Source organism: Mucilaginibacter sp. P1_A3, assembly GCF_056406855.1.
In genome coordinates this window covers 403701-461371 of the sequence record NZ_JBFTZJ010000006.1, presented here as the reverse complement: position 1 = coordinate 461371, position 57671 = coordinate 403701, and the positions used below count along the sequence as shown (strand labels likewise).

General features: G+C 41.5%; 53 protein-coding genes (2 of these 53 cut by a window edge). 35 read left to right on the top strand and 18 right to left on the bottom strand.

From position 1 onward, the window contains the following. From AC1D0K_RS15225 to AC1D0K_RS15215, 3 genes are all read left to right on the top strand, one after another. Nucleotides 1–405 carry the 3' portion of a TetR/AcrR family transcriptional regulator gene (locus tag AC1D0K_RS15225; protein ID WP_477396617.1) on the top strand. The gene continues 177 nt to the left of window position 1, outside the view, so the window shows 405 of its 582 coding nt (coding positions 178–582); its start codon lies beyond the left edge, outside the window; it ends in the stop codon at nt 403–405. A gap of 72 nt (nt 406–477) precedes the next feature. After that, nucleotides 478–2376 (top strand): AAA domain-containing protein, encoded by a 1899-nt coding sequence (locus AC1D0K_RS15220; RefSeq protein ID WP_477396615.1) that lies wholly within the window; start codon nt 478–480, stop codon nt 2374–2376. A gap of 457 nt (nt 2377–2833) precedes the next feature. Beyond that, on the top strand, nt 2834–4435 hold the full coding sequence (locus AC1D0K_RS15215) for a gliding motility-associated C-terminal domain-containing protein (RefSeq protein ID WP_477396613.1): 1602 nt from the start codon (nt 2834–2836) through the stop codon (nt 4433–4435). Nucleotides 4436–4637: 202 nt separating this feature from the next. On the opposite strand, the gene AC1D0K_RS15210 is transcribed toward AC1D0K_RS15215, so the two are convergent. The 3 genes from AC1D0K_RS15210 to AC1D0K_RS15200 are packed head-to-tail and all read right to left on the bottom strand — an operon-like array spanning nt 4638 to nt 9914. After that, complete coding sequence (locus AC1D0K_RS15210) at nt 4638–5582, bottom strand: sugar phosphate isomerase/epimerase family protein (protein WP_477396611.1); 945 nt, start codon at nt 5580–5582, stop codon at nt 4638–4640. A gap of 2 nt (nt 5583–5584) precedes the next feature. After that, the gene (locus AC1D0K_RS15205; protein ID WP_477396609.1) at nt 5585–6445 is read right to left on the bottom strand and encodes a sugar phosphate isomerase/epimerase family protein; all 861 of its coding nucleotides are present in this window, start codon (nt 6443–6445) and stop codon (nt 5585–5587) included. Between the two features lie 25 nt (nt 6446–6470). Then, complete coding sequence (locus AC1D0K_RS15200; protein WP_477396606.1) at nt 6471–9914, bottom strand: ThuA domain-containing protein; 3444 nt, start codon at nt 9912–9914, stop codon at nt 6471–6473. A 323-nt stretch (nt 9915–10237) separates the two neighbouring features. On the opposite strand from AC1D0K_RS15200, the gene AC1D0K_RS15195 reads away from it, so the two are divergent. From AC1D0K_RS15195 to AC1D0K_RS15185, 3 genes are all read left to right on the top strand, one after another. Then, nucleotides 10238–11125, top strand: a complete 888-nt coding sequence (locus AC1D0K_RS15195; RefSeq protein WP_477396604.1) for an alpha/beta fold hydrolase — start codon at nt 10238–10240, stop codon at nt 11123–11125. 70 nt (nt 11126–11195) lie between these two features. After that, entirely contained in the window at nt 11196–13109 is a 1914-nt protein-coding gene (locus AC1D0K_RS15190; protein WP_477396601.1) for an AMP-dependent synthetase/ligase, read from the top strand. Nucleotides 13110–13238: 129 nt separating this feature from the next. Beyond that, nucleotides 13239–14441 (top strand): DUF763 domain-containing protein, encoded by a 1203-nt coding sequence (locus AC1D0K_RS15185; RefSeq protein ID WP_477396599.1) that lies wholly within the window; start codon nt 13239–13241, stop codon nt 14439–14441. On the opposite strand, the gene AC1D0K_RS15180 is transcribed toward AC1D0K_RS15185, so the two are convergent. From AC1D0K_RS15180 to gltB, 3 genes are all read right to left on the bottom strand, one after another. After that, nucleotides 14433–14966, bottom strand: coding sequence for a DUF4142 domain-containing protein (locus AC1D0K_RS15180; protein WP_477396597.1), 534 nt, complete (start codon nt 14964–14966; stop codon nt 14433–14435). The genes AC1D0K_RS15185 and AC1D0K_RS15180 overlap by 9 nt on opposite strands. A gap of 203 nt (nt 14967–15169) precedes the next feature. Next, nucleotides 15170–16648, bottom strand: a complete 1479-nt coding sequence (locus AC1D0K_RS15175) for a glutamate synthase subunit beta (RefSeq protein ID WP_477396594.1) — start codon at nt 16646–16648, stop codon at nt 15170–15172. Nucleotides 16649–16654: 6 nt separating this feature from the next. After that, nucleotides 16655–21172: a glutamate synthase large subunit gene (gene gltB, locus AC1D0K_RS15170; RefSeq protein ID WP_477463078.1), complete on the bottom strand. Its 4518-nt coding sequence runs from the start codon at nt 21170–21172 to the stop codon at nt 16655–16657. A 427-nt stretch (nt 21173–21599) separates the two neighbouring features. Between gltB and AC1D0K_RS15165 the strand changes: the two genes are divergently transcribed. The 12 genes from AC1D0K_RS15165 (at nt 21600) to AC1D0K_RS15110 (ending at nt 33176) form a co-directional block, all read left to right on the top strand. Beyond that, complete coding sequence (locus tag AC1D0K_RS15165; protein ID WP_295716353.1) at nt 21600–22091, top strand: D-glycero-alpha-D-manno-heptose-1,7-bisphosphate 7-phosphatase; 492 nt, start codon at nt 21600–21602, stop codon at nt 22089–22091. A gap of 152 nt (nt 22092–22243) precedes the next feature. Next, a complete protein-coding gene (locus tag AC1D0K_RS15160) occupies nt 22244–23785 on the top strand; it encodes a hypothetical protein (protein ID WP_477396801.1) in 1542 nt (513 codons plus the stop codon). Between the two features lie 291 nt (nt 23786–24076). Beyond that, on the top strand, nt 24077–24928 hold the full coding sequence (gene hisG, locus AC1D0K_RS15155; RefSeq protein WP_295716355.1) for an ATP phosphoribosyltransferase: 852 nt from the start codon (nt 24077–24079) through the stop codon (nt 24926–24928). Between the two features lie 78 nt (nt 24929–25006). Continuing rightward, entirely contained in the window at nt 25007–26293 is a 1287-nt protein-coding gene (gene hisD, locus AC1D0K_RS15150; protein WP_477396798.1) for a histidinol dehydrogenase, read from the top strand. Between the two features lie 247 nt (nt 26294–26540). Beyond that, nucleotides 26541–27584, top strand: a complete 1044-nt coding sequence (gene hisC, locus AC1D0K_RS15145) for a histidinol-phosphate transaminase (RefSeq protein ID WP_477396796.1) — start codon at nt 26541–26543, stop codon at nt 27582–27584. Beyond that, the gene (gene hisB, locus AC1D0K_RS15140; protein ID WP_477396794.1) at nt 27585–28727 is read left to right on the top strand and encodes a bifunctional histidinol-phosphatase/imidazoleglycerol-phosphate dehydratase HisB; all 1143 of its coding nucleotides are present in this window, start codon (nt 27585–27587) and stop codon (nt 28725–28727) included. It abuts the gene before it with no gap. 87 nt (nt 28728–28814) lie between these two features. Beyond that, entirely contained in the window at nt 28815–29405 is a 591-nt protein-coding gene (gene hisH, locus AC1D0K_RS15135) for an imidazole glycerol phosphate synthase subunit HisH (RefSeq protein ID WP_295716360.1), read from the top strand. Nucleotides 29406–29410: 5 nt separating this feature from the next. After that, complete coding sequence (locus AC1D0K_RS15130; protein ID WP_295716362.1) at nt 29411–30160, top strand: 1-(5-phosphoribosyl)-5-[(5-phosphoribosylamino)methylideneamino]imidazole-4-carboxamide isomerase; 750 nt, start codon at nt 29411–29413, stop codon at nt 30158–30160. Between the two features lie 125 nt (nt 30161–30285). Next, on the top strand, nt 30286–31041 hold the full coding sequence (gene hisF, locus AC1D0K_RS15125; RefSeq protein WP_477396791.1) for an imidazole glycerol phosphate synthase subunit HisF: 756 nt from the start codon (nt 30286–30288) through the stop codon (nt 31039–31041). Between the two features lie 3 nt (nt 31042–31044). Next, complete coding sequence (locus AC1D0K_RS15120) at nt 31045–31434, top strand: hypothetical protein (RefSeq protein ID WP_477396788.1); 390 nt, start codon at nt 31045–31047, stop codon at nt 31432–31434. 166 nt (nt 31435–31600) lie between these two features. Then, a complete protein-coding gene (hisIE, locus tag AC1D0K_RS15115; protein WP_477396786.1) occupies nt 31601–32188 on the top strand; it encodes a bifunctional phosphoribosyl-AMP cyclohydrolase/phosphoribosyl-ATP diphosphatase HisIE in 588 nt (195 codons plus the stop codon). Nucleotides 32189–32273: 85 nt separating this feature from the next. Next, complete coding sequence (locus AC1D0K_RS15110; RefSeq protein ID WP_477396784.1) at nt 32274–33176, top strand: WD40 repeat domain-containing protein; 903 nt, start codon at nt 32274–32276, stop codon at nt 33174–33176. A 15-nt stretch (nt 33177–33191) separates the two neighbouring features. Here the strand turns inward: AC1D0K_RS15110 and AC1D0K_RS15105 are convergent, their stop codons facing one another. Next, a complete protein-coding gene (locus tag AC1D0K_RS15105; RefSeq protein ID WP_477396782.1) occupies nt 33192–33953 on the bottom strand; it encodes a C40 family peptidase in 762 nt (253 codons plus the stop codon). A 186-nt stretch (nt 33954–34139) separates the two neighbouring features. Beyond that, on the bottom strand, nt 34140–34493 hold the full coding sequence (locus AC1D0K_RS15100) for a 4Fe-4S dicluster domain-containing protein (protein WP_295716369.1): 354 nt from the start codon (nt 34491–34493) through the stop codon (nt 34140–34142). 100 nt (nt 34494–34593) lie between these two features. On the opposite strand from AC1D0K_RS15100, the gene AC1D0K_RS15095 reads away from it, so the two are divergent. The 9 genes from AC1D0K_RS15095 (at nt 34594) to AC1D0K_RS15055 (ending at nt 43435) form a co-directional block, all read left to right on the top strand. Further along, entirely contained in the window at nt 34594–35619 is a 1026-nt protein-coding gene (locus tag AC1D0K_RS15095) for an acyl-CoA reductase (RefSeq protein WP_477396780.1), read from the top strand. Between the two features lie 113 nt (nt 35620–35732). After that, nucleotides 35733–35936, top strand: coding sequence for a fructose-6-phosphate aldolase (locus tag AC1D0K_RS15090; protein ID WP_295716372.1), 204 nt, complete (start codon nt 35733–35735; stop codon nt 35934–35936). 4 nt (nt 35937–35940) lie between these two features. Further along, nucleotides 35941–36621: a cell division ATP-binding protein FtsE gene (locus tag AC1D0K_RS15085; RefSeq protein ID WP_477396778.1), complete on the top strand. Its 681-nt coding sequence runs from the start codon at nt 35941–35943 to the stop codon at nt 36619–36621. Nucleotides 36622–36853: 232 nt separating this feature from the next. Then, the gene (locus AC1D0K_RS15080) at nt 36854–37465 is read left to right on the top strand and encodes a nucleotide exchange factor GrpE (RefSeq protein WP_295716374.1); all 612 of its coding nucleotides are present in this window, start codon (nt 36854–36856) and stop codon (nt 37463–37465) included. 130 nt (nt 37466–37595) lie between these two features. Then, the gene (gene dnaJ, locus AC1D0K_RS15075) at nt 37596–38765 is read left to right on the top strand and encodes a molecular chaperone DnaJ (RefSeq protein WP_295716376.1); all 1170 of its coding nucleotides are present in this window, start codon (nt 37596–37598) and stop codon (nt 38763–38765) included. Between the two features lie 255 nt (nt 38766–39020). After that, nucleotides 39021–40172: an exo-alpha-sialidase gene (locus tag AC1D0K_RS15070; protein ID WP_477396775.1), complete on the top strand. Its 1152-nt coding sequence runs from the start codon at nt 39021–39023 to the stop codon at nt 40170–40172. A gap of 109 nt (nt 40173–40281) precedes the next feature. Next, complete coding sequence (locus AC1D0K_RS15065) at nt 40282–41202, top strand: ABC transporter ATP-binding protein (RefSeq protein ID WP_477396773.1); 921 nt, start codon at nt 40282–40284, stop codon at nt 41200–41202. Continuing rightward, the gene (locus AC1D0K_RS15060; RefSeq protein ID WP_477396771.1) at nt 41195–42433 is read left to right on the top strand and encodes an ABC transporter permease; all 1239 of its coding nucleotides are present in this window, start codon (nt 41195–41197) and stop codon (nt 42431–42433) included. Before AC1D0K_RS15065 ends, AC1D0K_RS15060 begins: the two co-directional genes overlap by 8 nt. A gap of 75 nt (nt 42434–42508) precedes the next feature. Further along, nucleotides 42509–43435 carry a Ppx/GppA phosphatase family protein gene (locus tag AC1D0K_RS15055; RefSeq protein ID WP_477463077.1) on the top strand — a complete coding sequence of 309 codons (927 nt, stop codon included), beginning with the start codon at nt 42509–42511 and terminating at the stop codon, nt 43433–43435. Here the strand turns inward: AC1D0K_RS15055 and AC1D0K_RS15050 are convergent. Next, nucleotides 43428–44171 (bottom strand): carboxypeptidase-like regulatory domain-containing protein, encoded by a 744-nt coding sequence (locus AC1D0K_RS15050; protein WP_477463076.1) that lies wholly within the window; start codon nt 44169–44171, stop codon nt 43428–43430. The genes AC1D0K_RS15055 and AC1D0K_RS15050 overlap by 8 nt on opposite strands. A gap of 131 nt (nt 44172–44302) precedes the next feature. Here AC1D0K_RS15050 and AC1D0K_RS15045 point away from each other — a divergent pair, with 131 nt between their 5' ends. From AC1D0K_RS15045 to AC1D0K_RS15025, 5 genes are all read left to right on the top strand, one after another. Further along, nucleotides 44303–46288, top strand: coding sequence for a M1 family metallopeptidase (locus tag AC1D0K_RS15045; RefSeq protein WP_477399627.1), 1986 nt, complete (start codon nt 44303–44305; stop codon nt 46286–46288). A gap of 121 nt (nt 46289–46409) precedes the next feature. Further along, a complete protein-coding gene (locus tag AC1D0K_RS15040; protein ID WP_477399628.1) occupies nt 46410–47534 on the top strand; it encodes a CofH family radical SAM protein in 1125 nt (374 codons plus the stop codon). A gap of 91 nt (nt 47535–47625) precedes the next feature. Next, the gene (gene scpB, locus AC1D0K_RS15035; RefSeq protein WP_295716390.1) at nt 47626–48177 is read left to right on the top strand and encodes an SMC-Scp complex subunit ScpB; all 552 of its coding nucleotides are present in this window, start codon (nt 47626–47628) and stop codon (nt 48175–48177) included. A 138-nt stretch (nt 48178–48315) separates the two neighbouring features. Beyond that, a complete protein-coding gene (locus AC1D0K_RS15030) occupies nt 48316–48513 on the top strand; it encodes a hypothetical protein (protein WP_295716391.1) in 198 nt (65 codons plus the stop codon). 76 nt (nt 48514–48589) lie between these two features. Then, the gene (locus AC1D0K_RS15025; protein WP_477443078.1) at nt 48590–49708 is read left to right on the top strand and encodes a GNAT family N-acetyltransferase; all 1119 of its coding nucleotides are present in this window, start codon (nt 48590–48592) and stop codon (nt 49706–49708) included. A 30-nt stretch (nt 49709–49738) separates the two neighbouring features. On the opposite strand, the gene AC1D0K_RS15020 is transcribed toward AC1D0K_RS15025, so the two are convergent. Beyond that, nucleotides 49739–50080, bottom strand: a complete 342-nt coding sequence (locus AC1D0K_RS15020) for a helix-turn-helix domain-containing protein (RefSeq protein ID WP_295716393.1) — start codon at nt 50078–50080, stop codon at nt 49739–49741. 296 nt (nt 50081–50376) lie between these two features. Here AC1D0K_RS15020 and AC1D0K_RS15015 point away from each other — a divergent pair, with 296 nt between their 5' ends. Together AC1D0K_RS15015 and AC1D0K_RS15010 are read left to right on the top strand one after the other, a co-directional pair. Further along, complete coding sequence (locus AC1D0K_RS15015; RefSeq protein WP_295716395.1) at nt 50377–50784, top strand: Rrf2 family transcriptional regulator; 408 nt, start codon at nt 50377–50379, stop codon at nt 50782–50784. A 54-nt stretch (nt 50785–50838) separates the two neighbouring features. Next, complete coding sequence (locus AC1D0K_RS15010; protein WP_477394949.1) at nt 50839–51483, top strand: NAD(P)-dependent oxidoreductase; 645 nt, start codon at nt 50839–50841, stop codon at nt 51481–51483. Nucleotides 51484–51645: 162 nt separating this feature from the next. Here the strand turns inward: AC1D0K_RS15010 and prmA are convergent, their stop codons facing one another. The 8 genes from prmA to mce form a co-directional block, all read right to left on the bottom strand. Continuing rightward, complete coding sequence (gene prmA, locus AC1D0K_RS15005) at nt 51646–52482, bottom strand: 50S ribosomal protein L11 methyltransferase (protein ID WP_477394947.1); 837 nt, start codon at nt 52480–52482, stop codon at nt 51646–51648. A 254-nt stretch (nt 52483–52736) separates the two neighbouring features. Beyond that, nucleotides 52737–53204 (bottom strand): hypothetical protein, encoded by a 468-nt coding sequence (locus AC1D0K_RS15000; protein WP_477394945.1) that lies wholly within the window; start codon nt 53202–53204, stop codon nt 52737–52739. Between the two features lie 226 nt (nt 53205–53430). Further along, a complete protein-coding gene (gene tpiA / locus AC1D0K_RS14995; protein WP_477394943.1) occupies nt 53431–54195 on the bottom strand; it encodes a triose-phosphate isomerase in 765 nt (254 codons plus the stop codon). A 140-nt stretch (nt 54196–54335) separates the two neighbouring features. After that, nucleotides 54336–55520: a GlmU family protein gene (locus AC1D0K_RS14990; protein WP_477394941.1), complete on the bottom strand. Its 1185-nt coding sequence runs from the start codon at nt 55518–55520 to the stop codon at nt 54336–54338. 66 nt (nt 55521–55586) lie between these two features. After that, nucleotides 55587–55835 (bottom strand): type B 50S ribosomal protein L31, encoded by a 249-nt coding sequence (locus AC1D0K_RS14985; protein WP_477394939.1) that lies wholly within the window; start codon nt 55833–55835, stop codon nt 55587–55589. Between the two features lie 195 nt (nt 55836–56030). Further along, entirely contained in the window at nt 56031–56552 is a 522-nt protein-coding gene (locus AC1D0K_RS14980) for a hypothetical protein (protein WP_477394937.1), read from the bottom strand. A 37-nt stretch (nt 56553–56589) separates the two neighbouring features. After that, nucleotides 56590–57003 carry an SMI1/KNR4 family protein gene (locus AC1D0K_RS14975; RefSeq protein WP_477394935.1) on the bottom strand — a complete coding sequence of 138 codons (414 nt, stop codon included), beginning with the start codon at nt 57001–57003 and terminating at the stop codon, nt 56590–56592. A 20-nt stretch (nt 57004–57023) separates the two neighbouring features. Beyond that, nucleotides 57024–57434 (bottom strand): methylmalonyl-CoA epimerase, encoded by a 411-nt coding sequence (gene mce, locus AC1D0K_RS14970; RefSeq protein ID WP_477443080.1) that lies wholly within the window; start codon nt 57432–57434, stop codon nt 57024–57026. Nucleotides 57435–57540: 106 nt separating this feature from the next. Here mce and AC1D0K_RS14965 point away from each other — a divergent pair, with 106 nt between their 5' ends. Beyond that, on the top strand, nt 57541–57671 hold the start of the coding sequence (locus tag AC1D0K_RS14965) for an IscS subfamily cysteine desulfurase (RefSeq protein WP_477394931.1). 1081 nt of this gene lie beyond the right edge of the window; the window shows 131 of its 1212 coding nt (coding positions 1–131); the start codon lies at nt 57541–57543; its stop codon lies off the right edge, out of view.

The window sequence follows — 57671 nt, the reverse complement described above, 5'->3', positions numbered from 1 at the left end:
AGACAATATCAATCAAAAAATACCAATGCAGTACTTTCACTGATTAACAATGCCGATAACGCCGAAGAAGTAATAACACAGATCCTTTATGCTGTTATTAAAGAAAGCGAAGAAGATACATTGGCAAAGGGCTGCTTTATGGTGAACACCGCTGTTGAGCTATCCAGTCACGATAAGGAAATTGCCCATTTAGTGACTGAGAATAACCTGAGCGTGGAAAATGCCCTTGCCAAAACAATTGAAAAAGGCCAGCGTGACGGTCAGTTTAAAACAGCAATTGATTCAAGGGCTTTGGCAAGGTTTATATTCAGCACCATCAGCGGCTTAAGAGTGGCGGCCCGGGCGGGGGCCGATAGGAAAGTACTGGAAGATATTGTGACCGTGGCTTTATCTGCCCTACGTTAAGTTTGCCGAACGATCTCTTAGCTTTTCACCTTCCGCATTAAGCCTTTAGCATTTATATTACCTTTGCAGCCGATGGACTATTTTAAAAAGCTGCTTGATCTGCTGAACAAAGAGAAAGATGAAGACCGCAACACTTATCTAAAGCTAACAGAAAACACTTCGGCAGCCGACCGCCGGGCGCAGGGCCTTAGCTGGTACCCTATCGCTATCAGGAACACAGAACCTGGCCGGGGCGACTATCTGAGTGTTGAAGTTGAACGAACTACCCATCAAGACCTATCGCACCAGCTTAGGTTTGGTATACCAGCTGCCTTATTTTCCAATCACGACCCTAAAAAAGATCGCGTAGAAGGCCTCATCACCTACCAGGGCGGCAACAGACTCAAGATCACTTTATATACCGATGAATTGCCCGATTGGAGTCGGGATGGTAAACTGGGTATCGACTTGCTGTTTGATAACAACAGTTATGACGAAATGCTGAAAGCCATTAAACAGGCAGCTATTTTAAACGCAAAACCAGACGAAGGCAGGTTAGTAAAAATTCTTACCGGTAAAACCGCTGCTATTTTTGCAGACGATGTTATCCCCGTCCCTATATCCCGTTTAAACATTTCGCAGTTGGCGGCAGTTAACAAAATTGTTGCAGCACAGGACCTGGCCATTGTTCACGGCCCGCCCGGTACAGGCAAAACCACTACATTGGTACAGGCCATCAATCTATTGACTAAGCAAACCCAAAAACAAATACTGGTAGTTGCCGCCAGTAATACTGCTGTTGACCTTTTAAGCGAGAAACTGGCAGACGAAGGATTAAACGTTTTAAGGATAGGTAACCCCAATCGTGTTTCTGAAAAGCTGGTGGCTTTAACGCTCGATAGCAAAATGACCGCGCATGCTGATAATAAGTTGATCCGCACCTTAAAAAAGCAGGCCAGCGCGTATAAAGATATGGCCCATAAGTACAAGCGCAGCTTTGGAAAATCTGAACGTGACCAACGAAAGGCGCTATTTAATGAAGCGCACAAGATCATGAAAGATGTAACTCTCGCAGAGCAGCACATCATTGATGATTTGGTAAGTAAAGCGCAAGTGATTACGGCAACACTGGTGGGCTCCAATCATTATACTATAAGGGATGTAAAATTTGATACCGTTGTGATAGATGAGGCTGGGCAGGCTCTTGAACCTGCCACCTGGATCCCGATCCTTAAAGCTCAAAAGGTAATTTTAGCGGGAGATCATTTACAGCTCCCGCCTACCATCAAATCAACCGAGGCGGCTAAAGCGGGCTTAAGAATTACCCTGCTTGAGAAATGCGTGGCCCTCCATCCCGAAGCAGTTGTTTTGTTGGATGTTCAATACCGCATGAATGAAGCTATTATGGGCTTCTCTTCAAGAGAATTTTATGAAGATAAATTAAAGGCGCATGCATCAGTAGCTAACCGTTTACTTTTTAACGGAGATATTCCGGTTACTTTTATTGATACTGCCGGCGCCGGTTTTGAAGAACAACAGGCAGGCACCAGTACTTTTAATGCTGATGAGGCAGCTTTATTATTTAAACATTTAAACAGGCTGATAACAGCAATTGATCCCACCGTTAAATTTCCGAGCGTTGCCATTATATCACCTTATAAAGAACAGATTAGGATACTGAAAGAGCAATTACTGAATAATCCCGACTTATTACCACATGCCGATGATATCTCCATTAATACCATAGATAGTTTCCAGGGACAGGAGCGTGACGTGGTTTACATCAGCCTTACCCGTAGCAATTCTGATGGCGAAATCGGTTTCCTGTCAGATATACGCCGCATGAACGTAGCCATGACCCGCGCACGTAAAAAATTGGTAGTTATTGGCGATAGCGCAACCCTTACCAGGTTAAAATTTTATGCTGATTTTGTTGACCATGCCGAAAAACTGGGCGGATACCAGAGTGCCTGGGAATACTCCGGAGATTAAAGATTATTCAAATCGTTCAGGATAACAAAAGCCTTTTTAAGAAATATTTCATAGTTAATTGCAAAATCCGGTGGCCTCTGAAGGAGAAAGTGACGCAACAAAAATGGCTGTCATCCTGAGCCTGTCGAAGGATAGCGGGCAAAGGCCTCTCCGCGCGAGTCTTCGACAGGCTCAGACTAACAGGCCCACACTCCTCAAAATCCAATATGTCATAGGTAGTTTTAAAATCCGGAGGACCCTGAAGGGGAAATGACGTTTAGAAAGGTTTGTCATCCTGAGGAACGAAGGATCTATTTGCAAACTGTACAGGGCGAAGAAACATGGTGAAGAGTAGATCCTTCGTTCCTCAGGATGACAAAAGAGGTTTTAGCAAATACGCCATAGGTAGGCACGAAGTAACGACAATCTGTTTATTTATTTTAGAGAACCTCTCGGAGGCAGTAAAAAAATCAGGTAATTGTTTATAGCTTTATTCACCAATTATTACCTGATGTGCCTAAGGGGTGTTATCCTTCTTATTTTCCTGCTAAGTGCTGCTGTGGCTTATTCGCAATGCTCAAAAAGTTCGGGAGTACCCGTTTTTAATGAAACATTCGGATCTGGCGATGACGAAATTGGTCCGCCCCTGCAAGATGGCATAACAGATTACAGGTATGGTGCAGGGATATGCCCGGAAGACGACTTCTACTCCATTGTTAACCACACAGCAGGTTGTTACGGCCTATGGCATACGGTAACAGATCATACTGGAAATACTGGCGGTTATTTTATGATTTATGGTATGAAACGTGCAGCCGGCGACTTTTTTGTACAAAAGGTTAATGGTTTATGTGATGGAACAACTTACCAGTTTGCCGCCTATGTGTTAAACATGTTTGCGGCTCAAGGTGGTCTTGAGCCGGCTATTACCATCACCATTGAAACCACCGGCGGAACGGTTTTAAAAAGTTATAGTACAGGGCCAATAGTTGTAACAGACCCGGTTAAATGGCTCAAAACCGGGTTTAATTTCAAAACCTCGCCCGGCATGTCTACCGTTGTAATAAGGATGCACAACGATGTTCCCGGGGGATACGGAAACGACCTGGCTTTAGATGATATTACTATTACACCGGCAGGCCCTGTAACTACAATAGGTATAGATGGTGTTACCGGTGATACATTTGAAAATTCGTGCTATAAAGGCAACATTAGCCTTAATTCAAAAGTGGAGGACTGTTATGTGAAGAACGCCTATCAATGGCAAATTTCGGCAGATAAAACTAGCTGGGTAAATATACAGGGCGCAACCAATCCAGATTACCAATTTATCCCGCCGGGAGCAGGCACCTCTTTTTTGCGGTTAAATGTGGTGGAAGATAACAATAATGGTAATTGCAGCAGTACCAACTCAAATGTAATAACCATTACTTATCATGTATATGATCCCCCTAAAACCAACAATATTTCCGCTACTATCTGTCCTGCAGATTTCTACACGTTACCCTCGGGTAGAGTTATAAATTCCACAGGCCAATACAGCGATACTTTACGCAACAACCAAGGCTGCGATGACATTATTACTAATTTAAATTTAACAGTACACAACAAGCCAAACCTTGGCACCGACCTGGTTTTATGCCTGGGCGATTCCGTAATATTAAACCCTGGCATATTTACTCAATATTTATGGCAGGATGGCAGCACAAACCCTACCTATTTAGTTAAAACCGGCGGTACTTACCAGGTAAAAGTTACCGATGAATATGGCTGCGAAACTTCTGATACCGTTAATATTAAGAAAAATTCCTGTTCAACATTAAAACCTCCAAATACATTTAGCCCAAACAATGATGGTACTAATGATACCTGGGTTATTAAAGATCTTCAATATTTCCCCGGTTGTAAAGTTTTTGTTTATTCGCGATGGGGCGGCCTGCTATTTAAAAGCATCGGATATACACAGCCTTGGGATGGCAGGTATAACGGTAAAAACCTGCCGGCAGGCACTTATTACTACATCATCAATTTGAGTAACAACTCGCCGCCTATTTCGGGATACGTAGTTATAATCAGGTAGCATCTATCTAAAAAAATATAGCTTAATCTTATATCAATTACCGGCAGGCACGACTAAATAAACACAAAGAATTGATAATCAACAACAAATACACCCTCTTGCTATTTTAAGAAATACGCCCAGAACACTAATAATCAGCATCCTGGGCGTTCCAGGTGTATCAATCGTTTCATGCGTTCCAGTGGAACACTTGCCCGCGATGTTAAACTGATGCCGTAACGGCCTTCATTTTCCTTAATGCTGTTTTTGCCACCTGCAATGCATCCTGTGCATAATAGCTTTTGTTAAATACCTCGAAAGATATAATTAAAGGTTTATCGGGATGTTTGGCAAGTTGCAATATTTGCTTTACCGGAGCAATGCCATCACCCACATATACCCTATCCGGTTCCGAGATCTTTTCCGGACTAATACCGGCCGGGTAATCATTTACGTGTAAGATATCTAATGCCGGCTTACCTACAAATGCTAAACTCTCCACAGGCGACTGCCCCTTATAAACGTGGAATACATCCAACAAAATCCGAGCATCCGCATCGCAGCAGGCAGCAACCACATATAGTACCTGGCTCACCTGTTTCAGATTTACAGAACCTCCCCACATTTCTAACTGGGGGATAACACCGCTTTGCTTGCCCATTTTTAGTATAGCACTATAACGCTCGGCAATAGTATCCAGGCCTATTAATGGTAACTTTGTAGCGCCGGCAGGCGGGGCAGCTATGCGCGGGCAACCAATTTTGGCCAGCATATCCATATCTGCCTGTAACTGAACAACGGCTTTCTGCCGAACGGCATCGTCATCAACTATCCAGGGGGCAAACCCTATAGCATCCTCTACTTTAAGTCCCAGGCCGTCTATGATCTTTTTTGCCTCGGATAATGAACCGCCGTTTTGCAGGTAGGTTTGCAGCGTATCCAGCCAAATCTCCACTGAGGTAAAACCTGCCTTTGCCGCTACTTCAAGTTCTTTCACAAAACCCAGGTTATGTCCCCGGATGGTGCTCATATTTAGCGAATACACAAAGCCATTATCGTTTTTCTTTTCCACCTTAATTGCCGCCGAAACAGGATCTCCCAAAACTGCCGCACCTGCTGCTAAACCAATTGTTTTTAACACCTGTCGTCTGTTTAATCCCTCAGCCATCTCTAATATTTTAAACTTTTGATATAAGCTATAGTGACAGGCATCTGGGTAGCATATGATGGACTTTCATCCTCAATAAAATAGTGTTTAACACCAGCTTTTCTTGCTGCCTTTAAAACTTCAGGAATGTTAATTTGCCCGGTGCCCAGGGCTACATCATTTTTGGTATCTGTTCCCCCGGTTAAATCATTAGCCACACCCTTACGGATATCTTTCAGGTGCATTAGTTTTATACGGTTTGGATACTTATTGATCAGCTTAGCCGGATCCTGCCCGCCATGGAACGACCATAGCAGGTCAATCTCGAAGGATACATACTTAGGATTGGTGTTTTTCGCGATGTAATCAAACAGCGTACCATCCTCATAAGCCCCAAATTCGTAACCATGGTTATGATAACAAAATGTAAGTCCGGCTTCCGAGAGGATCTGCCCTACCCTGTTAAAATCAGCCACAGCTTTTTTGGCATCTTCAAGCGTAAACTCTTTGCCATGAGGTATCCAGGCCACCATCACATAGTTAGCACCCAGAATTTTTGCCTGCTTGATAACATCGCCGGGACTTTTAACAATATCATCATAACCTGTACCAATGGATGGGATAGTTATGCCGCGCTCATTACAGAGTTTCCTGAATTCTTCGGGCGGCATTCCTTTGGGCTCCTGGCCCTCCATTTCGGTTATGCCCATTGATTTAATAGTATCGAGCACAGCAATCGTAGCTTTAGGCATGCTGCTGCGAAAGGTATAAGCTTGTACACCAACCGGCGCAACAAAAACCGGTTTGCCGCTTTGAGCGAAAGTTTGTGTTGATAGCAAACCCATTGCTAAACAAACACTTGTAACTACTGCTATTTTCTTCATAAAGGAGTTTATTTAATTATCTAATTTATTGATCAAACCTAATATCGCTTAGCTTAAGGATCCCGTCGTTTGGTTTGGTACGTTTAATAGCAAATATGAATACATTATGTTTGCCGGTAACGGGTTTCTGCACGTCAGCACTTAACCACGCCAGTTTGTCCCAGCTGCCTGTATCGCCATAAGCTGTTGAGCAAATAACCGGCCCGGCTTGTGAATCCATACGTGCCTCAATTTCGCCATCAATCTCCTTTGATGCATATTGGAAACTGAACTTTCTAATATTCGTCAGATCCACATCTTTAAACAACACAAATGATTTGTGATTACCCAATGAAAGATCATTTCCATAACGGTTAAAACCTTTCAAATCATCAGCATAAACAGCTTTAACATCAGCATTGCGTAATGTAACCACATCGGTACCAGTTAGCGGACCAACAATTTTACCACCTTTGTCGGTATAAGATGCCAAAATGGTGTACTGTCCGCGTGGCTCGGTATCATTAAATTTCGGGTTCAGGGCGCCGTTCAAAGGCAAAGGCATTACTTTGCCCTTCTTATCGGTTAAAGAGAATATATACTTTACAATCTCCTTGGTATCAGCATTTGACAGCTGTGGGTGCGCGCTCATCACATGCTCGGTTCCCCAGCTGCCTGCACCACCGGCAATTATTTTTTTGGATAGTTTATCGGTAGAACCTTTTTGTGCTTTATACCGGTTCGCAATGGCAGTAAAGCTTGGGCCAACAGCCAGTTTATTGATTGTATGGCATGATTTACAGTCGCTGGATGCCATTAATGCCTTACCCGGATAGCTGATTTCTGTAGCAGATAACGCTGCCAGGTTTTGTGCGGTTTTACCATCGGTGGATGGCTGCGGGTTATACATGTAAAATAATTTCACCCGCTTAGGATCAATCTTTCCATCCTCTTTATCCTTCACTACTACACGATACTTAAAAGGCTTACCATTCCAGATGAATGATTTATTATCGGCACTGGCAATAGTTACAACGGGCCTGGTATTACCAACTCTTACCATTACGGTATCTCTGCCTGTTAATCCACTTTTATCTGTAACCTTTAGTATGGCTTTGTATACGCCGGGCTTAGTATAAACATAGCTTCCCGAAGCGGTTGTTGCACCTACTGTTTTACCATCAAACAACCATTGATAAGTTATTGCGTCATCATCATCCAGATCTTTACTGTTTTGACTATTGAAGCTCACGCTAAGCGGAGCCTGGCCCGAAATCTCTTTTTTAACAGGCATTTCCTTTAACTCAGCTGTCAAATATTTGGTGTGCTGATAGTACGACTGCATAGCAGTATCTGTAATACCTGCTTTGGCTATGGGTGCGCGGTTACCTGTATTGTATTCAATTTTCACAAGGCGGGCGTCTTCATTCTGTGCACCGTATACAGAACCATACTCCAGCATATATAATACGCCATCAGGACCAAATTCCATATCAATTGGTCTTCTGAAATCGCCGTTGGCCGGCATAAAAGCTTCATTACGCAGATAATTCTCGTCTTTATCAAACTTTAGGTTGATAACCCAGTTGCGCATCCAATCGGCCATAAATAAGGTACCGCTGTAATACTCGGGAAACTTGTTGGGGTTTTTAACACTGGCGTCATACTCATAAAAACCGCCGCCTATGGCGCATCTTCCGCCCATGCCCAATTCTGGAAATTCATCCGATGCAGCATAAGGATACCAGATCATCGCCGGTGTAGCGGGTGGCAGTACATTTAAACCGGTATTATTTGGCGAGTTATTTACAGGAGCCTTGGGATCAAAATTCGGTCCTGGTGTATTGGTCACAAAATCCCAGTGAGAATAAGCAAAGTTATTGCCGACAAAATATGGCCAGCCAAAATTACCGGCCTTGCGTGCCTGGTTAAATTCATCGTACCCACGCGGTCCGCGCGGGGAGTCTTTACCTGCGTCAGGTCCTACTTCGCCCCAGTATAGCACCGAGGTTACCGGGTTTACGGCTATACGGTAAGGATTACGGCAGCCCATTACATAAATCTCCGGCTTGGTTTTAGCCGTACCTTTAGGGAAAAGGTTACCTTCGGGTATAGTATAGGTACCGTCAGCCTCCGGGTGAATCCTTAATATCTTTCCTTTAAAATCGTTTGTGTTGCCCGCGCTGCGCTGCGCATCTAAACTGTAATGTTCCGTTCCGGGGCGTTCATCCAAAGGAGCATATCCATCTGCAGGAAACGGACTTGAACTATCACCAGTTGATAGGTATAAGTTACCATTTTTATCCCAGGCCAATGAGCCCCCATGATGAGCACCGCTCACTTTTTGAACAGGAACTTTCAATAATATCTTTTCAGATTTCAGGTCGAGCACATTTAACGGACTTAATTTAAAACGGGACAGCTGAAAGTTAAGTGGCTCAATAGTTTGCCCGGCGGGCATGTAATAAATATAAACAAACTGGTTGCTTTCAAATTTAGGATCGAGCGTTAAACCAATAACGCCGGTGCCTCCCTCATACGTAATTGGAAATTTATGGATCACTTTGAACTGACCTGTACGGGTATTAAATACAGAAAAGTTGCCCATTAGCTGGGTAAAAAACACACGACCGTCCTTAGCTGTTGCCAGTTCCATTGGTGAAGCAATATTGCTAACCAACACTGTTTTTATAAAGCGTGTTTGATCTGGAGATACTTTTGAATAGGATTTGCCATAATCCATTGGCTTGCCATTGCCCATGGCATAACGGATACCGCCAAGTAACTGCCCCAAAAACAATGGATCGCTGTAACTTTCGTCGGTATGGCCGCAGCCGGTGTAGAAAGAACGACCACCATCAAACTCATGAAACCAGGTTATGGGATGGCTTGTTCCATTGGTACCACCATCATAGGTATTTTCATCCAAACTGGCCAGCACATGTATGCCGCTATAGATGGATTTATAATTATACCATTCGTCGGTACGCTCCCACCTTGCCGGCAGATTAGCTGTAATAGGGTTTGTCCTATCGGTAACATCTATAGTTGCCTTCCGAATATTTGAGTTATTGGGATGGCTTGAAAAATAGGCGCCTACCAGTTTACCATACCATGGCCAATCATATTCCGTATCGGCTGCGGAATGCACGCCCGCATAACCGCCCCCTGCCTGGATGTACCGTTCAAAAGCAGCCTGCTGTTCGGCATTGAGTACATTGCCGGTTGTACATTGAAATATTACGGCATCGTACTTCTTTAAATTGTTATCTGTAAAGGCATTTGCATTGGTGGTGGTATCCACCTCAAAATTATTCTCTTTCCCCAACTTTTGAATAGCAGCAATACCAAAAGGAATACAGGAGTGATGCCAGCCTAATGTTTTTGAAAAAACAAGAACATGCTGCGTTGGCACTGGTTTTTTAAATGAATACAGCCCAAAGCTGAGCCCAATCAATAAAATACAGGTGAGTTTTAATTTTAATGACATTATTTGAGAGATTTAGTTGATGTTCTGCTTATTCCCAATCAATCTGCTAAAGCAACGCGTCCTTTCAAAAATTCAACCCAAAACAGGATTAAGCCTTGATGATAAAAACGTATTATGTAATGGCAAAAAAGTACCGGCGAACTAATTGGTTAATACAATATTAGCATTTATAACTAATCAGAGTTTAATAAATACACGCTTATTTTTACCACCAAATGCATTGTAAGTAAATTGTTACCCTAAGCACTTTATATCTTTTAAAGAAAAGAGTCGTAAATAGATCTGCGATTGTCGCAAGTCGCCATTTATTATTTTATTAACCAATGGTATATTTGATTATGCAAAACTTGCTTAACCGCTTTATTAAAACCACTGCTTTTATCCTGATAGCTATGACAACAGTTAATAAAACCCAGGGCCAGGAAACGGGCCGCTATGCCAATGTAAATGGCATAAAAATGTATTACGAGATTCATGGCAGCGGTCAGCCATTGGTGTTGATCCATGGCGGTGGATCAACTATAACCACTTCTTTTGGAAAAATACTGCCAATGCTATCCAAAACACACCAGGTTATAGCAGTAGAGCTTCAGGCTCATGGGCATACAACTGACCGGGACGCCCCTGTGAGCTTTGAGCAGGATGCGGATGATGTGGCCGAACTGCTTAAACAACTGAATGTTACCGGTGCCGATATTTTGGGTTTCAGCAATGGGGGTAATACAGCCATGCAAATAGCTATCAGGCATCCGGAACGGGTACGCAAACTTGTTTTGGCGTCGGCATTTTACAGGCGTGAAGGGATGTATTCCTGGCTTTGGGAAGGCATGAAACATGCCAAACTGGAAAATATGCCCAGGATATACCAGGAAGTATATTTAAGTATCCCCGGTAATACCCAGGCTGGGCTGCAAAACATGCACGATAAAGACGCCAAAAGGATGCAAACTTTTAAGGATTGGGAAAGCGATGTTATTAAATCGATACAAGCCCCCGCTTTAATAGTTATCGGAGATGAGGACGTTGTTCGTCCTGAGCATGCTGTTGAAATGTATCGTTTGCTGCCTCATGGTCGTTTGTCTATATTTCCAGATAACCATGGTAGCTATATGGGCGAGATCATGTCGCCTAACGCCGACAGTAAAGTACCGGAGTTATTTGTTGCTATGCTGAATGAATATTTGGCGGCACCGATGCCCAGGGTTAAGTAAAGCATTATTTCATTTTAGTATTTAGCTTAAAAAACATAAGTTTGATGTTTATATAAATCATTTATACTTAATGAGCCAGGTAAGCGACCTATCAACCGTTCCATCATTTATACGTAATACCGTTGCCAATATCCATCCGGAAAGTCACACTTTTATGATTCATAAAGTAAAAGACAACTGGGTAGAGATCACTTACGGCGAAGCCTTAGAAAAAATTGATGCTATATCTGCATGGATGCTCAGTCTGGGGATACAAAAAGGCGACCGGCTTTCACTCATTATCGAGAACGGGCCAAACTATGTTTACTACGACCAGGCCCTGCAGCAGATAGGTGCCGTTAATGCCTCTATATATCCAACCCTTACCGAGAATGAGATTGAATATATCCTGAATGATTCTGGCGCAAAAACTGTTATTGTTGGTAATCCCTTCCTTTTTCGTAAGGTGCTTAAAATAGCTAATAACTGCACTGCGCTCATTCGCATTATTCCGGCTTTTGATGATTTTGAAAAGTTTAGCGATAAGCTGAACCTTAACGCCGGTGTTATTGGGTTTGACCAGGTAATTAGCGAAGGGCTGGTATTAGTTGAACAATATCGCCAGGCTATTAATGCAGCCCGTGAAGCCATTTTACCAACCGATCTATCCTGCCTTATTTATACATCGGGTACCACCGGTATACCTAAGGGGGTGATGCTTACCCATTACAACCTTACCCAAAATGCTTTAAACAGTGTTATCCAGATTCCTTTTGTAACAAAGGATGATCGTTTCCTGTCATTCCTGCCCTTATCTCATGTTTTTGAGCGTACCATATATCATATTGCTATTTTAAAGGGTTCACAAATTGCATTTGCGCAAAGTTTAGAGTTATTAGCCAAAAACATGGCCGAGGTTAAGCCGACCATTTTATGCTGTGTACCGCGCCTGCTTGAACGCATTCATGACAAAGCTATAAAAAGTGGAACATCTGCCGGCGGCCTCAAAACCAAAATATTTTTGTGGGCGTTTGAGATTGGCAAAAAAGTGCGATTAGTGCAGGAAGCCGGTAAAAAACCAGGGCCTGTTTTAAAAACCCAGCATGCTATAGCTGAAAAACTGGTATTTAGTAAGATTAAGGAAAAAACCGGCGGCAAATTACAATTCATGGTATCTGGTGGAGGTGCGCTGCCTAAAAATATTGGTGAGTTTTTTGGCGATCTGGGTATTGTGATCTTGGAAGGTTTTGGACTAACAGAAACATCACCTGTGATGGCTGTTACGGAGCGCCATAGGGTAATTTATGGCACCGTAGGCCGTATTATTCCGGGTATCGAGGTTGGTATTCAGGATGTTGAAACCAAAAAGATATACACCATACAAAATCACGATAATTTCAAAGAAGATCTGATAACCGAAGAAGGCGAAATCATCGTTCGCGGCCATTGCGTAATGAAGGGTTACTGGAACAAACCCGAAGAAACTGCCACGGTAATTGACGCCGATGCCTGGTTCCATACAGGGGATATTGGCCGGTTTTTCCGCGGCAACCTGCAAATCACCGACCGCCTCAAAAATATGCTGGTGAATGCCTATGGCAAAAACATCTACCCCACCCCGGTTGAAAACACGTACCTAAAAAGTCCTAAAATTGAGCAGGTGTTTTTAGTGGGCGATAAACGTGAATACATTGCAGCTATTATAGTGCCCGGCAAAGAAACCCTTCAGGAAACCTTTGGCCTCAAAAATGAGTTTTTTGAACGACCGGAAGTATTCATTGAAGATAAAGAGATTGTTGACTGGATTGGCCAGGATATTCGTAAACTGAGTAACGAACTTGCCAAATTTGAACGTGTAAAATCATTCAAAATAAAACGCAATCCTTTTAGTATGGAAGAAGGTGAAATTACCCCTACCATGAAAGCCAAACGTAAAGTGATAGAAAAGAAATACGCGGCCGATATAGACGAGTTGTATGCCGGAGAAGCGGATACAGAAGATTGATTAATAATAGTTTTAAATATTAACAGGAGGCACATTACATGTGTCTCTTTTTGTTTGCATATAGCGCATTGATTCGTCACTAAAGAAAACTTCCTTTATTTCATCGAACATTTTACTAACTTTGTTAGCATGAAACGATCTGGCAGTGCTGACTTACCTTTACACTATGGCTATGTGCCGCAGTGGCTGGCTGAGCGCATGGCAAAGTTAGGCCTGGCCATTGTGGAAAATATAGTGATTGATTATGGCAAGGATGAAGTATTACGCCGTTTAAGCGATCCTTTCTGGTTTCAAAGCTTAGGTGCTGTTATGGGAATGGACTGGCATTCCTCTGGCATTACTACCTCAGTTATGGGCGCTTTGAAGCGGGCTATCAATCCACATAGCCGCGAGCTGGGTATTTACATTTGTGGCGGCAAAGGCAAACATTCTAAACAAACCCCGGCCGAGCTGTTAAAGATCAGCGAATCAACCGGGCTCGACGGTAACTACCTTGTTAAGTGCAGTAAACTAAGTGCTAAGGTTGATAACACCGCCATACAGGATGGTTTCCAGTTATATACCCATAATTTTATTTTGAGCGATACCGGCAAATGGGCGGTTGTACAACAAGGTATGAGCGATGCCAGCAGTACCGCCCGGCGCTATCACTGGCATTCGGAACAACTTACTTCTTTCGTAGATGATCCGCATACTTCTATCTACGGTAAAAATACAGGGCTGATATTGAACATGACAGATAAGCTTGCGGATACTTCAAGAAACGGTGTAATGCAGATAGCCGCCGAAAATCCGGAGCTGATGATCAGGGAAATCAGCAAACTGGTTATGCGCAATCATCACGACGTGAAAGCTAAAGACGTGGATTTAAAAAGATTGGGTGCTGTACTTTGGCTGGCTCATGAAAAACAGCCCGCCGATTTTGAAGACCTGTTATTGTTACAAGGTTTAGGTCCGCGCACTTTACAATCGCTGGCTTTGGTGAGCGAAGTGATCCACGGAACGCCATCGCGATTTAAAGACCCGGCAAGGTTTTCTTTTGCGCACGGCGGCAAGGATGGTCATCCATTCCCTGTACCTATCACCGTTTATGATGAAACTATCAGTACGCTGCAAAACGCTGTATATAAGTCGAAACTGGGCGTATCCGAAAAGAACGAGGCTATTAAACGCTTACACAAAATTGCAGAGAATGCTGAAAAAGACTTTACCCCAAATGCAAATTTTGACCAAGTTATAGCCAAAGAACGCGACGACTCCTGGAAATACGGTGGCAGAACTGTGATGGGTAAAGCAAAACCGCCAATACAGCAGCAATTGAAGCTATTTTAAATTATCACTGATTGTTTTGGCCGAATCAAGATGAGCCTGTAATAACGATATACCTTTCTTCGCAAATTCCACCACATTTAAACTTTTTGCCTGTGTGGCGGCTTTAAAATGGTTCATTTCCTGCTCGTCCTGGGCTATAATTATCTCTAAATAAGCCTTGTCAAACTCAGCGGATTTCTTTTGCTCTAAGTCAGCAATTATTTGCTGATGGATGGCATTAAGCTTATCGGTAACCTTAACTGAATCATCGGCCTGTAATTGTTTCAACTCATCGGTCAGCCTGGTATGATCATCAATCATGGTTTTGGCAAACTGAATAACCCGCTGATTTTTCGAGTTTGATATAGCCAACCCCGAGGCTTTTACGGCCATTAAACTTTCTTCTGTACTGTTTTTCAGGAAAAGCGAAACACTGTCATCAACTAAAGCTTTATCGTTGTAATTATTCGCGCGTTTGTTACTCTGGCATGATTGTACTAAAACAATGGCGACCAAACCAAATACAAGGTATATTATTTGCTTCATTTATAAATCGATTATACTACGGTTCAGGTTTAACAAAAAAACTGCAAACTGGTTTCCCAAGCACCGTAATTAAGTTGATCAATAATGATGTATGTTTTTTACAATTACCTTAAATCACAATTTCCTTAAACAAAAAACCACTTTGCCATACCCTGAAAGGGCATCACAAAGTGGTTATATCTAAAACAGATAGAGGGTTCTATTTAAAACACCTGGTCAAACTGGTTAACGGCATCCTTGCTTTCCAGCACAGAGTGGCCCATCAAAAATTCATCTACCTTACGAGCAGTTTCGCGGCCTTCTGATATAGCCCAAACAACCAGCGATTGGCCGCGGCGCATATCGCCTGCTGCAAATACTTTGCTTACATTGGTACGGTAAACACCTTCTTTAGCTTTAACGTTCTTACGTTCGTCAAGTTCAACACCCAATTGGGCTAATAAACCTGCAGGCTGAGGATATAAGAAACCCATTGCAAGGAATACTCTTTGACAAGGTATTTCGCGCTCCGAACCTTCAACAACATTAAACTTTAAAGGGCGGCCCATAACATCCTGCTCCCAGGACACATCAACAACTTTTAATGCTCTTAAATTACCATTTTCATCGCCTAAAAACTCCAGTGTATTAACGCCCCAAAAACGCTCTGCGCCTTCCTCGTGCGAACTGGTAGTTTTCATCACCATAGGGTATGTTGGCCATGGCATGTGTTGTGTACGCTCTGCCGGTGGTTGGTACATTACCTCAAACTGCTTGATAGATTTTGCACCCTGGCGATTTGAAGTACCTACACAGTCGCTGCCGGTATCACCACCACCAATTACTACAACATCTTTATCTGTAGCTAAAATATCTTCTGCATCTACACTAATATTGCTTACACGCTTGTTTTGCTGTTTCAAAAAGTCCATAGCAAAATGGATTCCTTTTAATTCCCTGCCGGGAATCATAAGGTTACGTGGTACAGTTGAGCCACCTGCCAATACTACAGCATCATTGCTACGCAACAGATCATCAGCGGCTACATTTACACCAACTTCGCTGTTGAGTTTAAATACAATGCCATCTTTTTCCATCACCTCGATACGACGCTCAACAACATTTTTCTCCAATTTAAAATCGGGAATACCATAGCGTAATAAACCACCTGGTTTATCATCGCGCTCATAAACGGTTACGGCATGACCAGCCTTCACCAATTGAGCTGCTGCTGCCAATCCGGCAGGACCAGAGCCTATTACAGCTACCTTTTTGCCAGATTTTACTAATGGTGCTGTTGGCTTAACCAGGTTATTCTTATAAGCTATCTCAATAATATGTTTTTCAATTTCCTCGATAGCTACGGCTGGCTTGTTGATACCTAAAACACAAGCAGATTCGCAGGGTGCAGGGCATATACGGCCTGTAAACTCAGGGAAGTTATTAGTTGATGATAAAATATGGTAAGCCTCTTCCCAGTTTTTACGATATACAGCATCGTTAAACTCCGGAATAATATTACCCAGCGGGCATCCCGAATGGCAAAAGGGGATACCGCAATTCATACACCTGGCCGATTGCTGATTTAGCTTTTCGTCGGTATATAAATTAACAAACTCATTATAGTTCTTTACGCGTTCAGCAGCGGGAACCTTGGTTGGTAATTCCCTGTTAAACTCCTGAAATCCTGTTGGTTTTCCCATTGAAATTTAGCCTATTGTTTGATATTGTAATTGCTCTAAAACTCTTTTATACTCTTTTGGATACACCTTAACAAATTGGGTTGATGCCTCGTTCCAATTGGTTAGTATCTGTTGGGCAAGCTTGCTTCCTGTTAAGCTGATGTGCTTACGCAATAATGCCAGTATCTGCTCTTCATCCTCTAATGATAAAGGATCAAGGTCTACCATCTCGGTATTGCAATTTTCGGCAAAGCTATTATCCGGGTTAAATACCCAGGCTAAACCACCGCTCATACCTGCCGCAAAATTACGACCTGTTTTACCCAGGATAAGTGCGCGGCCACCGGTCATGTATTCGCAACCATGATCGCCAATACCCTCAACAACTGTGGTAGCTCCAGAGTTACGCACCGCGAAACGCTCGCCCGCCATACCTCCAACAAACAGCTCGCCCGAAGTAGCACCATAAAGTGCAACGTTACCAATGATGATATTATCTTCAGGAACAAATGTTGCATTTGCAGCAGGATAGATAGCCAGTTGTGCACCGCATAAACCTTTACCTACATAGTCATTAGCTTCGCCTTCCAACTCAAAGGAAATTCCTTTGGTTGTAAACGCGCCGAAACTTTGCCCGGCCGACCCTTTGAATTTATAGTTGATGGTATTATCCGGTAAGCCGGCAGAACCATATTTTTTAGAGATTTCGTTTGATAAAAGCGTGCCGATAGTACGGTTCACATTGATTACATCAAATGAAGCAAATACAGGCGTTTTATCTTCAAGAGCAACTTTCGCTGTCTCCAATAACTGCCAGTCAATTATTTCGCTCATTCCATGATCCTGTTGCTCACTGTTGTACAGTGTCATGCCTTTGGTATTGGTAACCGGGTGCAATATGCCGCTCAGATCTATCTTTTTAGCTTTCCAGTTATCCAGATGATCTTTCACTTTCAGGAACTGAACGCGTCCAACCATCTCGTTAATGGTACGGAAACCAAGTTCAGCCATGATCTCGCGAAGTTCTTCGGCCATAAAGCGGAACAGGTTAACCACATGCTCCGGCTTGCCGCTGAACAGCTTCCTCAATTCAGGATCCTGAGTAGCAACGCCTACAGGGCAGGTATTTAAATGACACTTACGCATCATAATACAACCACCTGCAACAAGCGCGGCAGTAGCAACTCCCCACTCCTCGGCGCCCATTAAACAGGCTATAGCCAAATCGCGACCAGTTTTTAGCTGACCATCTGTTTGCAGTACCACACGGCTGCGTAGTTTGTTACGAACCAGTGTTTGGTGAGCTTCGGTTAAACCAAGCTCCCATGGTAAACCGGCGTGTTTTACAGAGCTTATTGGCGATGCACCTGTACCACCATCGTACCCTGCAATCAGGATCACATCGGCATGTGCTTTAGCAACACCAGCTGCTATAGTACCAACACCCGCTTTAGATACCAATTTCACGTTGATACGTGCAGCACGGTTGGCATTTTTAAGATCAAATATTAATTGGGCCAAATCCTCGATAGAATAAATATCGTGGTGTGGTGGCGGCGAAATCAAACCTACGCCTGGTGTAGAGTGGCGTGTTTTTGCAATCCAGTCATCAACTTTATGACCCGGCAGCTGCCCGCCTTCACCAGGTTTTGCACCTTGTGCCATCTTAATCTGCAACTCATCGGCATTGGTAAGGTAATTTGACGTTACCCCAAAACGAGCCGATGCCACTTGCTTAATAGCCGAGCGCATAGAATCGCCGCTGGCCATTTTTTCATAACGCATTTCATCCTCACCACCTTCACCTGTATTGCTTTTACCACCTATGCGGTTCATTGCAATAGCCATGGTGCTATGCGCCTCGTGAGATATAGACCCGAATGACATGGCGCCTGTTGCAAAGCGTGTCATGATGTTTCCTGCAGACTCAACCTCATCAATGGAGATAGCCTCACGGTGATGGGCAAAATCAAGCAATCCACGTATAGTAAAGTGCTTTTCGGTTTGCTCGTTAATTACTTTAGCATAGTTTTTATATACAGAGTAATCATTGCTGCGGGTAGCATGTTGTAATAAATGCACCGTAGTTGGATTAAACAAGTGAGCCTCTCCCCTGCGTTTCCACTGGTAAATACCACCTTCGGGCAATAAATTATCGGCACTTTTTGCATTAAAACCAATGCGGTGTTTGCAAAGTGCTTCGCGGGCAATTTCATCCAGGCCTAAACCACCTATACGGGTAACGGCTCCGCAGAAATATTTGTCAACAACACTTTTGTTTAAACCTAATATCTCAAATACCTGTGAACCATGGTATGATTGCAGCGTAGAAATTCCCATTTTAGAGAAAATCTTTAGCAAACCATCATTTACTGATTTCACATAGTTAGTATGTAGTTTTTTAATATCGTAGTTGGTTTCTAAACTACCGTTGTTTTTAACAGTTTCGATAGTAGCCAAAGCCAAATACGGGTTGATGGCAGTAGCACCAAAAGCCAGCAAACAGGCAAAATGGTGAACTTCCCATGCATCGCCGGTTTCAACAACCAAACCTACAGCGCCACGACGTCCTTTTTTAATCAAATGGTGATGCACAGCCGAAACAGCAAGCAAAGTTGGGATTGGAGCATGTTCTGAATCTACCGCACGATCCGAAAGGATCAATACCTCAAAACCATCATCAACAGCATCTTCTGCGTAGCGGCAAAGCCTTGCAATACCTTTTTCTAATGAACCGGGCATGCCATCGGCCACAAAATAAGTTTGCAGTGTTTTAGCATGGAAAAGGCCGGTATCAATACTTCTCAGTTTCTCTAACTGGTGATTTTTTAATATCGGGTGCTTTAAAACCACGCAATGGCAATGCATTTTATCCTCATCAAGCAGGTTGCCGTTGTTACCTATAAAGGTAGCCAAACTCATTACCAAACGCTCACGAATAGGATCGATAGGCGGGTTGGTAACCTGTGCAAAAAACTGTTTAAAATAGCTTGATAAATGTTGTGGTTTATCAGATAAGATAGCCAAAGGCACATCTGTACCCATAGAGCCGATGGGCTCTTTACCATCAACAGCCATAGGCTTTATAATGGTATCTATATCCTCGCGACTGTAACCAAATACCTGTTGGTAACGGAATACAGATGCTTCTGAAAGGCTGGCAAATGCCAAACGCGGTTCAGTAAGTTCGCTCAGGTTAATTTTATAATTCTCTAACCAACGGCCATAAGGCTGCTGTGAAGTAATTTGTTTTTTAATCTCATCATCAGTAATGATGCGGCCTTTTTCTGTATCGATCAACAGCATTTTACCAGGTTGCAAACGTCCCTTACGTAAAACAGTGCTCTCGTCAATATTTAAAGTACCAGCCTCAGATGCAGCTATAACACGGCCATCATTGGTGATTACATAACGCAGCGGGCGAAGACCATTTCTATCAAGCAAAGCGCCTACCAGTTTACCATCGGTAAAGGTAATTGCAGCCGGGCCATCCCAAGGCTCCATTAAGGTTGCATGATACTCATAAAACGCCTTTTTAACCGGGTCCATGTGTACATTGCCATCCCATGCTTCAGGGATCAGCATCATCATTACGTGAGGTAATGAGCGACCAGAATGCAATAATATTTCTATGATATTATCCAGGCAGGCAGAATCCGACTGGTTATTATCAATCACCGGCAACAGCATATCCATTTCTTCGGCAGTGAAATACGACGAAGCATATGATTTTAAACCGGCATAAAACCAGTTTAAGTTACCTGTAAGGGTGTTAATTTCACCATTATGGGCTATCAGCCGAAAAGGCTGAGCCAGTTTCCATGATGGAAATGTATTTGTTGAGAAACGCGAGTGAATCATGGCAAAACCAGATGCAATACGCGGATCTGTAAGATCGGCATAATATTTACGCAGCTGGTAAGTAGTTACCTGTCCTTTGTAAACAATGGTTTTGCAGGATAACGAGGTAAAATAAAAATGTTCAGCCGCACCAGCTATGGTTTCGGTGATGGTTTTATTAATATACCTTCTTAAAATGAATAGCTTACGCTCAAAATCTTCTGCGTTGGTAATATGATGCGGGCGGGCAATAAATATCTGCTCAACATCAGGTTCGGCCTGGCGGGCGGTTTCACCAACTGCCATTGAATCAACGGTTAATTTGCGGTAACCTAATTTTACAAGACCTAACTTTTCAATAGCATTGGTAATAACTATACGACAAGCTTTCTTTTGTGCCGAATCTTTAGGAAAAAATATCATCCCGACACCATACTCACCCGGCTCGGGCAGGCTGATCTCCAGGTTTGAGCATTCTTCCATCAGAAACTCATGTGGCAATTGTATCAAAATACCAGCACCATCGCCGGTTTCTGGGTCGCATCCGCAAGCGCCACGGTGTTCCATGTTCTCCAGCATGGTAAGCGCATCATCAATAATCTGGTTACTTTTATGACCGTTAATATTGGTTATAAATCCAGTCCCGCAGGAGTCGTGTTCAAATTCTGGCCTGTAAAGGCCCTGGTTGCTCTCAGTTTGATTCATCGTAAATTAAACCGTTTTATAAAATGGTGTAACTACGAAGTTACTGATATATAAATAAATTATAAAATTTATCAGAATTTTTAAAGATTTCTAAAAAATCAATTATTTAAATCATGTTTATTTAACAATTCATCAACACAAACAGGCAATTATTATGATTTACTAAATGAAATAAGATGTTTTATTGTTTAGAATCAATATAAAGTTGCACCAACTTAACCGTAATCATTTATACAAGCGGTATATTTATTTATAACAGAATAAAATTTTGTTTGGTAAATCTATATATGCGGTCGTCTTTTTTAAATTTATTAATTGAGAAGAAACAATGCATCTCCTGCAACTGATATTGACTAAAATCCTCGTTCCATTACATATCACCCATGAACTTTTAAAAATTGCTAACTTCGCAAAAAATTAATAACAAATGTCTGCAAAAATTAAAGCTGTATTTTTAGATCGTGATGGAGTACTAAACCAGGAAATGGGCGATTACGTTCGTCGTTTTGAAGATTTTCATGTACTCGATAATTTCGAAGCGCTTAAAACTTTGCAAAACAGGGGATATATGCTATTGGTAGCAACCAACCAGGGAGGCCTGGCTAAAGGCTGGTATACAGAGGATGAACTTGCAAAAATGCATAATCATCTAAAACAAGTATATAAAGAACACGGTGTAGAAATAACCGACTTTTTTTACTGCCCGCACCATCCAAATTTCACCGGTGATTGCGATTGCCGCAAACCAAAACCTGGCTTGTTGTTACAAGGCATCGAAAAATACAACATTGACCCTACCCTATCCTATTTTATAGGCGATCGCGAGCGCGACGTAGAAGCAGGAACTTCTGCAGGCGTTAAAGGCATATTGATAGATAGCGATCAGCCGATAAGTACCGTATTGGATTTGATAGCTTAGCCCCACCCAAACCCTCCCCGAAAAGGAGGGATTTAAAAATATTATTCAAAAGTCTTCCCTACCGGGGGAGATTTAGAGGGGCTTTTTAACTATTTTTAAAACATTTTACCCCGCTACAACTTTTACCACTATTACAAAGCAAAGAAACCTTTATGCAGATTAGCCGCTATTTAAAAAACTACGACACATTTATCGCCGCAGTAATTGGCTTTTTTGCTATCCAGCTATTTTGTAAATATAGTGGCATTGGCATCTCTCCGGATTCCATCATGTATACCAGTGCCGCGCGCAGCTTGAATACCAACGGCACGCTACAAACATTTAACCATATCCCTATTGTTGATTTCCCGGTATTTTACCCAGTATTTTTGGGGAGCATTATGTTTATTACCCGCATTGATCCGGTTATATTTGGCGCGGTGTTAAACGGATTAATGTTTGCAACGCTGATATACACCAGTGGATGGATCATGCACCGTTTTGTGCCAACATCCCGCGTTTACAAATGGTTGATGCTGGTGGCTATCATATTGAGTCCGGCGCTGTTGCAGGTGTACTCCTACTTATGGTCAGAGACGCTGTTTATAGTAGAAACCCTGTTTTTCCTGGTAGCCTTTAGGGAATATCTTTTAAAGCATACCATTAAAACATTGGTTATAGCGGCGCTTATAGCTGCCATAAGCTGTATAACCCGGTATGCCGCCGTTACCATTGTGGGTACAGGGGGATTGCTTTTATTGCTCGACAGGGTTTTACCGCTCAAAAAGAAGATTTTTCACATCATTATATATGGCTTTGTTTGCATATCACTATTGGTAAGCAACCTGGTGTTTAACGCGTTCATGTCTGGTACTACTACAGGCCCGCGGGAACCATCTATAACTTCGTTCGGTAAAAACCTGTATTATTTCGGCAATGTGATTTGTGATTGGATGGGGCTTACCCCCAATCAATATTGGCTATCTATACCGTTGGCTACCATTATATTGCTCGGCTTTATAGCGGCATTGGCATATAATTATTATCGACGCCATTTAGATAGCTTCGAGAACCTGGCTATTACTTTCGCTTTGGTTTATGGTTTGTTTATCGTGATATCATCAACTTTTTCACGGTACGAGCGCATTAACCACCGCTTGCTTGCGCCTATGTATATAACCGCGCTTTGGGGCTATACCAGTTGGGGCTTGCTGCTGCTTAAAAAAATAGTAAATACCAACACGCGTAAAATAGTAGCCGGTTTAATGATAGTGCTGATGCTGGGCTTTGTTACCAAAGAGTTTTTCATAGATAAAGCCCGCTATGTTGACCAAATAGCCGGAGAATACGGCAACCCTGGTTATACAGATGAAAGCTGGATCGATTCGGACTTTGCTGCTTATTTAAAAACGATAGATAAAAGCCAATTCGACCCGAAAGTTACTATTTATACAGATGCACATGAGGCTGTTTACTTCTTCTCGGGCATGTCATCATACCTTGTCCCTCACCGTTTTTTCAAAAAGGATGTGGCCAAATTTTACAAGATCAAACGTTTTTATCTCATTTGGTTTAACGTGCTCGAAAATCCGGAGCTTATTAATATAAAGGATATTCAAAAAGTAAAGCATTTGAGGTTAATTAAAGATTTTGGGGCAGAAGGCGGTATTTATGAGTATGATGAAAATAATCTGAATCAGAATTTACAGAATTAAAGAATGAACAGAATTTAAAATTCGTTTAATTCCGGGTTGGGCAAAATTTTGAAAATCCTTAAATTCTGTAAATTCTGATTCAGACAAATTCACATTAAATTTTGATTTAAAAAACATCTGTCTATATTTGCGCAGACTTACCCGTAGTATACTATAAAAAATGAACGGTATCGCTTTACATCATCTTCATCTGCATCACCACCATGTGGTGATCAGCTAAATGTATGTTTCTACGCGAAATAACAACCTCCGTTTATACTCTTTTTTATTATAGTTCCTTAAATTCATTTTGTGAAAACACTTAAAATTGCGATCCAGAAATCTGGTCGTCTCAACGAAAAATCAGTCGAATTACTAAAAAATTGCGGCTTAAACTTCGAAAATTACAAAAGCTCGCTTATCTCCCCAGTATCAAACTTCCCTTTAGAGATCCTTTTTCTTCGCGATGACGATATTCCAGAATACGTTCAGGATGGCATTGCCGACCTGGGTATCGTGGGCGAAAATGTGATACAGGAAACCGAAGTTGAGGTAAATTACCTACAACGTTTAGGCTTTGGCAAATGCTCCTTAAAAATAGCAGTACCAAACAATAATGATATTCAGTCGCTTGCCGATTTAAACGGGAAAGCTATTGCAACTACCTATCCGGTTATATTGCGGAAATTTTTGCAAGAGCAAGGCATACAGTCAGACATTCGCACCATATCCGGTTCTGTAGAAATTTCTCCCGGCCTGGGCTTAAGTGATGCCATTTGCGATCTTGTTTCTACAGGTGGTACATTAAAAAGCAACGGTTTAAAACCATTTGCTGATGTAATGTCGTCAGAGGCGGTATTAATTGGCAGCAAAGGCACCGATGGCAACCACCTGGTACAAGAACTGATACAACGTATACAATCTGTTTTGCGCGCAAAGGAGACTAAGTACGTGGTACTTAACGTTCGTAAAGATAACCTTGATGCGGTAATTGCTTTATTACCGGGCGTTAAAAGCCCATCGGTAGTACCATTGGCCGAGGCTGACTGGGTTGCTGTACACACCGTGATCCCCGAGCGTGATTTCTGGGATAGAATAAGCCAGCTGAAACAAGCAGGCGCACAAGGCATTGTAGTAATGCCGATTGAAAAGATAATTTTATAGCTGGTAGTTTACTTTAGCGGTTTGCATTAAATATTCAGACTGCTAAAGTAAACCGCCCACTGCAAACTGATAACTGCAATGAAGACATACAATTATTCAGATTTAAGTACTGGCGATATCCAGCAACTGGTTCAGCGTAATGTTGATCCGGCCAATGAGATCCGCGCTGTTGTTGAGGAAGTAATAGCTAACGTTCAGCAACATGGCGATAGGGCTTTAATTGATTACGCCCACAAATTTGATAAGGTTGAATTAAGTAAACTTTACCTGGATAAAGCCGAACTGGAAGAACAGGCACAAGCTATAAGCCCTCAACAAAAGGCTGCTCTCGAAACTGCTTATAGCAACATCTATAAATTTCATCAAACACAGCTAAAAACCGAGGACAAGGTAGAAACTATGCCCGGTGTAACCTGCTGGCGTGAGTTAAGGCCAATTGAGAAAGTGGGCCTCTATATCCCCGGTGGCTCAGCAGTTTTGCCAAGTACATTTTTAATGTTGGGCATCCCGGCACGTATTGCCGGCTGTCATGAAATTGTGGTGTGTTCTCCCCCGCAAAAAAGCGGCAAGGTAAATGCATTTATTGCTTATGTAGCATTGCTGTTGGGTATTGACAAGATCTATCTTGCAGGTGGATCGCAGGCTATTGCGGCAATGGCATATGGTACCGAAACTATAACTAAAGTTGATAAGATCTTTGGTCCGGGTAACCAATTTGTAACCAAGGCCAAAACCATTATTCAATCAACTACCACAACCGCTATTGATATGCCGGCCGGTCCTTCGGAGGTTTTAGTAATTGCTGATAGTACTGCAATCCCGGCTTATGTAGCAGCCGATTTGCTGGCACAGGCAGAGCATGGCATTGATAGTCAATCGGTTCTGGTTTGCACATCGGCAGCAATTGCAGATGCAGCATTGGCAGAAATAGAGAAACAATTACCGGTTTTACCACGTGCCGAAATTGCAAGGTTAGCCTTGGATAATTCATACATCGTAGTTACATCCAGCCTTGCCGAAGCAATGGACTTCAGTAACCAATATGCACCCGAACATTTAATTTTGGCAACCCATAGCTGGGAGCAGATTACCGGGAGCATCATCAACGCGGGCTCGGTTTTCCTGGGCAATTTAACCCCGGAGAGTGCCGGCGATTATGCATCAGGAACTAACCATACTTTGCCAACCAGCAGCTATGCAAGGGCCTATTCTGGTGTATCGGTTGATTCGTTTGTGAAAAAGATCACGTTTCAGCATATCACGCGTGAAGGCATCCTGAATATCGGCCATACGGTTGAGGTTTTAGCAGAGATGGAAGGATTGCATGCGCATAGGAATGCGATATCTATCAGGAGTAATAATTAACATGAAAAAGCGTCATTGCGAGTTGTAAAACTCAAGTACGCTGAAGGAGAAATGACATTTTAAAAGGTTTGTCATCCTGAGGAACGAAGGATCTATTCGCAGACTGTACAGGGCGAAGAAGCATGATGGAGAATAGATCCTTCGTTCCTCAGGATGACAAAAAGGTAGTTTTCAAACATGTCGATCATAGATAGACACGCAATGACGGGTGAAAAAAATTCGTTTATCGAAAAAGATTAAAAGAATAATGTACAATATCAATAATATACTTAGAGAAAACATCAAACGATTAGTCCCCTACTCATCTGCCCGCGATGAGTACCAGGGTGAAGCAAGTGTTTTTTTGGATGCTAATGAAAATGCTTACGGTTCCCCATTGGCACAACAGTTTAACCGGTATCCGGACCCTATGCAGTATGCGGTAAAAATGCGACTGAGCGAAATTAAAGGCGTACCGGCCCGTAATATTTTTATAGGCAATGGCAGCGATGAGGCTATAGATATTCTTTTCCGCAGCTTTTGTAACCCAGGTGTAGATAACGTGATCCTGGTACCGCCTACTTACGGTATGTATGAGGTATCGGCCAACATCAACGATGTGGAGGCTCGTAAAGTAACCCTTACACCAGAATACCAACTTAATTTAGAAGGTATTGCTGAGGCCATTGATGAACATACCAAACTGATATTTATTTGCTCTCCCAATAACCCAACGGGCAACTCTATTAACCGGGAGGATGTAGAAACTCTGCTCGCTAACTTTAATGGAATTGTTGTGGTTGATGAGGCTTATATCAATTTCAGTCGCCAAAAAACATTTATACAGGAATTAACCGAATATGCCAACCTGGTAGTCATGCAAACCCTCTCCAAAGCATGGGGACTTGCCGGTTTACGTGTTGGAATGGCTTTTGCCGCCGAAGAGATTATCGAGGTAATGAACAAAGTTAAGCCTCCTTATAACGTTAACGAGTCGTCGCAACAACTGGCTTTAGAGGCCCTGGCCAACGTTGCACAAGTAAATGAATGGATAAAGGAAACCCTTATCCAACGCGACAGGTTGGTACTTGCTTTAAAAGAGTTTGATTTTGTGTTAGATATTTATCCGTCTGATGCGAATTTCATTTTGGTTAAAACCTCGGATGCAAACGGCATCTATAATTTCCTGGTAGGTAAAGGCATCATTGTACGTAACCGCTCAAAAATTGAACTATGCGAGGGCAGCCTGCGTATTACAGTAGGTACGCCAGATGAAAACACCATATTACTTAACACCTTACAGAACTTTTAAATGAGCAAGCTGCAGAAAATATTATTTGTAGATCGTGATGGCACGATGATTAACGAAACACCAGATGAGCAGATCGATTCTTTTGAGAAGCTTACCTTTTATCCCGGCGCGTTAACCTATCTACCCAAAATAGCCAAAGAGCTTGATTTTGAACTGGTAATGGTGACCAACCAGGATGGTTTAGGCACCGCTGTGTATCCCGAAGATACCTTTTGGCCGGTACATAATCTTATCCTTAAAACTTTTGAAAGTGAGGGTGTAAAGTTTTCCAACATTTGTATTGATCGTACTTTCCCTGCTGATAACGCCCCTACCCGTAAGCCAAAAACCGGCTTGCTTACACAATACCTTGATGCTGAAAAGTATGATCTGAAAGGATCATTTACAATCGGCGACAGGAAAAATGACGTATTGCTGGCCAAAAATCTGGGTGCAAAAGCCATCTGGCTAAATAATCATTCAGGCTTAGGTGGCGGTGAGTTTACCGAGGAGGATCATATCCAGGATACCATAGCTTTAGAAACTACCGACTGGAAAAAGATCTATGAATTTTTGAAGCTGGGCGAACGGGTGATAGAGCACCGCCGCAGTACCAAAGAAACAGATATCTACATTAAAATAAACCTGGATGGCACCGGTGAGGCGAAAGTATCTACCGGTTTGCATTTCTTTGATCATATGTTAGATCAGATAGCCCGCCACGGGAGTATCGACCTCGAAATTATTGCCAATGGCGACCTCCATATAGACGAACACCACACCATTGAAGATACCGGAATTGCTTTAGGCGAGATTTTCGCTACAGCTTTGGGCAACAAAATGGGCATTGAACGCTACGGCTTTTGCCTGCCGATGGATGATTGCCTGGCACAGGCAGCCATTGATTTTGGTGGCCGAAACTGGATAGTTTGGGATGCCGAGTTTAAAAGAGAAAAGATAGGCGAAATGCCAACAGAAATGTTTTATCATTTCTTCAAATCGTTTAGTGATGCGGCAAAATGTAATTTAAATATTAAAGCCGAAGGACAAAACGAACATCACAAAATTGAAGCTATATTTAAAGCCTTTGCGAAGGCAATAAAAATGTCTATAAAACGTGATGTAGATAAGATGGTTTTACCAAGCACTAAGGGACTTTTATAAAAGAGTCAAGAGATTAGAGTCAAGAATCAAGACATTACTGGTTCTTTCTTGACTCTTGATTCTTGACTCTTGATTCTAACTAAAAGAATGATAGGTATAATAAGATACGGAGCCGGAAATATTTTTTCACTGACAGCAGCACTTGATCGGTTGGGCATACCTTATGGCATGATCAATAGCGAGGAGGATTTTGCTCAATATGATCGTTATATTATTCCGGGTGTTGGGCATGCCGGTGCAGCAATGAAAAAGCTGGAATCAACAGGTTTGGTTCCAACTATTAAGGCGTTAAAAAAGCCAACGCTTGGAATTTGTGTGGGCATGCAGTTGCTCACTTCCCATTCCGAGGAGGGAGATTCCAACCTTTTAGATATCTTTCCAATTAAAACTTTAAGGTTTAAGGATAGTAATTTATACAAAGTTCCGCACACCGGCTGGAACCAGGTATTTCCCGAAAAAGAAAACCCACTATTTAAAAATATACCGTCAGGTTCACATTTTTACTTTGTACATTCATACTTTATTGAGTACGATAAAGCTTATACTTTATTATCGGCCAACTATAATAATGAATTTTCGGCATCAATTTGGCGGGATAATTTTTATGGCGTACAATTTCACCCCGAAAAATCGGGAGTGTATGGTGAAACACTATTAACAAACTTTTCAAAAATATAAAAGACATGTACATAATCCCGGCTATCGATATTCTGAATAAAAAAGTAGTGCGACTACGTGAGGGTGATTACCAACAGGTAACAGAATATGATGTAACGCTTGAAGAAATGATTGAGCGTTACCAAAGCAACGGCACCAACTTTATCCATATCATTGATTTGAATGGCGCCAAAAACGATTTCAGCAACCAGCAATACCTGTTTGATGTGATCCGTAAAACCGAAATGAAAGTGCAATATGGCGGAGGTATCCGAAGTATTGATAAGGTAAAAGAGTTAATAGATGCCGGCGTTCATCGTGTTATAGTAGGCACCCAGGCACTTACAAATCCGGAATTTTTACCAGAATTGGGTAAATCAATCTGCGGCAGAGACAAATGTTCTGACCAGGTAGTGATCGCTATCGACGTATTGGATGAAGTAATCAAATACTCCGGTTGGATGGAAAGTTCCCCAATTAAACTGATGGATTACGTTGATAAATGCCTTGCCCTGGGCTTTTTCCGTTTTTTATGCACCGATATTAATAAAGATGGTAAGCTGGGCGGCGCAGGAATTGAACTATACGAAAAACTGCTTGACCATTCTCCCTTCATCAAACTAATCGCCTCTGGCGGCGTAAGCTCTATGAATGACATCGAAAAACTTAGTCGCTTAAAAGTAGAATCAGTCGTAGTTGGCAAAGCCATTTATGAAGGGCATATCAGCATCGAAGATATAAAGAACTGGAATCTGGAATCGCTGATTTCTATATAAGTTGATTTCTATATAATATAATAAAAACGTCATTGCGAGGTACGAAGCAATCTCTATGCTATACAGAGCCTCTCTGTAAATTGGAGATTGCTTCGTTCCTCGCAATGACGGTCTTATAAAACCCCATGTTAAGTAAACGAATTATTCCCTGCCTTGATGTTAAAGACGGCCGTACGGTAAAAGGTGTTAACTTTGTTGACCTGCGCGATGCAGGCGACCCTGTTGAGCTGGCCTGGAACTACTCTCGCCAGGGCGCAGATGAACTGGTTTTCCTGGATATTACGGCCACTGTTGAACGCCGTAAAACCATGGTTGAACTCGTAAAAGCAGTAGCCAGGCAGATCAATATACCATTTACAATAGGTGGTGGCATCAATGAGATCGCAGACGCCGACGCTTTGTTAAACGCCGGCGCCGACAAAATATCCATCAACTCGGCTGCGGTGCGTAACCCTGCCTTAATTGATGAACTGGCCAAAGCGTTTGGAGTTCAGTTTGTGGTTATTGCAGTGGATACACGCAGTATTGGTAATAAAAACATCGTCCATTTGAATGGCGGCCGTTTACCAACTGAGCGCGAAACACTGGAGTGGATACTGGAGGCCGAAAGCCGGGGCGCAGGCGAGATACTGCTTACCTCAATGGATCATGACGGCACTAAAGCGGGCTTTGATAATGGCCTGCTCAAAATAGTAAATGATGCGGTGCACATACCGGTAATAGCCTCTGGCGGAGCCGGATCTGTACAGCACTTTGTTGATGTATTTGAAAAAACAAATATTGATGCCGCTTTAGCAGCTTCGGTATTTCACTACGGTGAAATATTGATACCTGATTTGAAAGCGGTATTGAAGAGTAATAATATTGAGGTGAGGATATAATTGGTGCGCAAAGAAGAAGTTTTTATGAATTATATAGTCAGTTGTAAAAATGGCTATAGAGACGGCATAGAACCATTTGGTAATCATATTCGCACGAATGAGTTGTATGAAACACTTTGTTTTTTAGCGGATCAACTAAGCCTGAATGAGTTTACAGGTTATTTGATGGAAGGACAATACTTTATTAATTTGTGGGCTGCAATCATTATTGTAGATAGGTTTAGACCTAAGACATCAGAAAAGTTAATTGGATTAAATGATGACAAATCTACAGTAGAAGACTGCCTTGAAACGGTTGAACGATATTCCGTCAACTTTAAGCAAGATGGTCAGTTTGACAATTATCAAAAATGGATTTCAGAAATAAAATTAAGTTACAGTCAAAATAATTAAAGCTCACATTTGCCATCACCTAAATTTAGTTATGGCGATTCTTAACCGTTGTCTGTGTCCTCACAGACAACTCGCTCCGGATAGCTGTTTGTTAGGACACAAGCAGCGGAGAAAAACTAATAACACACGAACCTGGCAACCCGCAACAGGAACCAGAACAACAGATATGAATATAGATTTTAGCAAAACAGACGGATTAGTGCCGGTTATTATCCAGGATGAGCAAACATTAGAGGTGCTGATGCTGGGTTATATGAACCAGGAAGCTTATGATAAAACAGTTGCAGAAAATGTAGTCACCTTCTTTTCCCGCTCAAAAAATCGCCTGTGGACCAAGGGCGAAACCAGCAGCAATTTTTTGCATGTGAAAAACATCAGCATTGATTGTGATAACGACACCCTGCTGATAAAAGTTAAAGCTGACGGCCCAACCTGCCATACCGGTTCACGCAGTTGTTTCCAAACCGAATACAACCAGAATTTTATATTAGAACTGGAAAATATTATCGCCGATAGATATGAAAACCCTGTTGAAGGATCATACGTTAATAAACTTAGGAATAAAGGACTTAACAAAATAGCGCAAAAGGTTGGCGAAGAGGGTGTTGAAACCGTAATAGCTGCACTTGCCGAAACTGAAACCGACCTGATCAATGAATCATCAGATCTTGTTTTTCACCTGTTGGTATTGCTTCGCGAAAAAGGTTTAACACTTGAAACAATTGCTAAAAATCTGGAAAACAGGCATAAATAGTTCACTGTTTGCAGTAAGTAGTTTGTAGTTGATATTCACTATATATCTGCTTTGCAACCCGTAAACCGATAAAGCAAACTGAAAAATGACCGCGGAAAAAACAGCTGAACTAACCGGACACGGCAACCCAATTTTCACACTGGAACTATCGCAAAAACCTGGTATACTGTTTACCGGCGGTAACGATAAAGGACTGGTAGAATGGAGCCTAAAGGACAATTCCTTTATTAAAGTAATGTTCCCGGTTCAGGCTTCTGTTTATGCTATTCATTGCCCTGCCGGCTATCCTTTATTGTTTGCAGGCTTACGCAGTGGAGAGGTTTTGGTGTTTGATTTTATTGAACAGAAGATCATTAAATCGCTCAGACACCACGTTAAACCAATTTTTGATATCAGGTCTGTTAGTCATAAGAAAGAGCTGCTAATAGCCTCTGAAGATGGCACAGTGTCCGTTTGGAACCTGGATACATTAGAGATAGTACACAGCTTCACTGTATCTGCCGATACGGTACGCTGCATTGCCATTTCGCCCGATGAAAAACGGGTAGCCTTTGGTTGCCGGGATAACCAGGTAAAGATTTACGACCTGGAGGATTATACCCTGGTAAAAACCTTGCATGGACATACCATGTCAGTCTTTTCATTAACTTACAGTATTGATGGAATGCACCTTATTTCGGGAGGGCGTGATGCACAGGTGAAGATCTGGGATACTGCAACCTATCAGCTTATAAAAAACATTCCCGCGCACTTATTCGCGGTAAATCACATTCTCTTCCACCCTACGCAACCCTATTTTGCCACTGCCAGTATGGACAAAAGCATTAAAATATGGGGATCTGATGATTTTAAACTTTACAAAATCATCAGCCGGGAAAAAGGGTATGCAAGCCATCCCCTCTCGGTAAATAAACTGGCCTGGAACGGTGATCAGCTTATATCAGTAAGCGATGATAAAAGTATTATGGTATGGAATATAACCATATAGCGATACCACGTTTGCTTAAAAAAATCTTTTAATGCTGTGTAACTTATGGGTGTGTCTTTTTAACCCAACCGAATAAATTCCATCATCATCAATCAAATCTATTTTAACCTTTCCTGATGCGTGAATAATGTGTTCGCCATTTAGCAGTATTCCAACGTGGGTAATTCTTCCTTCGGCGTTATTAAAAAATGCCAGATCGCCCAGACGTGCATCTTTTAAGCTGTTAACTTTAACTCCCTCCACTGCCTGCTGACTGGCGTCACGCTTTATTTTTATTTTATTTAGCTTAAATACCACCTGTGTAAAGCCAGAGCAATCGATCCCGAAATGAGTTCGCCCACCCCATAAATAGGGTGCATTTAAAAAAGATTTCGCCGTGGTTGCAATATTTTCATTCTCTCCAATTTCACCAATGATCTCAAATCTATCACCTCCTATTTTACAGGTTGTACCCTCCAAAAAAGCAAGCGAACTACCTGCCGGCAAATAAATAACAGAATTATCAGCAATTTTCCAGGCTTGTGTTACAGCCCTGTAAGTTAAAGGTGGTTGATGGCTTTTTAAATTTTTATGAGCAATATGGCCCAACGGGGCAAACTGTAGCCTGCTTATCCAGCCAACATAGTTATCGATATCAGTAATGATCTTAACCCAATATTCAGCCCACTCTGTAATTTCAAATGCCTCACCAAACAAAACCTGCGATACCTGCTCACTCCTTTCATTAGGTTCTGCGCGAAGCGGAATAACCGCAAGATTACAAATGCCATATTCCATAGCTTAGTTAGATAGAAATTAAATTTGCAATACATTATAACCGCTAAAGTAGTTACAATATTATAATTGGTATATTTTAGCCAAAGGGGTGCGGCTAAAATGATTAAGCTAATATATTAAAATATTAAATTAGCACAAAAAAAGGGACCAGCAAGCTGTTCCCTCTAATGATTTAATATCAATATCTTATTCGTTCATGTGCAGCCAATCTTTCTTGGCTAACAATTCTTCTTTGCTTTCGCGGATATCCTCATCATCAACACAACAATCAACCGGGCATACAGCAGCACACTGCGGCTCATCATGAAAACCAACACATTCGGTACATTTATCCGGAACTATATAATATATTTCATCGGATAAAGCAGCCTGGGTTTCTTCGGCATTTAAAGTATTGCCATCTCCAAAATCAATAACCCCTTTAAGACCGGTACCGTCGCTAAAGCGCCACGCTGCACCTGCATCATAAATAGCATTATTGGGGCACTCCGGTTCGCAAGCTCCGCAGTTTATGCATTCATCGGTGATTTTAATCGCCATATTTCTAAATATATAATAATCTCAATTAACTTTGCCCGTAATTTACAAGCGCACAAATATAACAAAAAAGGCTTTAAGGGCTTAAAGCCTTACCATAAATATGTCAAAATTTAACATAAAAAATTCAATAAATTCATTTTCAAGCTTAGGAAAGCAGTTAATTGCCCCCGATGCACAACTGATGACTACTATTGAAGATGAGCGTTATCACAACGCCTGGTTCACCCCCCAAAGTGTTTTACAGGCCGTAACAGCCATCGGCAAAATGCTGAATGAAGCCGATCTGGAAAACTGGTTATCTAAATACAACCTAGATAAGGAAGCTGCCAACAAAAAGGTAGGGCTTATTTTGGCCGGCAATATCCCTCTTGTGGGTTTTCATGATGTACTTTGCGTGCTGGCATCTGGCAATCACGCGCTTATTAAAGCATCATCACAGGATGCCCGCCTGATTAAGGTAATTTTGCAAAAATTAGTTGATATCGATCCGGGCTTTGCCGAACAATTTAGCTTTGTGGAAAGATTGGCAGATTTTGATGCCATTATTGCCACAGGCAGCAACAACAGCTCGCGATACTTTGATTATTACTTTGGCAAAGTGCCCAACATCATTCGCAAAAACAGGAACAGCATCGCATTAATTACCGGTGAAGAAACCGCAGAGCAATTATTTAACCTTGGTCATGATATTTTTGATTACTATGGTTTAGGCTGCCGCAATGTAAGTAAGCTATTAGTGCCAAAGGATTATAATTTCAATTTCTTTTTTGAATCGATTGAGGATCATAAGGCTATCATCCATCATCATAAATACAACAATAATTACGATTACAACAAATCTATTTATCTGGTAAACAGCAATAAACACCTGGATAATGGCTTTCTGATGCTTAAGGAAGATGAAAGAATAGCTTCGCCCCTGGCCGTGTTGTATTTTGGTTATTATGATAATCTGGCATCGGCACAACAAACATTGGAGCAACAAGCCGAAAATATACAATGTATTGTTACCACTGCCCCAATAAATGTAAACAACGAGGTGGTTGCGTTTGGCCAAAGTCAGCAACCCGCATTATGGGATTATGCCGATGGTATTGATACAATGGAATTTTTGTCAAATCTTTAAAATTACAATACCTTTGGTTGTTGAGGCGAAAGCCGAAAGGTAAAAGGCAAAAGGTTATTATCTGATGCTTTAATGCCTTTCATCTTTCACCTTTTACCTTTCACCTTAATAAAATGTATATTATAAAAGTTAAAGGCGTTGCCAAAATACCCGATTATGTACAGTTGAGGGATGATAAGTTTACGCTGCTGGCATATTTCCGGGTAGATAGGCCCGAAAAATCACTGGATAAGGTTGGATTAACTGATAAGGCCGACTATATTATGAATATTATTAAAGATTTGCCTTTTGGGCAGATTTTAAAATTGGAGCTATAAAAAGATGATTGGGAACTCTATTATTAAGCTAAATAATGTTGATATTTTTCAGCAGGCGCACCTGGTATTATCAAATGTAAACCTGCATGTTGATAAGGGAGATTTTGTATGGCTCATAGGCTCTACCGGCTCAGGAAAGAGTAGTCTGCTTAAGGTTATCTATGGCGATCTTGCTATTAAAAGTGGCACAGGAACTGCCTGCGGGTATGAACTAAGCAAATTGCCAGGCCGGGATGTTCCTTACCTGCGCCGTAAGCTGGGTATTGTTTTCCAGGATTTTCAATTACTTACAGATCGTTCCATTGAGCAAAACCTGCTTTTTGTGATGCGTGCTACAGGCTGGAAAGATAAAAAACTAATAGCAGAACGTACTCTTGATGTTTTGGAAAAGGTTGGTTTGCGCTCCAAACTAAAAAAGATGCCTCATGAGCTTTCGGGCGGCGAGCAGCAACGGGTTGTAATTGCCCGTGCCTTACTTAACGACCCGGAAATTATCCTTGCCGATGAACCAACGGGCAACCTTGACCCCGAAACATCCGAAGAAATTGTGCTGCTGCTAAAACAAATAAGCCAAATGGGTACTGCCGTACTTATTGCTACGCATGATTATCATATCATCCGCACTTTCCCATCACGTATCATTAAATGTGAGAATGGTAAAGTTTTGGAGGATGCTGAAATATAGTTTCTGAACCGGAATTAAACGAATTTATTGAATTAATAGAATTTCAAAATTCTGGTCATTCTTTAATTCGATGAATTCCGGTTCAGACAATCCCCCGTCCAAAAAAAATAATCAGACAAATAATCCTGTCACCCTTGCGCATATTGCGCCACTCCTGCCTATAATAAAACACACCACTGACAGCTTGTCGGCTTTAATGCAATGGCAGGATACTTGATTGGCACTATCAGCTATGAAATTTAACGACATGTTGAAGAAAAAGAAGAAAGAAAATATGGATACTCCTGAAAATATTAATGAGCCTACCCAGGAAAATTTAGCAGAGGAAGAACAGCTTAAAGCCCAGCAAACTGAAACAGTTGAAGCTGTTGAAGCGGACGAAGTAGCAAGTCCATCTGCCGAAGATAAATTAAAAGACGAACTGGCACAGGCCAATGATAAATATTTACGTCTGTATGCCGAATTTGACAACTTCCGCAGACGTACGCAGAAAGAACGTGCCGAAGCCCGCGAAACTGAAGGAAAAGATTTAATTATTGCATTACTTCCGGTTTTGGATGATTTTGAACGCGCACAACGCGCCATGGAAAAAGCGACTGAAGTAGCCCCTGTTAAAGAAGGTGTTACCTTAATTCAAAATAAATTAAAAAATATACTTACACAAAAAGGCTTAACAGAAATGGTATCAATAGGAACCCCTTTTGATGCCGATTTGCAGGAAGCTATTACAAATATACCTGCCCCTACCGATGACCTTAAAGGCAAGGTGATTGATGAAATGGAAAAAGGCTATTACCTGAAAGACAGGGTAATTCGTTTTGCCAAAGTAATTGTAGGAGCGTAAATTAATTATTGAGGGACTGAATTAGTGAATTAGTGATTTGAGCCATATGTTCAATTCATTGATGCACTAATTTTTACATTTCAAAAACACCTCACTAATTCACTAAATCAATAATTCAATAATTAAATACATGGCTAAAAGAGATTATTACGATATTCTTGGTGTTGCAAAGGGAGCTAATGCTGATGATGTAAAAAAGGCATATCGTAAAATGGCTATTAAATATCACCCTGATAAAAACCAGGGCGATAAAGAGGCGGAAGAAAAATTCAAGGAAGCAGCAGAAGCTTATGAAGTTTTAAGCAGTCCTGAAAAACGCCAGCGTTATGATCAGTTTGGTCATGCGGCTAATGCTTCATCACCAAATGGCGGTGGTTATGGCGGCGGCGGTATGGATATGAACGACATATTTAGCCAGTTTGGTGACATTTTTGGTGGTGGCAGTCCGTTCGAAGGTTTCTTTGGCGGAGGCGGTCGCCAGGGTGGTGGTGCTGGTGGCAGGCGTGTAGCCCGTGGCAGCAACCTGCGTATTAAAGTACGTTTAACACTTGAAGAAATTGCCAACGGCGCCGAAAAGAAAATAAAAGTAAACAAACAGATCATCTGCAAAACCTGCGATGGCTCTGGTGCTAAAGATAAAGCCTCTTTCCAAACCTGTAAAACATGTGGTGGTTCGGGCGCGGTGCGCAGGGTAACCAATACCATTTTGGGCCAGATGCAAACTACCAGCACTTGCCCTACCTGTAACGGCGAAGGATCAACCATACTATCAAAATGTAATGTTTGCCATGGTGATGGTGTTGTGCGCGGCGAAGAGCTGATCACAATTAACGTACCTGCCGGTGTAAGTGAAGGCATGCAACTAAGCATGAGTGGTAAAGGTAATGCTGCCCCACGTGGTGGTGTACCGGGCGATTTGATCATACTGATAGAAGAGATTCCGCATGAAACCTTAAAACGCGATGGTAACAACGTAATTTACGACCTGCATGTAAACTTTGTTGATGCAGCCATAGGTACTACAGTAGAAGTACCAACTATTGACGGCAAGGCCAAAATAAAGATTGAACCAGGCACACAAAGCGGTAAAATATTACGCCTTAAAGGCAAAGGAACACCAGAAGTAAACTCCTATCACCGAGGCGACCAGCTGGTGCACATCAACATATGGACACCAAAGGCCTTAAGCCGTGAAGAACGTGAGATACTGGAAAAACTACAGTCCTCCCCTAACTTCAAACCAAATCCGGGTAAGAACGAAAAAAGCTTCTTTGAACGGATGAAGGAATATTTTGAGTAAAGCGGAAAGCCGAAGGCTGAAAGCTTAAAGCATATTGAAAAGCCCGGAGTTGTTATGACTTCGGGCTTTTTGTGTTTTACAATTTGTCCTGAAAATATTTCCGCCCAAATCTATTGAACCGTTGCCTTATTTTATTGCTACCATAAAATTCGCCTAAAGCCGACAGCCCCACTTATCAAAAAGCTAATAATCTTTATAATTTCAGGCCTTTTTGTTTTTGGGGATTGGGTATATTGCAATCTGCATTATTTTAAGATGGATTTATATAAAAAAATATTGTTGCTTACAGGCTGTTTGTTTATGCTTTTCAGTCAATCACGAGCTCAAACCTCTCCCATTCGCAATAATTACCAAACAGAAGCGGGCATCCCACATTTAAGCATTGAGCGGTCGATGATCTACTCGCCGGAAAAAGAATGGCTGTACAATCACCACCCTTCCATCATCCATTTTAAAGATCAGTTCATAGCGATATGGAGCAACGGTTTGATAGATGAAGATTCACCGGGCCAGCGGGTAGTTTATGCTACTTCAAAGGATTTTGTACACTGGTCGGTACCGGCAGTGTTCGCTTCACCGGGCAAGGTTAATGATACTTTAACCGTACTAACAGCAGCGGGTTTATACCAATATAAAGGCACATTGGTTGCCTATTATGGTGAATACACTAAGCACCGCCAAAACACGCATTTGTGGGCCAAAACCAGTACTGACGGTATACATTGGAGCGCTCCCGGCGATATGCACGTTCCTTTAATCCCTAACCATGGACCAGAGGCTACCAAAAGCGGCAGACTTATCATCAGTGGTAACTTTTTATTCCCATACACCGATGACCCGCATGGTATTTCAGGATGGAAGTTAAGCAGCTTTTACCCGGACTCGCTTTATAAACAGGATAATTCGGCAGCCTTTTATGCCCCGGCTGCCAAATTAGGTTTACCTCCTCTATGCGAAGGCTCATTTTTCCAAACTGATGATAACATCCTGCATATGCTTTTACGCGTTACAGGCAAAGGATGGAAAGGCCGGCTTTGGCTTACAGAAAGCAAGGACAATGGCACCAGCTGGTCGCGCCCTGTTGAAGCTCCTTTTTCTGATAACGACAGTAAATTTCATTTCGGCCGGTTGCCCGACAAACGCTTTTATTATGTGGGTATCCCCGATACACTACATCATTACGACCGGAATCCCCTGGTTATCTCCCTATCAACAAACGGCAAAGCTTTCGATAAAAGCTACATCATTGCCAATGAACTTTATCACCTTAAAAAAGAGGGCCTGTGGAAAGGCGGTCAATATGGTTATCCGCACACTATGATTTATAATGGTTACTTATATGTGATCGTTTCCAGGCAGAAGGAAGCTATTGAAACGATAAGGTTCAAGATCAATCAACTAAAATAATAAACACGGATTTCGTGTAATTCAATTGATTCGCGCAAATAGTGTCTGTAACATTTTAAAACTGCCCGTATCTAAACCGTAAATTTATCATCATAAACCTAACTCAAAAATGTTAAGCATCCGCAATATTGTAAAGCAATACGCCGGTCACAGGGCTTTAGACCATGTGAGCCTGGAGGTTGCAAGTGGCCAGGTGTTTGGCCTGCTTGGCCCAAATGGTGCCGGCAAAACCTCGCTTATCCGTATCATTAACCAGATTACCGCGCCAGATTCGGGCGAAGTTTTCTTTAATGGAGAAAAGCTCAATCAGTCACATATCGAACGGATTGGTTATCTGCCGGAAGAACGTGGTCTTTATAAAAAGATGGAGATTGGCGAACAAATGATCTACCTGGCCCGCCTAAAAGGCTTAAGCAGAGATGAAGCTACTAAACGCTTAAAATTCTGGTTTGATAAGCTGGGTATGGAAACCTGGTGGAAGAAAAAGATCGAAGAACTATCCAAAGGGATGCAGCAAAAAGCCCAGTTTGTGGCTACCGTACTACATGAGCCCGACCTGATCATATTGGATGAACCTTTTAGTGGTTTCGACCCTGTGAATGCCGAAGTGATAAAAGACGAGATTCTGGAACTTAACCGCAAGGGTGCTACTATTCTTTTCTCCACCCATCGTATGGAATCTGTGGAGGAACTTTGTGACGCTATTGCACTTATTCATCAATCGCATAAAATACTGGATGGCAAGGTTAAAAACATCCGCAACTCCTATCGTAACGATACTTACCTTGTTGAATATGCCGGCAATCCCTTAAACTTTAACGGCGCACAGCCTTTCGCACAAATTGGCGAAACTATTACTGATGATGACAGCAATACCATCCGCATAAAACTGAATGAAGGCAAAACATCCAACGATGTACTGCAATATCTTATCCCGCAAACCCGCATCAATATGCTCCAGGAAGTAATACCAAGCATGAACGAAATATTTATTGAAAAAGTAAACGCTAAATCTTTAAGCCATGAATAAAGTATTACTTATTATACAGCGCGAATACCTTACCAGGGTAAGAAAAAAGTCGTTCATCGTGATGACGCTACTTGTTCCGGCTTTGTTTGCTTTAATGTATAAAGTTATTGCCTACGTTGCTGATGATAAGAACGAGGTAAAAGCTATGCACATTGTACATGTAGTTGATAGCGCTGAGATATACAAAGGCAAATTTCAAGATAGCCAATATATCAAATTTGACAATTCTTCAAAAACACTAAAGGCACTAAAAGCTGAAGTAAAGGAACAGGAAAACGACCTTGTATTGTACATCCCCACGCATAAACCAGAAACGGCCGAAGTTTTTGCAAAAAAGAAATCAACCTTATCGTTAAGCGATGATATGCAACGTCAGCTAAACGACATTGCCTCTGGTTCTGCATTGGTAAAAGCCGGCATTGATACGGCTCGTTTACATAAGATAAAAAGCAACATTACTGTCAACGCTAACGAAATAACCGAAACAGGTGATCAAAGCACCAGTATGGGCGCCACCTATGCCTTGAGTTTTGCGGGGGCAATATTAATTTATATGTCACTGTTTATTTACGGTGCGCAGGTAATGCGGGGAGTAATTGAAGAAAAAACCAGCCGTATAATTGAAGTGATTGTATCATCGGTAAAACCCTTTCAATTGATGATGGGTAAGATCATCGGCGTGGGACTTGTAGGGTTAACGCAATTTGCATTATGGATAAGCCTATCAGCTCTGGTGAGTTACCTGGCCGGGCAAAATGCCACTCAGGCAAGCCCGGTTTACACCTTTATTCATAATTTGGGTGCTAATGCAGGTTATGAACTCGCCTGCTTCCTATTTTTCTGGATAAGCGGATTTCTACTTTATAGTGCATTGTTTGCCGCCGTAGGTTCGGCCGTTGATAGCGAAACCGAAACGCAGCAATTCATGTTCCCTATTACGTTGCCATTGTTATTTACTTACATACTATCTGTATCATACCTGTTTCAAAAGCCCGATAGTACACTGGCCTTCTGGCTTTCCATAATACCTTTAACCGCACCCGTGGCAATGATGGTTCGTGTACCTTTTGGGGTGCCCGGTTGGGAATTGGGTTTATCAATGACCTTAATGGTAATTGGCTTTATATTTTCTACCTGGGTAGCTTCAAGAATATACCGGGTGGGTATTCTGATGTATGGTAAAAAAGTGAACTTTAAGGAGTTGGCTAAATGGTTCTTTTATAAAGAATAAACCCAGCACAATTGTTAAAAATTATAAATCCCCGAAAATGGCTAAACAATTTCGGGGATTATTTATTTTAGCTACATGAGTAAACGCGTTGCCGTAATGGACCTTGGTACCAATACCTTTCATTTATTAATTGCCGATGGCGATTTGCATAGTTACCAGGAAATAGTTCATGAGCACAAGGCGGTGAAACTTGGCGAAGGCGGCATTAATAAAGGCTATATTTTACCTGAAGCCTATCAGCGGGGTATTAGTACCATGCAGCAATTTCATGAGGCAATAAAGGCGGGCAATGTTACCGCAACAAGAGCTATAGCAACATCGGCCCTGCGTAGTGCATCAAACGGAACAGATTTCATTAAAGAGGTTGAGGATAAAACCGGCATCAGTATAGAAATTATTGATGGCGAACAGGAAGCCATATTTATTTATCAGGGCGTAAAAATTAGCGGGTGCTTATCGGCACAAAACGCTCTCATCATGGATATCGGCGGCGGCAGTGTGGAGTTTATATTAGGCAATGCAGATGGCATTACCTGGAAACAAAGTTTTGAAATTGGCGCTGCCCGCTTAATGGACCTTTTCCACCGCACTGATCCCATCCCACCTTCCTCTATCGAGGCTTTAAACCTGTACCTTGAAGATCATTTAACAGATTTATTTACAGCAGTAAATAACCATACAATTGATACACTCATCGGTTCATCCGGCGCGTTTGAAACGTTTGCCGAAGTGATTGAAACCGAAAAAGGAAATTCCTTCGATTTAAAGGCGACTAAAAACTATAGTTTTGATGAGGACGCGCTTTTAACCTTAACTAACAAATTTGTACTATCCACCCATATAGAGCGGGCAGCCAATAAAGGAATTATCCCCGTAAGGGTTGATATGATTGTGACGGCATCACTTATCACCCGCTTTATCATGCACAAGCTGGCTATTCATAAGGTGAGTATGTGCAGTAATTCGTTAAAGGAAGGGGTTTTGGCGGGGATGCTTAGTTAAATAGCTTTCGGATCGGTCTTTTTATGCATTTATAATATATCCGTTTTATTAAAGGAGTTCTTATTACCACAACTTCACCCAAAAGTGCAGGTTGCATAGTCAGCTTTATTTGAAAAGTATTATCAGCTCCTATATCAAACCGTTGAGAATTATAACCTATGAAACTTGCTGTAAGCTGCGTAGCTGACATGGGCACCTGTAGTTTAAAATTGCCGTTAATATCTGTTTGGGTACCTGTGGTGCCTGATAACAGTTTAACTGACACACCCACAATTGGCGCATTATTTTCATCATTTACACATCCGGTAACAACCCTGAATTTAGCAGAATCGGGGATTAACGCAACTTTGCCCAACATAAAATCGCCAGGTTTTGACTGGTTTTTCACTTTAGGCACTTGCTCACTCAACACTACTTTTGTTTGAGCCATACCTTTAAAAGATAAAACAGAGCTTAATAAACCCATCATCAACGCTAACCTTTTCCACCCACCGGCAGCGGGTGAACTCTCTGCATAAAGCTGATGGTTCATACCATGTAGTTGCTGTTCATTAAACCGGCCGCAAACATTGCTCGTTGCAGACAGGTAGGTAATTACCTCATTATTGCTCATGGTGGTAAAATCTGTAACCGTTTTACAGCATTGGGCGCAATGCCTTCCCTGTTCAACGTGTGTCATTTGTTGCCATGCTTCATGACAAGGTTTAGGGATACTGATATTTTTAATTTGCGACATATCTAAGTGAATTTCTCATAGGATGCAGTTAAATCAACCTTTCCATAAATCTTTTTTAGTTTCTGTACATTTTATAATGCAAATAAAATTTACAGCCATCCTTTGTATATTGCTGCCTTTAAAGCACCCTCATGAAAATAAACTTTATAGGCTTAGGCTTATTCGCTCTTTTGGCTGTTAATGTGCAAGCGCAAAAAAGAAAGATCAACCCCAACGATACCACCTCAAACTACAACCCCGCTGCAGCATTTTCGCCACAGTTTTATAGCGAAAAAGGTAATGAGTTTCATTCCCCTAATGGCGATCCGGGACCAAAGTACTGGCAAAACCGCGCAAATTATAACATTAAAGTAACCCTTGATACCGTAACCAAAACTATCGATGGTACTGTATCTATCGATTATATTAATAATAGCCCCGATGCTTTGCAATACCTGTGGTTACAGCTGGACCAAAACACCTATAAAAAGGAAGCCCGCTCAAACTTTTTTACCAACAGAGCACCCGGACCAAATCAACATACAAGCGGATATACCATTGAATCCGTAGCGTTAGACCAGGGCGATGTAGTTAAACAAGTTCCATTTGTTATCACCGATACCCGGATGCAGGTACGCCTGCCCCACGCATTGGGCAAGGGTTCTTTGCGTTTAAGGATTAAATATCATTACACCGTCCCGGGTGATTTTGGTAACCGCACAGATTATGTAGATACCAAAAACGGCAAAATATATGAAATAGCCCAATGGTTTCCGCGTATGTGTGTTTATGACGATAGCCGCGGCTGGGATACCCTGCCCTTTTTAGGTGCTGGTGAGTTTTACCTCGACTATGGCGATTTTGATTACCAGGTTACTGTTCCATGGGATATGATTGTGGCTGGCTCGGGAGAATTGATAAATCCTAAGGAAGTACTAACAGCTAAACAAATTACCAGCCTGGATGCTGCCCGCAACAGCGATAAAACTGTAATGATCCGCAGCCTTGCCGAAGTGACTGATCCATCAAGTCGCCCGGTAAATAAAGGCACACTTACCTGGCATTATAAAATGTTCAACACGCGCGATGTTGCATTTGGCGCATCAAAAGCCTATGTATGGGATGCCGCGAGGGTTAATTTACCCGGTGGTAAAAAATCACTGGCTATGTCGGTTTACCCGGCCGAAAGTGTTGGTGCCAATGCATGGAACCGCGCTACAGAATATTTAAAAAAATCGATTGAATATTTTTCAGAAAAATGGTTTGTATACCCCTATCCCGTTGCCATTAACGAAGCCGGTATAGCAGGTGGCATGGAGTATCCCGGTATTGTATTTGATGGTATTACCGATAAGGGCAGTGAGCTTTACTGGGTTACCGCGCACGAGATTGGGCACAACTGGTTCCCGATGATTGTTGGCTCTGATGAGCGTCGTTTTGGCTGGATGGATGAAGGATTTAACACCTTCATAGATATATACGCATCTGATGAGTTTAACAAAGGCGAGTACGCCCCTAAACGCGATGGTGAATATGCGCCGGGAGGTGGCAACCCTGCCGATGAGATTATCCCAATCATCACCGACCCGGAATCGCCGGCCATTATGACGGCGGCCGACGCTGTACCTGAAAAATACCGCCACCCATTGGTTTACTTTAAACCTGCATTTGGATTGGTTTTACTTCGGGAACAGATATTGGGTAAAGATAGGTTTGACTATGCTTTCAAAAACTATATCAGCAAATGGGCATTTAAACATCCTCAGCCCGATGACTTTTTCAGATCGATGGAAAGCGGCGCAGGCGAAGACCTTTCCTGGTTTTGGAAAGGCTGGTTTTATAACAACTGGACAACTGATATAGCCGTTATAAATGCCAAAAATATAACTACTGATGGTGTTAAAGGCTTAAATATAACAGTGGTGAATAAGGAGCAATTGCCAATGCCATTTACTGTTGAAGTAAAATTTAAGGATGGTAGCAAAAAACGAAGCTACATGCCGGTTGAAACATGGCTATCCCGCACGCAGGCCACCTTTACATTGCCAACTACAGGGGAAGCAGAAACTGTGACTATAGATCCTGATAACGCTTTGCCTGATTTGAACAGGGGGAACAATGTTTTAAAGGTAAAATAAAAGCCATAAAATACACGCCATTGCTTTGTGCCGCACACATGGCGTGTATTTCGGTTCTCATTAATTTGTCAATCTTAACCCAACGTTAAACTATTAATAAGCTAAAGCTTATCTTTGTTTTATGAACACAGCCGATCTGTTGCAACGCGCTTTGCGGTTTGATTTTTTAACCCAGGATGAAGGGGTTTACCTATATAACAACGCATCTACTCCCGATCTCATGTATACCGCCAACGAACTGCGTAAAAAACAGGTTCCGCACGGTAAGGTTACCTGGCAGATAGATCGTAACGTAAATACAACCAACGTATGTATAGCCAATTGTAAGTTCTGCAACTTTTTCCGCAGGCCGGGCCATGAGGATAGTTACATTACTGATATTGAAACTTATAAAAAAAAGATAGAGGAAACTTTCCGTTACGGCGGCGATCAGTTACTGCTGCAGGGCGGTCACCATCCCGATCTTGGTCTTAAGTTTTATACCGATCTTTTCAGAGAACTGAAACAGCTCTATCCTAAATTAAAGCTGCACTCATTAGGTCCGCCAGAAATTGCGCACGTAGCCAAACTGGAAGGCATGAGCCATATTGATGTGCTTAGAGCCATGCAAGAGTCGGGCTTAGATTCACTGCCCGGTGCAGGTGCCGAGATATTGAACGATCGTGTACGCCGGCTGATATCAAAAGGAAAATGCGGTGGCAAGGAATGGCTGGATGTTATGCGTGCTGCTCATCAGCTTAATTTGCCTTCGTCGGCTACTATGATGTTTGGCCATATCGAAACTATCGAAGAGCGCTTCGAACACCTGGTTTGGATCCGCGAAGTACAAGCCGAAAAGCCCGAGGGACATTATGGTTTTGTTGCCTTTATTCCATGGCCTTTTCAGGATGATGGCACACTTTTACGTAAAGTACGGGGCATTACCAATAATGTAACCGGCGATGAATATATCCGCATGATAGCTTTGAGCCGCATTATGCTGCCCAACATCAAAAACATACAAGCTTCTTGGCTTACCGTAGGTAAACAGGTAGCACAGTTGTGCTTACACGGTGGCGCAAATGATTTTGGATCAATCATGATCGAAGAGAATGTAGTTTCGGCTGCCGGCGCACCACACAGGTTTACGGCCAAAGGCATCCAAGAATCAATCATTGAAGCAGGTTTTGAACCACAACTACGTACCCAAAAATACGATTGGCGCGATGTGCCTGTTGAAATTGAGGAACAGGTTATCAATTATTAAAGTGAATGGTGAATAGAGAGTAGTGAATGGTTGGTTAAGTTAAAAAACTATCTATTCACTACTCACCATTCACAACTCACCACTCACAAAAATGGAACATTACATAGAAGCATTAATTTTCGCATCAGAACAAGGTATTCGCATGGAGGAAATCATGTATTGCCTGCAGGCGGCTTTTGAGCGGGATTTTAATGCAACCGAAGTAAATGAGAGCCTCAAAGCTATAGAGTTAAAATATAGTGATGATAATTTGGCCATTGAACTGGTGAAAATAGGTAACGGATACCAGTTTTTTACCAAGAAGCAATATCACCCGGTTATAAATCTTTTGCAATTACAACGATCTAAAAAAAGATTAAGCCAGGCCGCGCTGGAAACCCTGGCCATTATAGCCTACAAACAACCGGTTACCAAAACTGATGTGGAGCAGATCCGTGGGGTAAACTGCGATTACTCCATACAAAAACTACTGGAAAAAGAGCTAATAGCTATAATTGGAAAGTCTGAAGCCTTAGGAAAACCTATTCTTTACGGCACCAGTGGCTTATTTATGGATTACTTCGGGATCAACAATATACAGGAATTGCCTCAGATTAAGGATTTTACAAACAATTCAGTTGCAATTGGCGAACAAACAGAATAATTTTAATTTCATCTTTTTAATAAAAATGATTTTGATTATTTTTACTATTGAATAAGGAAATAAAAGCATAAAAAAATTCTTGCTTTTTATCCGATTTAAAGTATTATTGATAAAGTTTTACAAATAAAATCCGTTACAATGGGAGCGCCAAAAAAACCGATTACCAAGAAGATCGACAATTCCGAAGATGACAATGAAGACGACGATGATCTAATTCTCGACCCTAAATCGAAGAAAAAGGTTGATGACGACGATGATGATTTTGATGGCCCATTAGATGATGATCTGGGCAGGGGATTCGAATCTTTCGACGAAGAAGACGATGAAGATTATTAGTCTTTAAGGAAACATATTCTATTTGTAAAGCATTCAGCGCATGCCCTGAATGCTTTTTTTTATATTTAGCCCTCCTATGATCATAACAGAAGTAAAAGATAAGGCGACAAGAAAAGCTTTTTTAGATGTGGCGCGTACCCTTTACAGGGATGATAAAAACTGGGTTTGCCCGCTTGATAATGATATAGAAGCGGTATTTGACCCGGCCAAAAACAATTTTCACCAGGATGGCAAATGCACCAGGTGGGTACTTACCGATGATAACAACCAAGCTATTGGCAGGGTAGCGGCTTTTATAAATAATAAAAAGGCATATCATTATGATCAGCCAACTGGTGGTATGGGCTTTTTTGAATGTATTGATAATAAAAAAGTCGCTTTCCTGTTGTTTGATACCGCCCAAAAATGGCTTAAGGATAATGGGATGCAAGCTATGGATGGCCCCATAAATTTTGGCGAGAATGATAATTTTTGGGGTTTACTGGTGGAGGGGTTTACTCCGCCATCCTATGGGATGAATTATAACTTCCCGTATTACAAAGCCTTTTTTGAGGATTATGGGTTTAAAACCCAGTATGAGCAGATCACCAATCATCTTGATGTGAATAAGCCGTTTTCGGAACGGTTTACAAAAATTGCAAATTGGGTGATCAAGAAACCCGGGTATGATTTCAGGCATTTTGAGGTTAGCAAAATGGAGAAATTCACAGCAGACTTTATGGAGATCTATAACGATGCCTGGAAAGATTTTGAAAATTTTGTGCCCATTACCCATGCCACCATTGCCGAAAGCTTTAAGAAAATGAAACCTTTGATGGACGAAAAGCTAATCTGGTTTGCCTACATCGATGACGAACCCGCGGCATTTGTTATCATTTTGCCCGATGCCAACCAGATGCTTAAACCATTAAATGGCAAACTTAACCTGATAGGTAAGCTTCAATTTTTATATTACCGATGGAAAGGCGTATCCCGCATGCGGGCAATAGTGATGGGAACCAAACAAAAATACCAGAAACACGGACTGGAATCTGCCATATTCATTAAACTCAAAGAATACGTTTTGCCTTTAAAGCAATATGATGAACTTGAATTATCGTGGGTTGGAGATTTTAACGAGAAAATGATTGCCATTCATGCTGCGGTTGGGGCCACCTTTGGCAAAAAGCATTTAACAATGCGCTATATTTTTTAAAGTATGCCCGGCTATTAACCGGGCATAAATTTATGCAGTAGCTTTTGAGTGCCTTAGCTCTTCAAATAGCTCTATCACCTTCTTTTGCAGATCGATAACTTCAGTTTCGCGATCCATTAAGCGTTTGTTGACAGATTCCAGTTCGTTTACAAATTTCTGATCCTGCTCGGCATCATTAAATGTAAGTAACTGAACTACTGTCATTTCAAATAAAGTGGCAATTTGCTCAAGCCTTGATAAGTTAATATCGGTAATTCCCGTCTCAATTTTTGAGAATGCAGGAATGGAAATATCTAACCGCTTTGCAACATCTTCCTGGCTCCACCCTTTTTGATGACGTAGCAGTCTGATTTTTTTTCCAAGTGTTTTCATGTGATCTGTATAATAGTAAAGGTTTCGCAAAAGTTAATTACTTTGCAATAATATTTATTATCACGCTAATTATCAACTAATTTGCATAATATTTTATTAAAACGGTCAGGCAAACAAAACAATTGGTAATTAGCTGTATTAAAGCGAGGTAAATAAACGGCAGTGCGACCTCTCATGCCCATTATCTCCATAATCAGGGGTATATCACAAAACTGTAATAAATAAAATAACAGTTAAAAATGTTTGGATTTAATTTTACCATGCGTATCTTTGTACTGTAATAATTAAAATTACAGATGAACGGACAATTTCAGATAGCGGTGCATATACTTACCCTGCTCAGCAAGCAGCCGGATGAGCTATTATCATCCGATTATATTGCCGGCAGCATCAATATAAACCCGGTACTTGTACGTAAAGAGATCAGCAACCTGCGGAAATATGGCCTCATTGATAGTAAAGAAGGCAAAGCCGGCGGTTATACCCTGGGCTTACCAGCTCAGAAAATATTGCTGAGCGATGTTTACAGAGCAGTAAAAGTGCAACCTGCTTTAGGGCAGGCAAAAAACAAGCCTAATCCCAATTGCCCGGTAGGTAAGCAAATCAGCCAACATTTGGATGCCTTGGCCGATGAGGTTGACGTTACCATCTTTAATAAATTAAATACAATTACCCTGGCCGACTTTAGCGGCAAATTCAATTAAAAAAATTTAAACAAAACTGTAACAAATTTAATTACAATATAAAAACAAACAATTATGAAATTAGCATTAATAGGTGCCACAGGCTTTGTAGGCAAAGCTGTATTAAACGAAGCATTACAACGCGGTTATGATGTAACAGCTATAGCACGCGACCCGAAAAAGGTAGAAACAGCAAGTGATAAATTAACACTTAAAGCTGCCGATGTATTGGATACAGAGTCCCTTGCTGTAGCGCTTAAAGGTCATGACGCTGTAGTGAGCGCGTACAATGCCGGCTGGACCAACCCCAACCTTTACGATGATTTTGTAAAAGGCTCAGAGGCCATTCAGCAGGCTGTAAAGCAAGCCGGCGTTAAACGCTTATTAGTTGTTGGCGGCGCAGGCAGTTTATATGCTGCTCCGGGATTGCAACTGGTTGATTCGCCACAATTCCCCGCCGAGTGGAAAGCCGGCGCTACAGCCGCCCGTGATTACCTTAACACCCTTAAAAAGGAAACCGAACTTGACTGGACATTTTTGAGCCCGGCTATCAACCTGCACCCTGGTGAACGCACAGGAAAATTCCGCTTAGGCACTGATGAACCGGTATTTAATGAAAAAGGTGTTCACGAAATATCTGTGGAAGACCTGGCAGTTGCCATTTTGGACGAATTGGAGAATAACCAATTTGTAAAAAGAAGATTTACGGTAGGGTATTAAATATAAAAATCCCATTGTGCAGCTTAGAATCTGCCAATACTTCAAAAAGTTACGTCATTGCTGCGAGGCACGAAGCAATCTGTTTGCTATACAGAGCGGCTGGCATAGTCGACCTGCCTGTGTAGAGATTGCTTCGTACCTCGCAATGACGTAATATTATCCTTACTTTATAAACTTAGCCGCAACCCAATCCTTATCTTTTTTATGGATGATGTATTTTAATCCATACTTACGGGCTTCATCGGTGATGATATCCAGATCGGGAGATTCATAAAATCCGCTGAAATAGATTTCACCATCTGGTTTCAGCACCTGGGCATAACGCTCCATCTGATCCATGAGGATATTGCGGTTAATGTTGGCCAGTATAGTATCATATTGTTCATTTGGGATCACTTCTTTTGAGCCGCAAAGTGGTATAATATTGTCAATATGGTTTAATGCTGAGTTCTCGATAGTGCTATCGTAACAAACTGGGTCGTAATCAATAGCTGTAACCCTTGCAGCTCCAAGTTTGGATGCCATAATGGCCAGGATGCCTGTACCACATCCCATATCCAATACATTTTTACCCTTGTAATCATTCTCCAGCATCAATGCCAGCATCATGGATGTGGTTTGATGATGGCCGGTACCAAAAGCCATCTTAGGATCAATCACGATCTCGTATTCAATCTCTGGCCGGGCCGGATGAAAGGTGGCCCTTACATATATTTTATCGCCTATCTCTATCGGTTCAAAATTACTTTCCCATACTTCGTTCCAGTTTTTTTGAGGGATGAGCGTTACCTCATAACTAAAAGTAAACAATTCACGGTACGGCAATAGCTGTTCTATCAGCTTTTCTTCATCAAAATCATCAACCGGAATATAAGCTTTAAAGCCAAAATCCAGTTCTTCAAAAGTATCAAAACCAATATCACCCAAGGTATTTATCAGCAGATCCTGCTGGTAGTCTTCGGTAGTTATAGTGGTAAAAAGTAATTCGTAGTAGTTCATAATAGATAATGTTTTATAACACGTCAATTGCGGGATATGAATGATTGCGAACTCATTCCATATCGTATCCAATTGCTTCGTTCCTTGTATGACGTATTAGCAAAAAATTGTCATCCTGAACGCAGTGAAGGATCTGTTATCCGCCATACATCTTCGCCCTGTACAGTCTCCGAATAGCTCCTTCACTGCGTTCATGATGACAAATTATTAGTGTCCCAAATTTAAAACTTGCGTTCACAAATTTTCATCTTGTTTTACTCTTCCAGCACAGCTGTCTCTTCAACATCCTTCTTTTTCAACGTAACCGTTTTACCGGTAACCAAAAACAATATAAAAAAATTAACAGCCCAATAAGCCAGCTGAATAAATAACATAATGGTAGTTAGGCCAATTAAACTATCATACCCGGATTGCTCATCCCAAATGGCATAAGCAACGCCTCCTGCTGCAAACGTACAAATAGCGGCAACCACACTAAAAGTAATCAACGCTGCAGCTGCTGAGTGTAACACAAAGGCATTCCAAACAGGAACAATAATTATCCACTGCGTTAATATGGCTACTATAAAATATAATGGCCAGCAATAATAAAAACAAGCCATAAAAGCATGAACGTTCCCCTCTCCCATATCACTTATCTGCATAGCATGGGCAAGTGCGCTAACTATTACAAAGGCAGCAAACCCAATAAAAGCAACTAATGGCGGGAGAAAAACTTTCATATTTAAAAGCTACCTAAAAACACGTCATTACGAGGAACAAAGCAATCTCTGCACATACATGTCGACTTTGCATCGTCGCTCTGTATAGCAAAGAGATTGCTTCGTTCCTCGCAATGACGCGTGGGCTTGTGTTCGTGTGTTCATTAACACACCTGATTAACGTTCAATAATTATTTCTGTTTGAAATATTAGCAATGAAACGTAGTTTAGCTTACACCCTATCCAATTAATTATAAGCCTTGATGATATCTACAAAATCACGTGATTTTAACGATGCACCACCTATCAGGCCACCATCAATATCTGGCTGGGCAAATAGTTCGGCTGCATTTTTAGGGTTACAGCTACCTCCGTATAAAATGGTAGTGTTATCAGCAATATCCTGGCCGTATTTGGCGGCAATTTCTTTGCGGATAAATTCATGAATTTCCTGAGCCTGCGCCGATGAAGCAGTTACGCCGGTACCAATAGCCCAAACAGGCTCATAAGCCAAAACCAACTTTGAAAAATCGGCAGCCTCTAAATGGAATACACCTTCAACAAGCTGTGATTTAATCACATCAAAGTGTTGGTTAGCTTCGCGCTCCTGCAACGTTTCGCCGATACAAAAAATAGGGCGAAGATCATGCTTTAATACAGTATCGGTTTTTTTAGCCAGCAACTCATTGCTTTCGCCAAAATACTGACGACGCTCTGAGTGACCTATTATAACATAAGCAGCACCTACTGATTTGATCATTTTTGCAGAGATCTCACCGGTATACGCGCCACTCTCGGCCTGGTGAGCATTTTGTGCTCCTACAGAAACTTTATTGTAACCTTTTGCCAATTGTACCAGGCTATTGATATGAATAAAAGGGCTGCAGATAACCGCTTCCTGTGTGCCGGTCACTTCGTCTTTAACCATATTGATGATCTCGGTAAATACGCCTAATCCTTCATTATAGTCAAGATTCATTTTCCAGTTTCCGGCAACAATTTTTTTTCTCATGATTTTATTATTTTAATTGATTGTGTGAGTGGTTGATTGGGTGAATGGTTGATTATGCTAAGCGATGAATGAATGATTAATATTTGATTGATTCGGCTTTGACCATTCACTTAATCAACTCAATCAACCACTCACCAACTTTAAAACCTTCTGTATTCCTCTGTTAATTCAAATACTTTTTGTAGTATATTCTTTTCTATATCGTCGAACTCACGGTGATCCCGGCGTTCAAATACTTTCTCGGCGGTTTCAAACATTTTCTTGATGGAGTAAACCTCAAAACCCTGCGCTCCACCCCATGAAAAATCGGCAACAAAATTACGTGGAAAGCCGGCCCCAAAAACATTGGCGCTAACCCCTACCACTGTACCCGTATTAAACATGGTATTGATGGCGCATTTGGCGTGGTCGGCCATGATTAATCCACAAAATTGCAGACCGGTTTTTCTAAAACGCTGCGTATCATAATCCCAAAGGCGCACCTCTGCATAATTATTTTTAAGATTCGAGTTATTGGTATCGGCACCGATGTTGCACCATTCGCCAAGCACAGCATTGCCTAAATATCCTTCATGCCCTTTTGAGGAATACCCCCAGATAACGGCGTTATTCAATTCGCCACCAACACGCGAATACGGTCCTACAGTGGTAGCGCCATAGATCTTCGCCCCCATTTTTACCTGCGAATGCTGGCATAATGCAAAAGCGCCGCGAATATGGGTGCCTTCCCAAACCTCGGTATTGGCTGATAAATATATTGGCCCGTTGGTAGTGTTAAATGTAGAACATTCAGCAACTGCACCTTCTTCGGCAAAAAAATCGTCACCTATAATGGTATTGGTTGAACTTATTTGGGCGCTAGTGCGGCCTTTGGTAAGAAGTTGAAAATCTTTCCTGAGCTCAATTTCATTCTTCCTGAAAATATCTTCGGGATAGCGAATAAATACAAACGAATCTGTGTAATCTGTAACATTATCAAATGTTGCACCGGCATCAAAGCTTTCCGCCTCAGCCCGGTTCAGCTTCACAGCCAGCAGCTGATCGCTACATTTTAGCGCTTCGCCGGTTTGTAGCTTGCTAATGGCATCCAACAAGTTTTCATCGGGACAAACCGCGCCGTTTATAAATAAATTATCAGACTCGATTTTTACAGGAAATTTGGCCTGCAAATAATCAAGCGTATAAAAAGAAGTATTAGTATTTAAATACTTAGCCCACTTTTCTGCAATGGTAAGGATACCTATGCGCATATCGGCCACGGGCCTGGTATAGGTAAGCGGTAGCAGTGTTTGGTGTGTGTTATCGTCGAAAAGGATAAGTCCCATGGCACAAAAATAAAAAAAGTCCCGGCTGCAAAGCCGAGACTTGTAAATATTTAATTAAACAAGAAATTACTTCTTGTTGTAACGCGTACGGAATTTATCGATACGACCTGCAGTATCAACCAGTTTCATTTTACCGGTATAGAAAGGGTGCGAAGTGTGCGAAATTTCTAATTTGATCAATGGATACTCGTTACCGTCTTCCCATTTAATGGATTCACGTGTATCGATGCATGATTTAGTCATGAAAGCATAGTCGTTTGACATATCTTTAAACACAACTAACCTATAGTTTGATGGATGCAGATCTTTTTTCATTATATATAAACTTATCTTTGTAGTCTTTAAAAGAGGCGCAAATGTAATAAAATAATTCAAATGTCAAAAGCGAAAGTCAAAATAAGTTCATAGTTGATGGAACATGGCCAATGGCAGCGCAACTGCAGATTCAGTCAAATATATAACAAACTGATTAACAATATTGCAAATCAAATAACGAGCATGAACATTGAACTATTTTTCAGTATGACTGGTTGCGACCCCTCCTTCTCCTAAAAAGACATCTTTAATTTTCCTTCTGAGCAAATTATGCAATTTCAATGTCTTGTCCGACAGCGTATTCCAATCGCAGATGCCTGAATAATTAATCGACTGCCTAACATCCCCATAGTTTATAAAAACATCCAAATCACCAACAAAATCTGTACAATGACGGCTGCTTATCACAGGGCGCGAAACAATCTCTTTTGCCAAATTAAAAATTGTATCTTTTTCTGTTTTAGTAAAATACGCTTTCACAGTGTCTGTCATAACCTTTTTAGGCTTTGCCGTAAAAATTGAACCCCTGTTATGGGTTTCAATAATGGTTGTATCACTATCATTAACAATCTTTATAACTACCCTATGTTCAGAAACAATTGTTAATGTACTCCAGGAATCGTCGGACATTTTAGTCGGATCAGCTTTATCCTTTAAATTGCAACCGATGGCAATCAGCATTACACCTGCAAAAAACAATATTGGAAAATATTTCATAACAGATAAAATACTGTTAGCAATGACTTAGCCTTTACTAAATAAAAATCCCATCCCATTCTTCCCTAAAATAAATTTCTAAAAACTCTTTAAATGAATTAGCAACTACTTTAAAACTGTCCCCACAAATAACGTATACTTCATTTTGTTCAGATGCACCTTGGTGTAGCCTTATGGCGTAAATGCATAAATGACAGAAATAATCGATAAAAACGAAGCAATTCTCATGCAACGTCAAAACGTTGACGATATTTCGATAGTCTGGGGTCCCTCCCCAATCACCAACTTCATCTTTTACAGATTTGAATTGATCAAAACCATAAAAGGCAAACATATCCAAATCATAATCATCCACATTAAACGTTCGGAAATAATCTTTCAGATCCTCGGGAATGATCAAATCATGATTTGACTCAAACGATGCAAATTCTATGTCGATATTTTCGCCCATTTTTGTCTTAATTCTTGATTCTAATCTCTTGATTCTATTTCCTGGCACAATTCAATCAACACACCATTCGCACTCTTAGGATGCACAAAGCAAACTAATTTATTATCAGCACCACGCTTAGGTGTATCATTCAGCAATATAAAACCTTCACTTTCCAACCGCTGCATCTCGGCAATAATATCATCTACTTCAAAAGCAATATGATGAATCCCCTCCCCTTTTTTGGAGATGAATTTAGCTATGGGGCTATCCTCATTTAAAGCCTGTAACAACTCAATTTTATTGGGGCCCGTTTGCAAAAAAGCGGTTAGTACCCCCTCCTGCTCCACGGTCTCGGTTTTATAAACAGGAGTATTTAAAAGCTTCCCGTATATATCACCAGCAACCTTAATATCGCTTACGGCAATCCCAATATGCTCCACTTTATTCATGTCCAAATATTGTAAATTAATAGTCAGGTTTGTTAATTTACCCTTTGTTTTGAATGATTTTAAATAAAAACTTGTGTATCTTTGTATTGTTAATATACTTAGCATTATGAATATCCCAATTTATTTAGATAACAATGCAACTACACCGATGGATCCACGCGTTCTGGAGGCCATGTTACCTTATTTTACAACAAAATTTGGTAATGCCGCCAGCCGTAACCATCCTTTTGGATGGGT

What these genes read in the sequence shown, in the direction of transcription:
- AC1D0K_RS15220 (WP_477396615.1), top strand. Translation starts at nt 478, where the DNA reads ATGGACTATTTTAAAAAGCTGCTTGATCTGCTGAACAAAGAGAAAGAT.
- AC1D0K_RS15210 (WP_477396611.1), bottom strand. Translation starts at nt 5,582, where the DNA reads ATGGCTGAGGGATTAAACAGACGACAGGTGTTAAAAACAATTGGTTTA.
- AC1D0K_RS15045 (WP_477399627.1), top strand. Translation starts at nt 44,303, where the DNA reads ATGAAAATAAACTTTATAGGCTTAGGCTTATTCGCTCTTTTGGCTGTT.
- scpB (WP_295716390.1), top strand. Translation starts at nt 47,626, where the DNA reads ATGGAACATTACATAGAAGCATTAATTTTCGCATCAGAACAAGGTATT.
- AC1D0K_RS15080 (WP_295716374.1), top strand. Translation starts at nt 36,854, where the DNA reads ATGAAATTTAACGACATGTTGAAGAAAAAGAAGAAAGAAAATATGGAT.
- AC1D0K_RS15020 (WP_295716393.1), bottom strand. Translation starts at nt 50,080, where the DNA reads ATGAAAACACTTGGAAAAAAAATCAGACTGCTACGTCATCAAAAAGGG.
- AC1D0K_RS15000 (WP_477394945.1), bottom strand. Translation starts at nt 53,204, where the DNA reads ATGAAAGTTTTTCTCCCGCCATTAGTTGCTTTTATTGGGTTTGCTGCC.
- AC1D0K_RS15050 (WP_477463076.1), bottom strand. Translation starts at nt 44,171, where the DNA reads ATGTCGCAAATTAAAAATATCAGTATCCCTAAACCTTGTCATGAAGCA.
- prmA (WP_477394947.1), bottom strand. Translation starts at nt 52,482, where the DNA reads ATGAACTACTACGAATTACTTTTTACCACTATAACTACCGAAGACTAC.
- AC1D0K_RS15195 (WP_477396604.1), top strand. Translation starts at nt 10,238, where the DNA reads ATGGTATATTTGATTATGCAAAACTTGCTTAACCGCTTTATTAAAACC.
- dnaJ (WP_295716376.1), top strand. Translation starts at nt 37,596, where the DNA reads ATGGCTAAAAGAGATTATTACGATATTCTTGGTGTTGCAAAGGGAGCT.
- AC1D0K_RS15095 (WP_477396780.1), top strand. Translation starts at nt 34,594, where the DNA reads ATGTCAAAATTTAACATAAAAAATTCAATAAATTCATTTTCAAGCTTA.
- AC1D0K_RS15040 (WP_477399628.1), top strand. Translation starts at nt 46,410, where the DNA reads ATGAACACAGCCGATCTGTTGCAACGCGCTTTGCGGTTTGATTTTTTA.
- hisC (WP_477396796.1), top strand. Translation starts at nt 26,541, where the DNA reads ATGTACAATATCAATAATATACTTAGAGAAAACATCAAACGATTAGTC.
- mce (WP_477443080.1), bottom strand. Translation starts at nt 57,434, where the DNA reads ATGAATAAAGTGGAGCATATTGGGATTGCCGTAAGCGATATTAAGGTT.
- hisF (WP_477396791.1), top strand. Translation starts at nt 30,286, where the DNA reads ATGTTAAGTAAACGAATTATTCCCTGCCTTGATGTTAAAGACGGCCGT.
- AC1D0K_RS15130 (WP_295716362.1), top strand. Translation starts at nt 29,411, where the DNA reads ATGTACATAATCCCGGCTATCGATATTCTGAATAAAAAAGTAGTGCGA.
- hisH (WP_295716360.1), top strand. Translation starts at nt 28,815, where the DNA reads ATGATAGGTATAATAAGATACGGAGCCGGAAATATTTTTTCACTGACA.
- AC1D0K_RS15025 (WP_477443078.1), top strand. Translation starts at nt 48,590, where the DNA reads ATGATCATAACAGAAGTAAAAGATAAGGCGACAAGAAAAGCTTTTTTA.
- AC1D0K_RS15175 (WP_477396594.1), bottom strand. Translation starts at nt 16,648, where the DNA reads ATGGGAAAACCAACAGGATTTCAGGAGTTTAACAGGGAATTACCAACC.
- AC1D0K_RS15060 (WP_477396771.1), top strand. Translation starts at nt 41,195, where the DNA reads ATGAATAAAGTATTACTTATTATACAGCGCGAATACCTTACCAGGGTA.
- AC1D0K_RS15105 (WP_477396782.1), bottom strand. Translation starts at nt 33,953, where the DNA reads ATGGAATATGGCATTTGTAATCTTGCGGTTATTCCGCTTCGCGCAGAA.
- AC1D0K_RS15165 (WP_295716353.1), top strand. Translation starts at nt 21,600, where the DNA reads ATGTCTGCAAAAATTAAAGCTGTATTTTTAGATCGTGATGGAGTACTA.
- AC1D0K_RS15055 (WP_477463077.1), top strand. Translation starts at nt 42,509, where the DNA reads ATGAGTAAACGCGTTGCCGTAATGGACCTTGGTACCAATACCTTTCAT.
- tpiA (WP_477394943.1), bottom strand. Translation starts at nt 54,195, where the DNA reads ATGAGAAAAAAAATTGTTGCCGGAAACTGGAAAATGAATCTTGACTAT.
- AC1D0K_RS15070 (WP_477396775.1), top strand. Translation starts at nt 39,021, where the DNA reads ATGGATTTATATAAAAAAATATTGTTGCTTACAGGCTGTTTGTTTATG.
- hisB (WP_477396794.1), top strand. Translation starts at nt 27,585, where the DNA reads ATGAGCAAGCTGCAGAAAATATTATTTGTAGATCGTGATGGCACGATG.
- AC1D0K_RS15190 (WP_477396601.1), top strand. Translation starts at nt 11,196, where the DNA reads ATGAGCCAGGTAAGCGACCTATCAACCGTTCCATCATTTATACGTAAT.
- AC1D0K_RS15200 (WP_477396606.1), bottom strand. Translation starts at nt 9,914, where the DNA reads ATGTCATTAAAATTAAAACTCACCTGTATTTTATTGATTGGGCTCAGC.
- AC1D0K_RS15065 (WP_477396773.1), top strand. Translation starts at nt 40,282, where the DNA reads ATGTTAAGCATCCGCAATATTGTAAAGCAATACGCCGGTCACAGGGCT.
- AC1D0K_RS15090 (WP_295716372.1), top strand. Translation starts at nt 35,733, where the DNA reads ATGTATATTATAAAAGTTAAAGGCGTTGCCAAAATACCCGATTATGTA.
- AC1D0K_RS15015 (WP_295716395.1), top strand. Translation starts at nt 50,377, where the DNA reads ATGAACGGACAATTTCAGATAGCGGTGCATATACTTACCCTGCTCAGC.
- hisD (WP_477396798.1), top strand. Translation starts at nt 25,007, where the DNA reads ATGAAGACATACAATTATTCAGATTTAAGTACTGGCGATATCCAGCAA.
- AC1D0K_RS14985 (WP_477394939.1), bottom strand. Translation starts at nt 55,835, where the DNA reads ATGAAAAAAGATCTGCATCCATCAAACTATAGGTTAGTTGTGTTTAAA.
- AC1D0K_RS15160 (WP_477396801.1), top strand. Translation starts at nt 22,244, where the DNA reads ATGCAGATTAGCCGCTATTTAAAAAACTACGACACATTTATCGCCGCA.
- AC1D0K_RS15180 (WP_477396597.1), bottom strand. Translation starts at nt 14,966, where the DNA reads ATGAAGCAAATAATATACCTTGTATTTGGTTTGGTCGCCATTGTTTTA.
- AC1D0K_RS15185 (WP_477396599.1), top strand. Translation starts at nt 13,239, where the DNA reads ATGAAACGATCTGGCAGTGCTGACTTACCTTTACACTATGGCTATGTG.
- AC1D0K_RS15100 (WP_295716369.1), bottom strand. Translation starts at nt 34,493, where the DNA reads ATGGCGATTAAAATCACCGATGAATGCATAAACTGCGGAGCTTGCGAA.
- AC1D0K_RS15085 (WP_477396778.1), top strand. Translation starts at nt 35,941, where the DNA reads ATGATTGGGAACTCTATTATTAAGCTAAATAATGTTGATATTTTTCAG.
- gltB (WP_477463078.1), bottom strand. Translation starts at nt 21,172, where the DNA reads ATGAATCAAACTGAGAGCAACCAGGGCCTTTACAGGCCAGAATTTGAA.
- AC1D0K_RS15030 (WP_295716391.1), top strand. Translation starts at nt 48,316, where the DNA reads ATGGGAGCGCCAAAAAAACCGATTACCAAGAAGATCGACAATTCCGAA.
- AC1D0K_RS15010 (WP_477394949.1), top strand. Translation starts at nt 50,839, where the DNA reads ATGAAATTAGCATTAATAGGTGCCACAGGCTTTGTAGGCAAAGCTGTA.
- AC1D0K_RS15110 (WP_477396784.1), top strand. Translation starts at nt 32,274, where the DNA reads ATGACCGCGGAAAAAACAGCTGAACTAACCGGACACGGCAACCCAATT.
- AC1D0K_RS14990 (WP_477394941.1), bottom strand. Translation starts at nt 55,520, where the DNA reads ATGGGACTTATCCTTTTCGACGATAACACACACCAAACACTGCTACCG.
- AC1D0K_RS14975 (WP_477394935.1), bottom strand. Translation starts at nt 57,003, where the DNA reads ATGGGCGAAAATATCGACATAGAATTTGCATCGTTTGAGTCAAATCAT.
- AC1D0K_RS14980 (WP_477394937.1), bottom strand. Translation starts at nt 56,552, where the DNA reads ATGAAATATTTTCCAATATTGTTTTTTGCAGGTGTAATGCTGATTGCC.
- hisIE (WP_477396786.1), top strand. Translation starts at nt 31,601, where the DNA reads ATGAATATAGATTTTAGCAAAACAGACGGATTAGTGCCGGTTATTATC.
- AC1D0K_RS15205 (WP_477396609.1), bottom strand. Translation starts at nt 6,445, where the DNA reads ATGAAGAAAATAGCAGTAGTTACAAGTGTTTGTTTAGCAATGGGTTTG.